Below are 57,177 nucleotides of genomic sequence, written 5' to 3' on the forward strand. Positions count from 1 at the left end.
GTCCTTTTGCGAGACCTCAGTCACATAGGCGCCACGGCGCAGCTTCATCGTGACCAGGCCTTCCGTCGCCAATACCTTCAAAGCCTCACGCAAAGGGGTGCGGCTGATGCCTATTTCTTCGGCAATCTTCAGCTCGTCAATCCAGCTGCCCGGAGGGAGCTGGTTGGCGAAAATGCGCTGCCGCAGGAGCTCGGCAACGTCTTGGTACAGGGCGCGGGGCGCAAAGGTGGGGGTGTTCATCGGTAGGTGGATTGTACAGAAGCTGCCCGAAATTCAAAATTCTGCATTCATAATTATGAATAATGTACACTTGCAGGATGGCACGGGATGGGCCACCATTTCGGGCGAGACCTGCGCAGACAAGAATGCCGCAGCAGCGAATCCCTTCATGGGGCCGTGCGCGCAGGTCTGAATAGACTGATCAACGGATACAAAGCTTGAGACATGACTGATTCCGCAAAGCAAAACACCGCATCCGAGTTTGCCCAGGCCGACCTTGCCGCCTGGGAAAAAGCTGCCGCCAAATCGGCCCCCGGGGGCGACGTCGGGGCGCTGAACTGGGTGACGCCGGATGGAATCACTGTCAAGCCGCTCTACACGGCAGCCGATACCGCCGACCTGCCGTTTGCCGATACCTTGCCCGGTTTTGCGCCCTACATGCGGGGCCCGCAGGCCACGATGTACGCTGTGCGCCCCTGGACGATTCGCCAGTACGCGGGTTTTTCCACCGCCGAGGAATCCAACGCCTTCTACCGCAAGGCGCTGGCCGCTGGCGGGCAGGGCGTATCGGTGGCGTTTGATCTGGCCACACACCGTGGCTACGACAGCGACCATCCGCGCGTGACCGGCGACGTGGGCAAGGCAGGCGTTGCGATCGACAGCGTCGAAGACATGAAGATCCTGTTCAACGGCATTCCGCTCGACAAGGTCTCCGTCTCGATGACCATGAACGGTGCCGTGCTGCCCGTACTGGCGGGCTACGTGGTGGCTGCCGAGGAACAGGGCGTGCCGCAGGACCAGCTCTCCGGAACGATTCAGAACGACATTCTGAAAGAGTTCATGGTGCGCAACACCTACATCTACCCGCCCAAGCCGAGCATGCGCATCATTGGCGACATCATCGAGTACACGAGCCAGAACATGCCCAAGTTCAACTCCATCTCGATCAGCGGCTACCACATGCAGGAAGCGGGCGCCAACCAGGCGCTTGAGCTCGCTTTCACCCTGGCAGACGGCAAGGAGTATGTGAAGACCGCCATTGCCAAAGGCATGGATGTGGACGCTTTTGCGGGCCGCCTCTCGTTCTTCTGGGCGGTGGGCATGAACTTCTACTTGGAAATCGCCAAAATGCGCGCCGCGCGCCTTCTGTGGTGCCGCATCATGAAAGGCTTTGACGCCAAGAACCCCAAGAGCCTGATGCTGCGCACGCACAGCCAGACCAGCGGCTGGAGCCTGACCGAGCAAGACCCGTACAACAACGTGGTGCGCACCACCATCGAGGCCATGGCTGCCGTGTTTGGTGGCACGCAGTCGCTGCACACCAATGCGCTGGACGAAGCCATCGCGCTGCCCACCGAGTTCAGCGCCCGCATTGCGCGCAACACCCAGCTCATCATTCAGGAAGAGACCCACATCACCAATGTGATCGACCCCTGGGCTGGCAGCTACATGATGGAAAAGCTGACCCAGGACATGGCCGACGCCGCCTGGAAGATCATCGAGGAAGTGGACGCCATGGGCGGCATGACCCAGGCTGTGGACAGCGGCTGGGCCAAGCTCAAGATCGAGGCCGCTGCCGCCGAAAAGCAGGCGCGCATCGACTCGGGCAAAGAGGTCATCGTCGGTGTCAACAAGTACAAGCTGGCCAAGGAAGACCCGGTCGACATCCTGGAGGTGGACAACGTCAAAGTGCGTGACAGCCAGATCGCGCGTCTCCAAAGCATCAAGCAAAAGCGCGATGCAGCCGCCGTGCAGCAGGCGCTGGATGCGCTGAGCGCTGCTGCGGAATCCGGCAAAGGCAACCTGCTGGGCCTGGCCATTGAGGCCGTGCGCCTGCGTGCCACGGTGGGAGAAGTCTCCGACGCGATGGAAAAATCCTTTGGCCGCCACCGCGCCGACACGCAAAAGGTGACGGGGGTGTACGCAGCCGCCTACGACTCCGCAGAAGGCTGGGACAAGCTCAAAGGCGAAATCGCCGCCTTTGCCGAGGCCGAAGGCCGCCGCCCGCGCGTGATGATCGCCAAGCTCGGCCAGGACGGCCACGACCGCGGCGCCAAGGTGGTGGCCACCGCCTTTGCCGACCTGGGCTACGACGTCGACATGGGCCCGCTGTTCCAGACCCCCGAGGAATGCGCGCGCCAGGCCATCGAGAACGACGTGCACGCCGTGGGCGTCTCGACCCTGGCCGCTGGCCACAAGACGCTGGTGCCCGCCATCATCGAGGAATTGAGAAAGCAGGGCGCAGACGACATCATCGTCTTCGTCGGCGGCGTGATTCCTGCGCAGGATTACGACTACCTGTACAACGCAGGCGTCAAGGGCGTCTATGGCCCCGGCACCCCCATCCCGGCCAGCGCCAAGGATGTGTTGGAGCAGATCAAGGCGAGCTTGACGGCTTGAGTTTTGATATATACCATTGATATATATCTCTACTGGAGGAGCCCACCATGTCCGATCTCGCCATCGCCAAAGTCTTCATGAACGGCCGCAGCCAGGCGGTTCGCCTGCCCAAGGAGTTCCGCTTCGATACCGAGGAGGTGACGGTGGAGCGCCAGGCCGATGGCGCTGTAGTTCTGCGTCCGGTGCCAGCGGATGCGCATGCCGCGTGGCTGGCTCGGCTGGACAAGGTGCTGGGCCGCTTTGAAGGCATGCCCGACGAGATCGAGCGCGACAAGACGCCGCCACGCGATGTCGGTTTTGATTGATTGCTTTCGCCGCACCTTGTCTCATGCCCCGTTATTACCTCGACACCAATATTTGCATCTATGCCTGGCATCGGCAACACGCTGCCGTGCTGGCTCGCATGCGTGCCGTCGATCACACCAGAATGGTGATATCCGCGCTGGTGGCGGCGGAGTTGGCCAGTGGTGTCATGCGCAGCACGCATGTAGAGCGTAATCGCGTGTTGATGGAAGAAGCCTTGTCACTATTTTCGATTGAGCCCTGGGGCGGCGATGCCATCTGGCATTACGGCGAGCAATCCGCTCGCCTGCGCAAGGCGGGCACCCCCATCGGTGCCATCGATCTCATGATTGGATGCCAGGCCCTGGCCGACCCTGACGGCGTGCTGGTCACGCACAACGTGCGCGAATTCGAGCGGATCGAAGGCCTGCGGATCGAGGACTGGATGGAGGCTGCCGAGTGAGACTTTTCTTTGCGCCTGTGGGACAGGACGATTTCGAAGCGCTGTTTGACCTGCGCATTGCCGCCATGCGCGAGAGCCTGGAGCGGTTGGGTATCTTCAATCTGGACAATGCCCGCAAGCGCTTTGCTGGTCAGTTTGACCCGCAGTACATGCAGCATATCTGCGCAGACCTTGAGGATGGTCAAGGCCCGCAGCGTGCTGGTTTGCTGACGGTGGTGCCCTACCACGATGGCCGTCTCAAGCTGCAGCACCTGTATCTGTTGCCCGCTTATCAGAACCGCAGGATTGGCGACTGGGCGATGCAGCAGGTGCAGAGCCAGGCGCGGCGCGATGGACGGGCTGTATGGCTGGAAGTGCTGAACCAAAGCGATGCCATCCGGTTCTACGAACGCCACGGCTTTGTGCAGACGGGCGGCGATCCAATTGATCTGCTGTACCAGTGGAGCCCGGTGTAGGGACCGTTGAACATGGTATTTGCTATAAAAATGATTGCTGATTGCGCCCTGCAGGTAAGCGCTGATAGTCAAATTGGTACAAAGGTGGCGGCATGGGTACAGAGGTGACCGAGCGCGTTGCCGCCATCACGCAAGGCGCCAACCCCGCGCTGCAGCGCCGCGCCATGGCCAAGGCGATCACCTTGCTGGAATCGACCCGCGCCGATCACCGCGCGCAGGGCGATGAGCTGCTGACGGCCATGCTGCCCTTTACGGGAAAGTCGTTCCGCCTGGGCATCAGCGGCGTGCCGGGCGTGGGCAAATCCACCTTCATCGAAACCCTGGGCCTGTACCTGATCGGCAAAGGGCTGCGCGTGGCCGTGCTGGCCATCGATCCGTCATCCACGGTATCGGGCGGCTCCATTCTGGGCGACAAGACGCGCATGGAGCAGCTGTCGATGCGGCCCGAAGCCTATATTCGCCCCAGCCCGTCGAGCGGCACCCTGGGCGGTGTGGCCGAGAAGACGCGCGAGGCGATGCTGGTGTGCGAGGCAGCGGGCTATGACGTGGTGATTGTCGAGACCGTGGGCGTGGGCCAGAGCGAGATTGCCGTGCACGGCATGACGGACATGTTCTGCGTGCTGCAGCTGCCCAATGCAGGCGACGACCTGCAGGCGATCAAGAAGGGCGTGATGGAGCTGGCCGATCTGGTGGTCATCAACAAGGCCGATATCGACCCCAACGCCGCAACGCGCGCGCAGGCGCAGATCACCTCCAGCCTGCGCCTTCTGGGGATGCACGGCAATCCAGACCATGCCACCAGCGGCGCGCTGTGGCAACCGCGCGTGGTGCAGATCAGCGCCTTGCTGGGCCAGGGCGTGGAAGGCTTCTGGGAGGCCGTCGAGACCTACCGCAGCCTGCAGACCGGCAATGGCCGTCTGCAGCTGCGCCGCGAAAAGCAGGCCCTGGCCTGGATGTGGGAGCGCATTGACCACGGGCTCAAGCTCGCCTTCCGTGAACACCCTGCCGTGCGCGATATGCTGCCCCAGGTGCAGCAAGAGGTGGCGCAGGGGCGGCTGGCTGCTTCCACTGCGGCAAGAAATCTGCTGTCTGCGCAGAGTGGTGTTGCGCAGGTCGCTATCAAAACATGAGTTAACCGGATTGAGACCGATTGAACCCGATTGAACGAGGCCCTGGCCTCCATCAAGACACAGAGACAACCCAGCAAGCTTCAGAGGATTGAACATGCAAGACATCTTGGTACAACTGGAGAAAAAGCGCGAACTCGCCCGCCTGGGTGGGGGCCAGAAGCGCATCGACGCACAGCACAAGAAAGGCAAGCTCACGGCGCGTGAGCGCATCGAGCTGCTGCTGGACGACGGCACCTTCGAAGAATGGGACATGTTTGTGGAGCACCGCTGCACGGACTTCGGCATGGCCGAGCAGAAGATCCCCGGCGACGGCGTCGTTACCGGCTACGGCATGATCAACGGCCGTCTGGTCTTCGTTTTCAGCCAGGATTTCACGGTGTTCGGCGGCGCGCTGTCCGAAACCCATGCCGAGAAGATCTGCAAGGTGATGGACCAGGCCATGAAGGTGGGCGCACCGGTGATCGGCCTCAACGATTCGGGCGGCGCCCGCATCCAGGAAGGCGTTGCATCGCTGGGAGGCTATGCGGATGTGTTCCAGAAGAATGTGCTGGCCTCGGGCGTGGTGCCGCAGATCAGCATGATCATGGGCCCCAGCGCAGGTGGCGCGGTGTACTCGCCCGCGATGACGGACTTCATCTTCATGGTCAAGGACAGTTCCTACATGTTCGTGACCGGCCCCGAAGTGGTCAAGACCGTGACGCACGAAGAGGTGACTGCCGAGGAGCTGGGTGGCGCCATCACCCACACCACCAAGAGCGGCGTGGCCGACATGGCGTTCGACAACGACGTGGAAGCGCTGATGATGCTGCGGCGCCTCTACAACTACCTGCCGCTCAACAACCGCGAAAAGGCGCCGGTGCGCGCCAGCACCGACCCGGTGGGCCGCGCCGAGATGTCGCTCGACACCCTGGTGCCCGAGAACCCGAACAAGCCCTACGACATGAAGGAGCTGATCCTCAAGACCGTGGACGATGGCGACTTCTTCGAGCTGCAGCCCGAATACGCGAAGAACATCCTGATCGGCTTTGCCCGCATGGCAGGCCAGACCGTGGGCATCGTCGCCAACCAGCCGCTGGTGCTGGCCGGTTGCCTGGATATCAAGAGCTCCATCAAGGCGGCGCGCTTTGTGCGCTTCTGCGATGCCTTCAACATTCCCGTCGTCACCTTTGTGGACGTGCCCGGCTTCATGCCCGGTACCTCGCAGGAATACGGCGGCATCATCAAACACGGTGCCAAGCTGCTGTACGCCTATGCCGAGTGCACGGTGCCCAAGATCACCGTGATCACCCGCAAGGCCTATGGCGGCGCCTACGACGTGATGGCCTCCAAGCACCTGCGCGGTGACGTGAACCTGGCCTGGCCGCATGCCGAGATTGCCGTGATGGGCGCCAAGGGCGCGGTGGAAATCATCTTCCGCGAAGACAAGAACGACCCGGCAAAGCTGGCGGCCCGCGAAGCCGAGTACAAGGCCCGTTTTGCCAACCCGTTCGTGGCGGGCGCGCGTGGCTTCATCGACGATGTGATCCAGCCGCACGAGACGCGCAAGCGCATCTGCCGCAGCCTGGAGATGCTCAAGAACAAGCAGCTCGAAAATCCGTGGCGCAAGCACGGCAATATCCCGCTGTAAGGCACCCGGCGGGCGAGCATGCGTATTTCCTGGGTCCCTGTCGCTGTGGTTGCCGCTCTGGCTTTGGGCCAGAGGCTCAGCCATGCGCAAGCGCCTGCCTTGCCGGACATGGCCGGGCGCGGCGTGCAGTGCCAGTTGATGGAAGAGGCCTTGTTTGCGCTGGCGCAGATCGGCTCACGCGATGGGCCCGAATCGCTTTCTGTGCAGAGCGCGCAGCGGTTGCGCGATGCCATGCAGCCTGAAACCCTGCGACTGTACGAATCGCTGGCCAAGGGCTACCTGGGCAGCGATGCCTACGACAACGGGGCCGAGGCTTACACAGCGGCCGTGGGCCTGTACGTGGACCGAGCCCTGCGCGCCTGCGCACAGGCCTGGTTTGCCGATGCCGGTGCGCAACGGGTGGATGCCTGTGCCAAGGCCAACCTCTCGGGTGCTGCGGTTGCCAGCAGCCGGCGGCGTGACATCGCGCCCGCACAGGCCGTGCAGACCGCACAGAAGGTGGCGCCTGTGGGAGAGGCGCTGGCGAGGCAACTGGTGGATTACTTCTACCAGTTTCCTGCAGATGCCTATGCGCTGCCCCAAGGCGCCACGCGCATCAGCGGTGGTGCCAAGGAGCAGTGCCTGAGCGGCGCCTGGCCATCAACGGACGCGCGGCCACCAGCCGCGCAGCACTGACACCGCCATGCCGTACCTCCAACGCCCCCGTCCAGCGCACAAATGCCGCTTCAGGCACAGTTTTGCACCTGTGCTGCTGGTGTGCGCGCTGGCCTTTGGCGGTTTGCTCGCCCACGCACAGCCACGGCCAGGAGCCCTGGGCAGCCAGCCATTGGCCGAGGGTGTGCTGCTGGATCTGGGGCCGCTTGCCAACAGCGAAGGCAAGGGCGGGCGGCTGTGGGCGGAAGCCGCCGCGCAGGGCAGCCACGCTGCCGACGCATGCCACCCCAAGGCCTTGCATGTGCTGGTAGATGTGCATGCGCCGCTGGCGTCGGAGGCCGTCGCCCGCCAATGGCTCCAGGCTGCGCACCACCAATGGCAAAAGCTGTGCCCGGCGGCGCAGAGCGTGGGCCTGGTGCGCCTGATGGTGTACCAGGGCTTTGAACTGGTGCCGGATGCGGATGGCAATCTGCCCACGCCCACAGTGCGTGCCACGGCATCGCTCCAGGGCAGGGAGTTGCTGTTCCAGCAATACAGCAACAATGCCACCAGCCTGCAGCGACAGAACGCAGGCCAGCCCGACCAGCGCAAGGAATACAGCGCCAATGCAGACCGGCTGCAGGCCATGGTGCGCAAGTATGACGCCCGGCGTGTGGCGGATCTGCAGGCCATTGACAAGAGCGGCACGCGCTGGCTGGGCCATGTGGTGCTGGTGGGGGTGCGGCCCGAGCGCGTGCTCTCACGCAGGGCTGCCACCGTGCGCTCGGCGCACCGCGAAGGCTGGGATGTGACCGAAGCACTGGCCGAAGGCGCCGAAATTGCCAAGTGGGGCAAGGACAGCCGCATGCTGGCCGTCAAGGTCAAGGGCCGCTCGACCGATGTGCGCACGCAGGACCGCATGATCCTGCAGGTGCTGGGCAGCCAGGTCTGCAGCGATCTGGATTGTGAAGACTACCTGCTCATGCCCGGCGGGCAATGGGCACACAACAAGGCGCTGCCCTGAGACGGGCAGAAGACATTGATTCCAAATTCATCAGAGAGACGAAGCACCATGTTTACCCAAATCTGCATTGCCAACCGCAGTGAAAACGGCTGCCCGGCAGGCGTTTCTGTCCAAGACGTTTCTGTCAGTTGCTGGATGGAGCCAGCGAGGCTGGCTTCTGCTTCTGCACGCCCTATCGTTTAAAGGTTTAAAGGAATACAAGCATGTTTACCAAAATCCTGATCGCGAATCGTGGAGAGATTGCGTGCAGAGTCATCGCGACGGCCCGCAAGATGGGCATCAAGACGGTCGCCGTCTACTCCGATGCCGACAAGGACGCCCGCCATGTGAAGCTCGCTGACGAGGCAGTGCACATTGGCGCCGCGCCCAGCCGCGAGTCGTACCTGGTGGCAGACCGCATCATCGCAGCCTGCAAGCAGACCGGCGCGCAGGCCGTGCACCCGGGCTACGGCTTTCTGAGCGAGAACGAGGCCTTTGCCAAGCGCTGCGAGGACGAGGGCATTGCCTTCATCGGCCCCAAGGCGCATTCGATTGCCGCCATGGGCGACAAGATCGCCTCCAAGAAGCTGGCGGGCGAGGCCCAGGTCAACACCATTCCCGGCTACAACGACGCCATCGACACCGCCGAGCACGCGGTAGAAATCGCCAAGGGCATCGGCTACCCGGTGATGATCAAGGCCTCTGCCGGCGGCGGCGGCAAGGGCCTGCGCGTGGCCTACAACGACAAGGAGGCGCTTGAAGGCTTTACCGCCTGCCAGAACGAGGCGCGCAACAGCTTTGGCGATGACCGCATCTTCATCGAGAAGTTCGTGCAGGAGCCGCGCCATATCGAAATCCAGATTCTGGGTGACAGCCACGGCAATGTGGTGTACCTGAACGAGCGCGAGTGTTCCATCCAGCGCCGCCACCAGAAGGTGATCGAAGAGGCGCCTTCGCCCTTCATCAGCGAAGCCACCCGCAAGGCCATGGGCGAGCAGGCCGTGGCGCTGGCCAAGGCGGTCAAGTACCAGTCGGCCGGCACGGTGGAGTTTGTCGTCGGCAAAGACCAGGATTTCTATTTTCTGGAGATGAACACCCGCCTGCAGGTGGAGCACCCGGTGACCGAGTGCATCACCGGCCTCGATCTGGTCGAGCAGATGATCCGCGTGGCTGCAGGCGAGAAACTCGCCATCACCCAGGCCGATGTGAAGCGCGACGGCTGGGCCATTGAATGCCGCATCAACGCCGAAGACCCGTTCCGCAACTTCCTGCCTTCTACCGGGCGCCTTGTGCGCTTTGCGCCGCCCGAGCAATCCATGTGGCAGGCCGATACCGAGCACCTGCACGGCGTGCGCGTGGATACCGGGGTGTACGAAGGCGGCGAGATCCCGATGTTCTATGACTCGATGATCGCCAAGCTCATCGTGCACGGCAAGGACCGCAATGACGCCATCGCCAAGATGCGCGAGGCGCTCAATGGCTTCGCCATCCGCGGGATCAGCAGCAATATTCCTTTCCAGGCCGCACTGCTGGCGCATCCCAAATTCGTTTCGGGCCAGTTCAACACCGGCTTCATTGCCGAGCACTACAGCCACGGCTTCCATGCCGAAGACGTGCCGCATGACGACCCCAATTTCCTGGTGGCGCTGGCCATGTTCCGCAACCGCCGCTACCGTGCGCGTGCCTCCACCATCTCGGGCCAGATGCAGGGCCACAACGTGCAGGTGGGCCACCGCTACACGGCCGTGGTGCTGGGCACGGAGGGGCAGCACCGTTATGTGAGTGGCGAGGTGACCGATTTTGACGCCGAGGCCCGCGTGTGCAAGGTCGTCATCGACGGCAAGACCTACGAAATGCGCAGCAATGCCGAAATCCGTGATCTGGTGGTGCGCGGCAGCTGCAACGGCCAGCCCTTCACCTGCCAGATCGAGCGCGGCACGCCCAAGAACCCGCTGGCGCTGCGGGTGATCCACAACGGCACTCAGCTCGACATTCTGGTGCTGTCCGAGCTGGGCGCTGATCTGTACAAGCTCATGCCCTACAAGGCGCCGCCCGATCTGTCCAAGTTCCTGCTCTCGCCCATGCCGGGCCTCCTGGTCGATGTGGCGGTGCAGCCGGGCCAGAAGGTGCAGGCGGGCGAAAAGCTGGCCGTCATCGAAGCCATGAAGATGGAGAACATCCTGTTTGCCACGCAGGATGGTGTGGTCAGCAAGATCAGCGCGGGCAAGGGCGATTCGCTGGCGGTGGACGACATCATTCTGGAATTCGAATAATTCCCTTCTGCTCCCAGGCAACACCCGCTGCATGCCGGCGGGTGTTTTTTTGCCACGCGCCTGTGCCTGAATGCTATGATTTTTGATGTCATGGCGCTTAATGGATGGGCGCTGTTGGCCGGTTTTAATGAAGGATGCGATGAATTTCTTACCAAGGGCGGCGGTTGCCGTCGTGGCCGCAGTGCTGCTGGCATTGGGCGTGGTGCCGCTCGTGTCGGGGCATTTTCACCTGGGGGTGGTGGTGCCGGTGCTGCTGGGCGCAGCCGGCCTGTTGCTGGCCTGGCAGTGGCAGGCGGTGCAGCGCTGGCGTGCGGCCCGGCCCTGGCATGCCACGGTGTGGCGGCTGGGCTGGATCGGGCTGACAGTCTGGGTGGTGAGCGTGGGCTGGCTCTGGAGCCTGCTGGCCGGTGTGGGGCTCGCGCCCCAGGCGGTGCCGCCCGTGGCGGCCATCGTGGTGCTGGGCAGTGGTACGCAGGACGGGCAGCCGCGCCCGGCACTGGCGATGCGTCTCGACACTGCTGCCGAACTGGCAAGGCTGCAACCGCAGGCCGTGGTGGCGGTCACTGGTGGGGTGGATTTTGGTGAGACCGAGAGCGAAGGCATCGTCATGGCGCGTTATCTGGCTGCCCAGCATGGCATGTCCATGACATCCCTGGTGATAGAAGAGGTCAGCACCAGCACCGAGCTGAACCTGGCACTGACCAAGCCCTTGCTGCAGGCGCGCGGTGTGGATCTGAGCCAGCCGATAGCCATCGTCAGCAGCGATTTCCACCTGCGGCGCGCGCTGCAGATCGCCCACCGCCAGGGTTTTGCGCAGCCGGTGGGCGTGGCTGCGCCGACGCCTCCGCTCACCCGCTTCAACGTATGGCTTCGGGAGTACTTTGCCATGGCCAGCAGTTGGGCGCTTGCGGAGTGGTGAGCGGCAGCGGCGGGCCATTCCCTGCCAGCTTGCCTCCCTTGCCCTGCTGGGTTAAACTTGTTTTATCTATTCATTTATTTATTCATGAAATAATTCATGGGTGGGGTTGAATACCACACCAAGCTTATGCAGTCTTCCCCAATCTCTCACGCAGACCACATCCGTCTACTGCTGCGCGATGGTCCACAGACGGCGCGCTACTTGGCCGAGCGGCTCGCGATCAGTCAGCCGACCTTGTCGCGCGCGCTCACAATGCTGGAGCCGGAACTGGTGCGCATCGGTGCAGCAAGATCTATTCAGTATGCATTGCGCGATGGGTCACGCTCTGCGCTTGATGCTCCCATCTACCGTGTGGATACGGCTGGGCGCGTGGGTGCGCTGGGGCGGCTGGTGGCCGTGCGGGCGGAAGGCTTTGTGATGCAGCAGACCGATGGCAAGGCTCTGCACAGCGAGGGCTTGCCTTGGTGGCTTTACGACATGCGCCCGCAGGGCTATCTGGGGCGCGCCTTTTGTCGCAACCATGGTGGCGCTCTGGCACTGCCTGAAAACCTCGCATTCTGGGGCGACAGCCATGTGCTGCAGGCTCTGCAACAGCACGGAGCGGATCTGGCGGGCAATCTGCTGGTAGGCGAGCGGGCGTTCCAACAGTTCATGAACTCTGGTCCGTTGGAGGCTATCGCTGCCGCCGACAGGCCAGCGCACTACGGTGCACTGGCTGCTGCCGCGGCGCGGGGTGAGGTTGCTGGCTCGTCTGCAGCGGGAGAGCAGCCCAAGTTCACTGCATTCGCAGAACCTGGGTCGGGCGAGGACGCCGCGCATGTGATTGTGAAGTTCTCCGAGCTGCAGAACAGCCCGGTGAGCGAGCGCTGGCGCGATCTGCTGCTGGCTGAACATCTGGCACTGGAGGTGTTGCGCGCGAATGGGATTGCCGCTGCGCAGACCCGGATCATCGACCACGCCGGGCAGCGGTTTCTGCAGGTGCAGCGATTTGACCGGGTCGGGCCGCTGGGGCGTCGAGCGCTGCATTCACTGGCGGCGCTGGATGCCGAATTTGTCGGCAGTGCGGGGCGCTGGCCCGACCTTGCGCAGGCGCTGGGTCAGATCAAATGCATTGACGCCGCAGCCGTGCAGGGTGCCGCATTGCTGTGGGCCTATGGCTATCTGATTGGCAATACCGATATGCATGCGGGAAATCTGTCGTTCATGGCAGAAAATGGCCGCCCCTACGCATTGGCGCCCGCCTATGACATGACGCCCATGGCCTTCGCACCGCTGAGTGGCGGAGGACTGCCTCAATCCCTGGCCGAGCCCGTCATTGCTGCGCAGGTGCCCGCTGCCGTGTGGCAGCAGGCTTTGCCGCTGGCGCAGGCTTTTGTGGCCCAACTGCAAGCCCCCGCGGATTTCAGTGCCAGCTTTGCACCATGCATCGCTGCCTTGCAAGTCCATGTGCAAACGGCAGCGCAGCGTATCGAGAGGCTGGCGTAAGGGGCGGTCAGCTTGCGATTGAGGTGCGGTTTGGCTTCCTTTCCGGGTCATGCTGCAGCGTGTTAGCTGCTTTGCCGCTGCACCAGGGTGTAGCCCAGGTCCAGCCGGGGCTGGGGTACGGACTGCCCGCGTATCAGCTGCAGCAGCATGGTGGCAGCCTGTTCTCCCACGGTGCCGCGTGGCGTGCGGATGGTGGTGAGCGGCGGCACCATCTGGTCGCTGCCGGGCAGGTCGTTGAAGCCGGCAATGGCAATCTGCCCCGGAACCTGCAGCCCCAGACGGGTAGCGGCGAGCAGGGCGCCCTGGGCAATGTCGTCGTTGCAGAAAAAGATGGCATCCACCGCTGGCTGGGTGCGCAGTACCTGTTCAAAAAGCTGCGAACCCAGGGCAAGGGAGGAGCGCTCGGGGTTCAGGATTTCCAGCGACGGATCGTAGAGGCCCGCGGTTTGCAGCGCCAGGCGGTAGCCTGCCAGGCGCTGGAGCACGCGGGCATCGAGCTGCGCACCGCAGAACGCGATGCGCCGGCAGCCTCTCTCCAGTAGGTGCCGGGTGATGGCAGCGCCCGCATCGGTCTGCGAGAAACCGACGCTGTAGACGGGGCTGGGGACGGTGGCTGCGGGCTCGGTTCCGGAGCCGGTGCCGGTGTCGATGTCTTTAGCGGCGGGATCGTGCAATTCCATCACATGCACACGCGGAATGGTGCTGGCAGTCAGCAGCTGCGCCGCGCCCGGGCTGCGGTCAAAGCCTGTCAGCAGCAGGCCGGCGGGGCGCATGGGCAGGTAGGCGCGCAGCAGTTGCTCTTCTTCGGCGCTGTCGTAGTGCGTCACGCCGATCAGCATATGGTGGCCTGCGGCAAACAGCACCTTGTGGGCGGCTTCCAGCAGGTCCACGAACAAGGTGTTCGACAGCAGCGGAATCAGCACCAGCACCTGCGTGCTCTTTTGCGAGGCGAGGGCGCGTGCCGCCGGGTCTGGCACATAGCCCATGCGCTCGGCCACGGCGCGCACCTTGTCGACCAGCGCCGCATCCACGCGCCGCTCGCCACGCAGGGCGCGCGAGACGGTGATCGGGCTCACGCCGGCTTCGGCGGCGACATCGCTCAAGGTGATGCGGCCGCTGGCACGGGAGCGCCGGGCCTCTTTGTCGGTGGCAGATAGGGGCTGGGGGGCCGCAGGGGCCGGCTTGGCGGGCAAGGGATTCTCCTAGGTCTGGCGCGTAGTTATGCGGCTATGATAGCGCTATCCCAATCTTTTCGATACAGGGTTTGCAGTGGCTTGAAGCGAATTTTCGTGTGCTGATAGAAGTGCCGATTTTTCCAGAATATCAAGGCATTGCATTTATTTTTGACTCTATTGGATAGCGCTATCCAGATGACCGAGAACACCATTCCTGCTCCCTTTCCCCCGATGGCCCTGGTTGTCATGGGGGTGTCGGGCTGCGGCAAATCCAGCGCGGGGGAGGCCATTGCCCGGCAACTGGGCTGGCAACTGGTGGAGGGCGATACCTACCATGCGCCCGAGAGCGTTGCCAAGATGGCCGCAGGCATTGCACTGACCGATGCCGACCGCGAAGGCTGGCTGGCGCGCCTGGCGGCCCTGCTGGCCGGGGCCGATGCACAGCACGGCGTGGTGCTGACCTGCTCGGCCCTCAAGCGCAAGTACCGCGATCAATTGCGTGCCGCCCAGCCTGGCCTGGGCTTTGTGTTTCTGGATCTGGATTACGAAACGGCCCTGGCTCGTGTGCAGACGCGAGGCGGGCATTTTTTCTCGCCGGAGCTGGTGGCCAACCAGTTCGCCACCTTGCAGGACCCGCGAGCCGAACCCGATGTCCTGACCTTGAAGGCGACCGAGCCGCTGGCAGAGATCGCGCTGGCCACGCAGCAATGGGTCAAGGCCATGCCGTTGGCCCGGCAGTGAAAGCAGTGAACCCACCCCAAGAATCAATCACAGGAGACTGACGATGACAACCCCTGACCAGGAAGCGAAAAAGCCCAAACCGCGCATCCAGCGGATGGCAGAAGCCCTGATGGTGCTGGCGTTGGCGGGCATGGTGATCGCCGTGTTCGTCAACGTCGTTCTGCGCTATCTCTTTCACACCAGCATCGTATCGTACGAAGAGGTATCGCGCCTGCTGTTTGTCTGGCTGGTGGCCATCGGCGCGATTGTTGCGGCATTTGAAGGCGCGCACCTGGGTTTCGATCTGGTGACTTCGCGCGTCGGCCCCGCCACGCGCAAGGCCCTGTTCTGGGTGTCGCAGTTCCTCATCGCCGCTTGCATGCTGATGCTGCTGTGGGGATCGTGGGAGCAGGTGGTGGCAGGCTGGAGCAGCTACAGCACCGTGCTGGGCTACCCGCTTGCCCTGGGCGCGGCGGCGACCCTGGTGCTGTCCGTGGGCATGCTGGTGGTCGTGGTGCGCGATGCGTTGCGCGGCGGCCCGGCGCAATCGGCTGACGCCATGGTGGAATAAGGAGCGCAGCCATGGTCGTGACCCTGATTTTTCTCTCGGTGCTGATTGGCGGCATGGTGATCGGCATGCCGATTGCGCACGCCCTGGTGCTGACCGGCGTGGCACTGATGTGGCATCTGGATTTCTTCGATACCCAGTTGCTCGCGCAGAACCTGCAGGCCGGGTTTGACAACTTTCCATTGCTGGCCGTGCCGTTCTTCATTCTGGCCGGTGAGCTGATGAATGCAGGCGGCCTGTCGCGCCGCATCATTGCACTGGCGCAGGCCTTTGTGGGCCATATCCGTGGCGGGCTGGGCTATGTGGCCATTGGCGCGGCGGTGCTGCTGGCGTCGATGAGCGGCTCGGCCATTGCCGATACTGCGGCGCTTGCTACCATTTTGCTGCCGATGATGCGCGATCAGAAGTACCCCGACAGCTACAGCTCGGGCCTGCTGGCCTCGGGCGGCATCATTGCGCCCATCATTCCGCCATCCATGCCTTTCGTGATCTATGGGGTGACCACCAACACCTCGATCAGCAAACTGTTCCTCTCGGGCGTGGTGCCGGGCCTCATCATGGGCGTGTTCCTGATCGGCGCGTGGTGGAAGATTGCCGCCAAGTACGACCTGCGCTCCGGTGAGCGCGTGGCGTGGGGCGCGCGCATGAAGGCACTGGCCAAGAGCTTCTGGGCCATGATGATGCCCGTCATCATTCTGGGCGGGCTCAAGGGGGGTGTGTTCACCCCGACCGAGGCGGCCGTGGTGGCCGCCGTGTATGCGCTGTTCGTGTCGATGGTGGTGTACCGCGAGATGAGCTGGTACAAGCTGTACGAGGTGTTTCTGGCCGCAGCCAAGACGACGGCGGTGGTGATGTTCCTGTGCGGCGCAGCCACCGTCACCGCCTACATGATCACGCTGGCCGATCTGCCCAACATGCTGGCCGACAGCTTCTCGGGCCTTCTGGGGCAGCCGATGCTGTTCATGGCGGTGATGATGATTTTCCTGCTGGTGGTGGGTACGGCGATGGATCTGACGCCAACGATCCTGATCTTCGGCCCTGTGTGCGCGCCGCTGGCTGCCAAGGCCGGTATCGATCCAGTGTACTTCGGCTTCATGTTCATCTATGTGGGCTGCATCGGCCTCATCACCCCGCCCGTGGGCACGGTGCAGAACGTGGTGGCGGGCGTGGGCAGGCTGCGCATGGAGGTGGTCATCAAGGGCACGACGCCGTTTCTCTTGGCCTATGTGTTTCTGGCGGCGCTCCTGGTGGTGTTTCCGCAGATCGTGACCGTGCCGCTCAAGTGGATGCATTGACAACGGTTTTTTACTATCTATTTGATAGCTGGTTGCGCTTGATGGTTGGGCGCTGAAAACCAGTTTTGTTTCGATATTGATTCAACCCCGGGCCGCGTGCCCAACAAAAGGAGACAGGTATGCGTATCCAATTTTCCAAGCTGACCGCGGTGGGCGCGCTCGTGGGCCTGATGGCTGCAGGCGCGGCCACGCAGGCGCTCGCCCAGGATTTCAAGCCTCGCATCGTGCGCTTTGGCTATGGCCTGGTGGAGGATTCCAACCAGGGGCGCGCGGCGCGCTTCTTTGCGCAGGAGGTCGAGAAGGCATCGGGCGGCAAGATGAAGGTGCGCGCCATCGGCAATGCATCGCTGGGGTCGGACACGCAGATGCAGCAGGCGCTGATTGGCGGTGCGCAGGAGATGATGGTGGGCTCGACCGCCACCCTGGTCGGTCTTGCGCCCGAGATGGCGGTGTGGGACACGCCGTTTCTCTTCAGCAACGTGAAGGAAGCGGACGCCGTGCTGGACGGCCCGGTGGGTGAAAAGGTCAAGGCGACGCTGGAGCCCAAGGGCATGGTCGGCCTTGTGTACTGGGAAAATGGCTTTCGCAACCTGACCAACAACAAGCGGCCAATCGCCAAGCTGGAAGACCTGCAGGACGTGAAGCTGCGTGTGATGCAGAACAACGTGTTCCTCGACAGCTTCAAGGCCCTGGGCGCCAACGCCGTGCCGCTGCCGTTCTCCGAACTCTTCACCGCGCTGGAAACCAAGGCGGTGGATGGCCAGGAAAACCCGTACAACACCGTGCTGTCAAGCAAGTTCTACGAAGTGCAGAAGTACCTGACCGTTTCCAACCACGTCTACAGCCCCTGGATCGTGACGGTGAGCAAGAAATGGTGGGATGGCCTGAGCGCCGCCGAGAAGAAGGTGCTGCAGGACGCTGCCATCAAGAGCCGTGATTTCGAGCGCAAGGACACCCGCGAAGAAGCCGCCAAGGCCCTGGCCGACATCAAGACCAAGGGCATGCAGGTGAATGAGCTGCCTGCCGCCGAGGCCAACCGCATGCGTGACAAATTGACGTCGGTCAATGCAGGCATTGCCAAGACCGTGGGGCAGGGCACCTGGGACGCCGTGCAAGGCGCCGTCAAGCAGGCGCGCGATGCAAAATAAGTAGCAAAAATATGCGCCTGCGCACATTGTGTAAGGCGCGTATGCTATAAAAATAGACAAAACCAAGCGCAGCGCAGACTGCGCCTTGAACGCGGAGGGTGTGTTGGCGGTCTGCGCGCAAGGCACAGGCCACCAGGGCTCGTGAGGAGACCGCAGACACGCCCATACAAAGGAAATCCCCATGACGCCACTCCACCCGATTCTCCAAGCGGTCACCGACCGCATTCGCAGCAAGAGCGCAGCCACGCGCGGCGACTATCTGGCCCAGGTGGATGCGATGGCACAGCGCCCGCCGCAGATGCGCTCCATGGGCTGCGCCAACGTGGCGCACGCGGTGGCGGGCCTGCCGGGCAAGGACAAGATCCGCATCGTCGAGGAAAAGGGGCCCAATGTCGGCATCGTCACGGCATACAACGATGTGCTGTCGGCCCACGCGCCGTTTGCCGGCTACCCCGACATTCTGAAGGACGAAGCGCGCCGCCACGGGGCTACCGCCCAGGTGGCTGGTGGCGTGCCAGCCATGTGCGACGGCGTGACGCAAGGCATGCCGGGCATGGAGCTGTCCCTCTTCAGCCGCGACACCATTGCCATGGGTACCGCCGTGGCGCTGACGCACGACACCTTTGATGCCGCGCTGATGCTGGGCGTGTGCGACAAGATCGTGCCCGGCCTGCTCATTGGCGCGCTGCATTTCGGGCACCTGCCGATGGTGTTCGTGCCTGCGGGGCCGATGAAATCGGGCCTGTCCAACGGCGACAAGGCCAAGGTGCGCGAATTGGCGGCCCAGGGCCTGGTGGGCCGTGAAAAATTGCTGGAGGCCGAAATGGCCGCCTACCACGACGCGGGCACCTGCACCTTCTACGGCACCGCCAACAGCAACCAGATGCTGCTCGAAGCCATGGGCCTGCACGTGCCCGGTACCGCCTTCGTCAACCCGGAGGATGGCGAACGCGAACTCCTCACGCGCGAAGCCATGCGTACCGTGCTGGGCATCACCCATGGCAAGCGTTTTGCGCCCATCGGCCGCGTGGTGGATGAGCGCTGCATCGTCAACGCCATGGTGGCGCTGTTGGCAACGGGCGGCTCCACCAACCACCTCATCCACTGGGTGGCGGTGGCGCGCGCGGCGGGCATCGTCATCGACTGGAACGATTTTGAACAGCTGTCGTCGGTGGTGCCGCTGCTGGCGCGCGTGTACCCCAATGGCGCAGCCGATGTGAACCAATTCCAGGCCGCAGGCGGTCCGGGCTACGTGATCGGTCAGCTGCTGGCCGCCGGACTGATGCACGGCGATGTGCTGACCGTGCGTGACGAGGGGCTGTCGGCCTTTGCCCGCATTCCGCATGTGGAGGCGGGCCAACTGGCGTGGAAGGACGCGGGCGTGTCGGGCGACACCGATGTGCTGCGCCCCGTGGGTGCGCCGTTCAGCCCGACCGGGGGCCTCAAACTGCTCACCGGCAACCTGGGCCGCAGTGTGATCAAGGTCAGCGCCGTGCCGCAAGACCGCCATGTGCTGCGTGCGCCTGCCAAGGTGTTCGATTCGCAGGACGCCTTGCAGGCCGCTTTCAAATCGGGTGAGCTGGAGCGCATCTGCCAGACCAACGGCCACAATGGCGTGGTGTGCGTGGTGCGCTGGCAGGGCCCGCAGGCCAACGGCATGCCCGAGCTGCACAAGCTCACGCCGCCGCTGGCGGTGCTGCAGGGCAAGGGCTACATGGTGGCGCTGGTGACGGACGGACGCATGAGCGGTGCATCCGGCAAGGTGCCGGCGGCGATCCATGTATCGCCCGAGGCGCTGGCCGGGGGGCCGTTGGCCAAGATTCAGGATGGTGATGTGGTGCTGCTGAATGCTGAAACCGGTATCATGCAGGCCGAAGTGGAGGCGGCCGTGTGGAATGCACGCGAGAACGCCACAATATCGGCCGAGCAGTTGCGCGCCAATGGGCGCGGGCTGGGCCGTGAACTGTTTGCCGGATTCCGGCGCAACGCGACGAGCGCAGAAGAAGGGGCTTGCACATGGCTGAGCAACTGACAGCTTTATCGATCATGCAGAACGCACCGGTCATTCCGGTGATCGTGCTGCACGATGTGGACCACGCCGTATCGATGGCCAAGGCCCTGGTGGGTGGCGGCATCCGCGTGCTGGAGGTGACCTTGCGCACGCCGCAAGGCCTGCCCAGCATCGAGGCCATTGCCAAGGCGGTGCCCGAAGCCATCGTGGGGGCTGGCACCGTGCGCAGCAGTGCCGACGCCAAGGCCGCCGCAGCTGCGGGCGCGCGCTTCGCCGTGAGCCCCGGTTACACGCACGCCGTGGGCCAGGCCTGCCGCGATCTCAAGCTCCCGCTGCTGCCCGGTGTGGCTACCAGCAGCGAAATCATGCAGGCGCAGGAAGATGGCTTCAACGAGCTGAAATTCTTCCCCGCCATGCAGGCCGGTGGCATCAACATGCTCAAGGCCTGGCAGGGCCCGTTCGGCGAAGTGCGCTTCTGTCCCACCGGAGGCATCACGCAGGCCAATGCGACCGAGTTTCTGGCGCTGAAGAACGTGGTTTGCGTGGGCGGCTCGTGGCTGGTGCCGACCGACACGCTCGAGCGTGGCGACTGGGAGCGCATCACACTGCTGGCGCGCGAAGCCGCAGCCTTGCCCCGCAAGGCTTGATAGGGAGCCAATCCGGCGCTGGCGTGCGTTGAGGCCAGCCGATTACTCCTGATTGAATAGCAAAAAGCCCGCGGATCCGTGAAGGATCAGCGGGCTTTTTGCGTGGATTTGTGATGAATCCAAACAAAGCTTTGTTAAATCAAAGTACTGCAGTTCCATATGTTATTCCTATCAATTTATCCTGCGAGGCTTTGGCGTGCCGCAATGCGCGGGATGTCCGGATGCCTATGTAATGCAAAGAATGCCTTGCCTGATCTGCCATGCCCACCCGTAAAGCCTCATCGCTGACGATCTCCCTGATTCTGCCTTTCGTGATGCTGATTGCGCTGCTGACAGGCGTGCTCGGCGTGCTGTGGTACTGGACGGGCAGCAAGACCGTCTCGACCCTGTCGCAGCAGCTGATGGTGGAGATGGCTGAGCGCATCAGCCAGGCGGTCGACCGGCATATCTTCAGCTCGCGCTCCATCATCGAGGCCTCGTTTCCCGAGGGCATGTATGCTTCTGGCAGGCTGCAGGACGAGATGCCCGCACTGCGCACCCGCCTGTGGGCCGCAACCTCGCTGACCGGCAATGATGGCGACTACGTGTACTACGGCAACCAGAGCGGGCAGGGCATTGGCCTGCTGCGCAAGAGCGAGACGGTGGCCGAGCTGCGGCTGAAACTGCGCGCCGAGGATTTCCGCAACATCTATATGGTGCCGGGAATCAAGGCAGCTCCTGTTCTGCTATCTACCGAGAAGCAGTTGTTCGACCCGCGCACACGCCCCTGGTACACCCTGGCCCAGGCGGCGAAAGGCCATGTGTGGACGCCGGTGTATATCGACTTCAATGCCCGAGATCTGGTGATGACGCGCGCACGCAGCGTTCATGCCGAGGGTGGTGCGGTCATCGGCGTGGTGGCCACCGATGTGCTTCTGAACAATCTGCGCCGGTTTGTCGATGCCATGCCGCTGGCCAAGGGGGCCAGTGCCTTCATCATGGAGCCCAATGGCGATCTGATTGCCGCCACCGGGCTGGAGAACATCCGCTATGCGGCCGGTGCGCGGCCCAGCCGTGTGAATGCCTGTGCGTCAGGCGATCGTTTGATCGAAGTGGCCTACGAAAAGCTGCGTTCCCGGTTTGAGGGCTCGATCGAAGTGGCAGAAACCTCGCTGATTTTCGATACGGATGGAAAGGCCATCGAAGTGGCCTACCGCCGGATTACCGACGATGCCGGCCTGAACTGGCTCGCCGTAGTGGCCGTGCCGCACCAGGAGATGCTGGCCGGCATCCGCTCGCACGTCATCCTGGTGGTTGCGCTGGGCCTGCTGGCCTTGGGGACTGCCCTGGGCCTGGGCCTGCGCATCTTCGGGGGCCTCGCCCATGACATGCGTTCGCTCACGCATGCGGTGCGCCGCGTGGGGCAGGGCGAGATCGATGCACCCATCGGGGTTCCCCGCAACGACGAGATCGGGGAGCTGGCCAGCAACGTGCACCACATGCGCCACCGGCTGTTCACCGACCCGCTGACAGGCGCCTCCAACCGCAGTGCGCTCACGCATATTCTGGACACGCTCACCAGAAAACCGGCCAACGGAGCCCTGCCGGTGCCTTTTGCGGTCCTTTTCATGGATCTGGACAAGTTCAAGCCGCTCAATGACCGCTGGGGCCATGAAAACGGCGACCTCGCGCTCATCGAGGTGGTGCAGCGCATCCGCAGCATTCTGCGCGGCAACGACATGCTGGCGCGCCTGGGGGGCGACGAATTCGTCGTGGTGCTGCAGGGGGTGGAAACCCAGGAGCAGGCCAGCATGGTGCGAGACAAGATCATGGAAGTGCTGAGCAAGGCATTCACCAGCCTCAAGGGTGTGCCTGCGCACGAATCGGTTCACCTGGGGGCATCCATCGGTCAGGCGATCTATCCCGCCGATGGCTCCGATGCGCAGACCCTGCTCAAGCACGCGGACCGGGACATGTATCGCCAGAAGGCCAAGGCCCATGGTGACGCCCTGTAGCGCAGACGGCGCGGCCCCTGGGTCAATCGCATCGCTGCTCCCGAGTGCGGAATCCCCTCCGTTGGAGCGTGGCAAGCGGGAATCGGCCACCGCCCCATGAAAAAGCCACCCGAGGGTGGCTTTCCGATCAGCGCTGGTGCCTGCGGATGCTGCGCAGGCCGAGCGCAGCCATCATGGCAGAGAGCACAAGCGTGATCCACCCGGTCAGCGAGGGCACCTCGGTTGGCACGGGCATTGCGCTGATGGTGATGTCTTTGGTGGCCGTGCTGTTGCCAGCCGTGCCATTGGTCGTGGACGGGCCCTGTTGCGTGGGTGTTCCTTCCACAATGCATGTCACCACGGCCCCTTCGGGAATGTCGGCGGGCGACGTCCAACTGACAGCACCGCGACCGGATGGGGTGACCATGGTGCAGGCCTGCGGCCCCTGGCTCACTCCGGGCGGAAGGCCGGTGGCGGTGCATTCTGCCCCTGCGATGTCGGCGCTGCCCTGGTTCCTGCAGGTGTAGCTGCCTTGGTAAGGCCGATCAATGACGCCGGTGGGCGGCAGACCTTCCAGATCGATCACCAGATCGGGCGCTCCCTCGACGGTGATCTGTTTGGATGCGCTGTTGTTGCCTGGGTTGGAATCCCCATCGGTATCCGTGGTGCCAATGGTGGTCGTCACGCCCTTGTCATTGGTTGGCGTGCCGGTGACCGCGCAGGTGACCACCGCATCCTTGGGTATGGCATCGCCTGCATGCCATACCGTACCGGCAGGGCTCATCGTGCAGATGCCAACGGCCAGCCCGCCGGGCAGGGGCCCCGTCGTGCAACGGGTGCCTGTCAATGCGTCGGCAGTGCCGTGGTTCGTGCAGGTGAAGGAGCCTTCATAGGGGACCCCCACGGTGGCGGTTGGCTTGATATCCGTCAAATCCACCACCAGGTCCGGAGCGGTGACCGTCATCGTGACCGTCGATGTCGCGCATTTGCTCTGGTTGGGCGACGGCAGGCAGACCTGATAGCTGAAAGTGTCAACGCCGTGGAAGCCCGGAGCCGGCGTGTAGAGGAACTGGCCCGGGTAGTCCGGATGCGGCGCGACCGTGCCACCGTTGGCCGAGGAAGGCTGAGGCGTAACGGAGCTGCCTGCCGGTACAAACGGGTCATTGGCAGTCAGATCGAGCGGCCCCGAGGCAGTATTGATGCGCGTTGCCCCTGCGTCGTTGGCCGTGACGGGAGGATCGACAAAATCCTTGGTGATCTCCGTCGGCACCCATGAATCGGGCAACTCCGTTTCGGCTGGCAGCCCGGGCAATGCCTCTTCGCGAACAGCCACGTTGTCGAGCTCGAAGCCCGATCCCCAGAACCGGATTTTCCGGATGACGGTGGTGCCGAACCCGGTCGTGTCGTTCAGCACATAGTTCAGGTAGACATAGGGCTCCCCGGCATTGGCCGGGGGGCCGAAGAATGGGTTTCCGTTGTACTGGGTCCGTGTATAGGTTGTCTTTCCGTTCAGCGCCTTCATCGTTGTGTTGGCAGGGTCGTTCAGGAAACGCATCAGATCGTTGGTAGTCATGCTCGTGAGCACGTTGTCATGCTCGTCCAGCAATTCCACGTTGTTGCCATTGGAGCCGGCCGACCACCAAAAGCCGACATACCGCGCCGGCTTTGTCAGGGTGATGGTGACGCCGGCGGGGCTACCGGCGTTGCCCGCGTTGAGGAAATGGGAGCCGCCTCGGCCCAGCGCGGTATCGGTGCCCGCGCCCCCATATTGGTTGGCGCGCGAGACATCGGTATTCCCGCCCGGTGCGACGGCATAGGTGCCAATGGCCCAGGCGCCGGAGGTCTTTGCTCCAGGGGTCTCGTTGTTGAAGGTCTCTATCGCGTAATTCTGTCCGTAGGTCGAAGACCACGGCAGGGCGCCATCGGGAACGGCGGCATTCCGGGCCGCATTGAGCGACGGTTGGGAGAGATACAGCGTCAATTGGCTGGCCTGGACGCTACAGGCACTGAATCCGGCAAGGCTGGCAATGGAAAGGGCACGGCGAAGATGAAAATCTAATCTCAACATTACTACAATTTGCTACATATTTAACCAAAAGGTAAGTGTAACTAAATGATCAATGAGAATTGAGATTAGGGTAATTTCTAGCAAATAATTATATACAAAAAATCTATTTTTTACAAAGTTTGACCTTTGGGGTGAGCAGTGGACGCCAGTGCAAAAGCAACAGGCGTGTCCTGGATGGTCGATGGAGCCTGCAGGGGTCTGCGGCTGCCTGTGCAGCCAAGCGTGTCGCATCGCAAGTTGTTGCAAGGCGTGTGCCCGCAATTCGGCGGTGCAGTGCCGAGCTGCGGCCAACTACGTTAGGGGTGCCGGCTGGCGCTGTCAGGCCGAGGTCAAGGGCCGGGTGCCATGTGCCGGCGGGAGGGGAACGCCCCCGCAGCCGCCAGGACGCCGGGCCAGAGGCGGGGCGGGGTTGGGTGATTTATTGATGATTATAAATTGCAAATAAATTAATAATCATCGACATATTGAAAAATAATAAAATTCATATGCAATCCATCTATGAAGTGGCTTGGATGATTATTGACATTCTATATCAGAAGAACCTTGTAAGCGCATGATCTTTGTGACATCATGCCTGCGAATGCTGCTGTTCAATATCAATTGATCGCATAAGCTAAACATGCGTAAATAAGATCAATAAGCAGCAGTTACCTTGATAGGGATGCACCATGAAATTATTAAAGCTGAAAAAAATACTTGCAGTTTCGCTATTGCTGAACGCCGCATATGCATGCGCAGCACCCGGCGATTGGGATTTGAGTCCTTGGGTATACTCGAATAACACCACTACCAATCCCGCTACCATAACAAACACAACCAGCAGTATTGCTTCGCAGGGAACGCCGTCGGTAAATCTTCAGGTAACCCAAACTGCATCAGGTACCCTCTGTATCCCTTCACCGACTGGCTGCACGGCCACGGCAGGTATTGGTGGTACAAGCAATAGCACATTTTCTGGCACTATAAATAATTTGTCTGGGCCTGCTCCCGCTACCAATCATGAGGTGGTTGAAATCAATTACAGCCCAACGCTGGCCACGTTCGGGCCTGCAGCCGCCCAGGGCAATGCCTTTACAGTGGGTAAAAGCGGTTTTTCGCTGCGCAAGGCTCCTCCATCAAATATTGGCAGCACCTCGCTCACTATTACCCTGAGTGGCGGGGCGGTATTTGATGCAGTGGGTGGTACCGCCACCAGCAGGTATCAGCAAACGGCCGGTGGGGTAGGTACCAATTTCGTGACCTATACCTGGAATCCGCTGGCACCTGCGGTCGGCACCTCGTTATTTTTGAACGGGCTGGTAATCAACGGGCCGGTAGATAAAATAACAATTACACAAGACAGCACTTCCAATGTCCAAGCCGCAAATACCTCCCAACCTCAAACAACGTTGTATGCCACCAGAATCAACCCGGCAGCCTTGCTGCTGGTGAGCCCGCAGCCCGATATTGCCACTGGCGTTATGGGCGCGCCCATTACCCCCATCAATGTGCTGGGCAACGACACATCGAATGGGCAGCCCGCCACACTCACCAATTCCACATTGCAGGTGGGCACTGATGCCAACACCACCGCAGCCGCCAATGCCGGTGTGGTGCTGGACCCGAGTACCGGCCAGATAACTTCAACCGCCGCTACACCGCCTGGCACTTATGTCATTACCTACACCTTGTGCGATAAATCATTGCCGCCAGCCTGTGCCAACACCACCGCAACCGTAACCATTGCTGGTACAGCCGCCCCGCAGCCCGATACGGTCACAGCCACTGCTGGGGCGCCGGTAACCCCCGTGAACGTATTGGCCAACGACACTACCGATGGCGTGCCTTCCACGCTTGGCAATTCCACGCTGACCGTGGTGACGCCAGCGTCCAACCCCGGTGTGGTGCTGGACCCTGCCACAGGCCTCGTCACCACCACGGCAGCAGTGCCGCCCGGCACCTACACCATCACCTACCAACTGTGCAACAAGGCGGTGCCAGCAGTCTGTGCAACAGCTACGGTGACGCTGACCGTCAATGACAAAAATGCCAGCGTTTCAACGCCCGTTCCAGTCAACTCACTCTGGGCCATTGTGCTGATGGGATTCGCAACGGCGGCTGCCTTTGTGCGAATTCGGTCGAAAGTTTGATGGAGTATTTCTGGCAAAGCGCGCTTAGAGCCGCTCACACAACCCAGCAAATCGCAGATGTGCGGCTGAGACTAGGCGCCGAGCCGCGCTAGGCCGAGCCGCGTCAGGCAGGGCCGCGCTAGGCGAAGCCGCAGGCAGTACAGACGTACGACAAGGCTAGGCGCCCCCGGCTGGGCGCCCCCGACGAAGCAACGACGTATCAAGGACTGTGTGAGCGGCTCTTAGCGCAGGCCGCCCCCTGCAGCGCCTTCTGCACGCTGGATTAATTCGATCTTGTAGCCATCCGGGTCGGTCACGAAAGCGATCACCGTGGTGCCGCCTTTGACCGGTCCGGCCTCGCGTGTCACGTTGCCGCCATTGGCCTTGATCTTCTCGCAGGCGGCGTAGGCGTCTGGCACACCCAGCGCAATGTGGCCGTAGGCCGTGCCCAGTTCGTACGATTCCGTGCCCCAGTTGTAGGTCAGCTCGATTTCCGCCTGGCCGGGATTGCCGCCTTCGTAGCCCACAAAGGCAAGCGAATACTTGTACTCCGGGTTCTCGGAGGTGCGCAGCAGACTCATGCCCAGCACTTGGGTGTAGAAATCGATGGAGCGTTGCAGGTTGCCGACGCGCAGCATGGTGTGCAGAAGACGCATGGGGTGGTTCTTTCTTGTTGGGGCGCAGCAGTCGCCAATGGTTTGGGAGGTCCCTGCAGGAGCATGGGCGCTCGGAGACAGGCGGTGGCTTTGCACATTGCCTTCACCTCGCAGGCCAGGCCTGCAGCAGGACTGCGCGCGGGTCTGAAAACGCTAGTTTATCGGTGGCGCGGTTCATCGTGCGCCATAAAAAGCACAACCCCTGCGCAGGGCAGGGGTTGCTGGCTGAAAGCGCAAGGAAGATTATTCGACCTTGGCCTTTTCGCGCAGCTCTTGCTGGTACTTCTGGATCTGTTGCTGACGCAGTTGCTGCACGATCTGTGGCTTGACTTCGTCAAACTTGGGCAGTTGTGCATCACGCATGTCGTCCACACGGATGATGTGGTAGCCGAACTGGGTCTTGACCGGGGTGTCGGTCATCTGGCCCTTCTTCAGCTTGGTCATGGCTTCCGAGAACTCGGGCACGTAGTTGGCGGCATTGCCCCAGTCCAGATCGCCACCGCGCTGGCCCGATCCTGGATCCTTCGATTCCTTCTTGGCCACGTCTTCAAACTTGGCACCCTTCTTGATCTGGGCGATCAGGGCCTTGGCCTTGTCTTCGCTGTCCACCAGGATGTGGAAAGCATGGTATTCCTTGCCCTGGTTGGCGGCGACAAACTTGTCGTACTCGGCCTTGGCCGCAGCATCGGTGATGGGGTGCGACTTTTCGTAGGCGGCAAACAGTTCTTGCGTCAGGATGCCTTGGCGCGCCAGTTCCATCTGGCCCTTGAAGCTGTCGGTGGCGTCCAGGCCTTGGGCCTTTGCAGCTTGCGCGTAGATTTCGCGCTCGATGATGGCTTCCTTGATCTGGGCTTCCTGGTCAGCCGTCACCGGGCGGCCACCGCGCTCCATCTGTTCCTTGAAGGTCTGCATCAGCGATGCAGGTACGGGCTTGCCATTGACGATACCAATGTTCTGAGCCATCGCGGGCAGTGCAGCAGAACCCAGCAGAGCAGCTGCAACCAGGCCGGACAAGAGCTGTTTTTTCATGCGAAATCCAAAATATTTATCAATGAAATGAAATATACACCAGTGATTTCATGGTTTTGGTGTACTGAGGACTTCAATGGCAAGGGCATGTAAACCCGCGTCAATGAATGCTTGCAGCGCATCATACACAAGCCGGTGCTGGCCAATGCGCGATGTGCCGGTAAACAAGGGTGAAGCGATGCGAACCCGGAAATGCGTGCCCACACCCGTGCCATTGGCACCGGCGTGGCCCGTGTGCTGCCAGCTCTCGTCAATGACTTCGAGCTGGGTGGGTGCGAGGGTATTGCGCAGCACGGCCTCAAGGGCGGCGGCGGTAATGTCCTGGGTTTGCATGGCTACTATTGAAACGATAGCAAAAGGCGCTCTGTAGATGGGCGCCAGAGGTCAATTTATTGAGATTTTTATTTGGGCAGCGAATCTGGGGCCTTGCTGGCGGGGGGCGCTTCCTGAATGTGGCGGCTCAGATACAAGGCTTGCGCCACCACAAAGGCGAGCATCAGGCCCAGGCCGCCGAACATCTTGAAGGTGACCCAGGTATCCAGATCGAACTGGTAGGCAACCCAGATGTTGATGATGCCCATGACGAGAAAGAAGATCGCCCAGCTGTAGTTCAGCTTGTTCCAGACGTTCTGAGGCAGCTGTACCTGGGCAGACATGAGTTTCTGGATCAGGTTCTTGCCCATAATCCAGTAGGCGCCCAGCAGCACGGCGGCCATCACCCAGTACAGCACGGTAGGCTTCCACTTGATGAAGGTATCGTTGTGCGAGATGAGGGTGGCCCCGCCGAAGATGACGATCACCCCCAGGCTGATCCATTGCATGGGTTCGACCTTGCCGGTTTTCATGCGCAGGTAGGCAATTTGCGCAATGGTGGCAACGATGGCCACGCCCGTCGCCACAAACACGCCCCATACCTTGAAGGCGACGAAGAACAGCAGGATGGGGAAAAAATCGATCAGGAATTTCATATGCAGGGCGGTCTGGAAGGGCGCAGCGCGTGGCGTGTTGGAGTCGTTCTTGTAGGCCCGCAGTCTGCGGCGCAGTGTTTTGTTTGAAAGGCTGTCAATGATACGCGAGCCCACTTGCCCAGACTTAAGCTGCGCTGAAGACGTTGCTTGATCTGCCGCAATGCGGCGAATGGGTGAGAACGCGGCGATGCGGAAAAGTTCCGCCGCACTGCCGCGCCGCGCTCACCGTCACTTCGCGTCTTCGAAATCGAGCGAGGCCGAGTTCATGCAATAGCGCAGGCCTGTAGGCTGGGGGCCGTCGGGGAAGACATGGCCCAGGTGCGCGCCGCACTGCGCGCAGACGGTCTCCACCCGTACCATGCCGTGGCTGCGGTCCACGTTTTCGGCAATGGAGCCAGGAATGGCCTGCGAGAAGCTGGGCCAGCCGCAGCCCGCGTCGAACTTGGTGTCACTGTCGAACAGCTTGGCGCCGCAGCACACGCAGTGGTAGCTGCCGTCGGCCCAGTGCTGCTCGTACTTGCCGGTGAAGGGGCGCTCGGTGGCGGCATGGCGCGTGACCTGGTAGGCCGCGGGCTCGGCGTGTTTGGCAGCCAGCTCGGCTTGCCATTGGGCCTCGGTTTTCTGGATGGGAAAGCTCATGATGAACAACTGATGGCAATGTGTTGCGCCCAGTCGGGCGGGAGGGCTGCCAGGTCTTCGCAGCCCGCATGTTCCTGATATGGCGCTGCCAGCACGCTTTGCAAGCGTGCAAAGGGCGCCCAGTCGCCGCGCTGCGCGGCCTCGATGGCCTGCTGGCCCAGGTGGTTGCGCAGCACGTATTGGGGGTTGGTGCTGAGCATCAAATCGGCTGCTTGCGCACTATCAGCGTTCGCCAGAAGCTCCTGATACTGTAGCAGCCAGGTGTCAAAAGCCGCATCGCCTGCAAACCAGTGGGCAAGGGCAGGGAGGCGGTCATTTTTTACCGTTTGCGACAATTCGCGCCAGAAGAGGGTGTAGTCCACCCGGTGCTGCTGCATCAGGGTGAGCAGCGGGTTGGCCAGGTCGGCAATGCGGGCGGCCTCGCCTGGCAACCCCAGCTTGGTGGCCATGGCGGCGAGCATGGCGCTCTCCAGCGCGGGCTTGTAGGCATCAATGGCGGCAATGGTCTGGGCCTCGTCGTCAATCAGGGGCAGCAGCGCCTGGCCCAGGCAGTAGAGGTTCCAGTAAGCGATTTGCGGCTGGCGCGAAAAGGCATAGCGGCCACTGCTGTCGCTGTGGTTGCAGATGTGGCCTGCATCGTAGTGGTCCAGAAACTGGAAGGGGCCGTAGTCGATGGTCAGGCCCAGAATACTCATGTTGTCGGTGTTCATCACCCCATGGCAAAAGCCCACAGCTTGCCATTGGGCCACCATGCGGGCAGTGCGTTCGGCAATATCAGCCAGCAGGGCCGCGTAGCGCGCCGGGGTGCCGCTCGCGTGCTGGGCAGCGCTGGCAAAGTAACGCTGCACCACGTAGTCGGCCAGCGCGCGCAGGTGGTCCAGCTGGTTGCGTGCCGCAAAGTGTTCAAAATGGCCAAAGCGCACAAAGCTGGGCGCTACGCGGGCCACCACGGCAGCGGTTTCCACCGTCTCGCGGTACACCGGTTGCGGCGAGGTGACCAGCGACAGCGCCCGCGTGGTGGGAATGCCCAGCGCGTGCATGGCTTCGCTGCACAGGTACTCGCGGATGGACGAGCGCAGCACCGCGCGGCCGTCGCCCATGCGCGAGTACGGCGTCATGCCTGCGCCCTTGAGCTGCAGCTCCAGCCCTTGGCTGCTGTCCTGCTGGTCTGGCGCCGCCAACTCACCCAGCAGGATCGCGCGGCCATCGCCCAACTGCCCAGCCCACTGGCCAAACTGGTGGCCGCTGTAGACGGTGGCCATGGCATCCATGCCGGGCAGCAAGGCGTTGCCGCCCAGCACCTGGGCTGCCGCTTCGGTCTGCAGCCACTCGCTGTCAAAGCCCATGGCGCTGGCCAGGGCGCCATTGCCTGCGTTCAAGGCCAGCTGTGGCATTGGCGTGGGCTGCAGGCGGGTGTAGAAGACGGGTGGCAACTGGGCAAAGCCGTTGATCCAGCGGGCGCCGGGCTGCAGGGCAGCCAAGGCTTCGGCCATGGGAGGGGAAGAGGTGTTGGACAGGGTGGAATCCATGCAGCCATTGTCCGCGCAGGCTTTGCCCTGTGTGCGACTGTGTTTATTGTCAGCTCTGATGGGGATTTTGTTGCGCGCGCAATCTTGTTGCGATGTCGCAAGTTTTCAACGCCGATACAGCCCGCTGCGCAGGCAAATGGCCTGGGATGGATGCTTTTGCCCGTGGCAGGCAGGGCTTGCACGGTATTATGTCGGCCTGCCATTCATTGTTTGTTCCACGCCATCGATCCCGACCGAGAAAAGTAAAAAAGCACCGTGCGTCTCAATTCCATCAAGCTTGCTGGCTTCAAATCGTTTGCGGAGCCGACCAATTTCATGCTCCCTGGCCAACTGGTGGGCGTGGTGGGGCCCAACGGCTGCGGCAAGTCCAACATCATGGATGCGGTGCGCTGGGTGCTGGGTGAATCCAAGGCGAGCGAGCTGCGCGGCGAGTCGATGCAGGACGTGATCTTCAACGGCACCAACCACCGCAAGCCGGCCAGCCGCTCCAGTGTGGAGTTGGTGTTCGACAACAGCGATCACCGTGCAGGCGGGCAGTGGAGCCAGTACACCGAAATTGCCGTCAAGCGCGTGCTCACCCGTGACGGCACCAGCAGCTATTTCATCAACAACATGCCGGTGCGCCGGCGCGATGTGCAGGACGTGTTCCTCGGCACCGGCCTGGGCCCGCGGGCCTACGCCATCATCGGGCAGGGCACGATCAGCCGCATCATCGAATCGCGCCCCGAAGAGCTGCGCCTGTTCCTCGAAGAAGCCGCCGGGGTCTCCAAATACAAGGAGCGCCGCCGCGAGACCGAGAACCGCCTCAACGACACGCGCGAGAACCTCACCCGCGTCGAAGACATTCTGCGCGAGCTGAACAACAACCTCGAAAAGCTGGAAAAGCAGGCCGAGGTGGCCGCCAAATACAACGCGCTGAACGCCAGCGCCACGCTCAAGCAGCAACAGCTGTGGTTCCTCAAGCGCAGCGATGCGGCAGAAGACCAGGAAAAGGTGCGGATCGAAGGGCTCAAGGCTGTCAACGACCTGGAGTCGCGCATGGCCGACCTGCGCCATGTCGAGGCCGATCTGGAATCGATCCGCCAGGCCCACTATGCGGCGGGCGATACCGTCAACCAGGCCCAGGGCAAGCTCTACGAGGCGACAGCCGAGGTGGGTCGGCTGGAGGCCGAAATCCGCTACGTGGTGGAAGGCCGTCAGCGCGTGGAAAACCGCCTGGTGCAACTGGCCGAGCAGATCGCCATGTGGATGGTGCGCAAGGAGGAATCCGAGGCCGAGCTCGAAACTCTGACCGGCCAGGGCATGGACGCCGAGGAAAAGGCCGAAATGCTGGCTGCCCAGCTTGAAGAGCAGAGCCAGCAATTGCCTGACATGGAAGATGCGCATCGCCAGGCGCAGCAGCGCGCCAATGAGCAGCGTGGCGCCGTCACCCAGGTGCAGCAGCAGATCCAGGTGCTGGCCGCCGAGCAGCGCAGCCTGAACGAACAAAGCCGTGGTCTGGAAGTGCGCAGCGAACGCCTGCGCACCGACCGCAATGCCATGGCCGCGCCCGACGAGGCGCGCCTTGCTAACCTGAAGCAGCAGAACGATGAAGCTGCCGAGGCCGCAGAGATTGCCGAGGCGCGGCTGCTGGAGCTGCAGGACAGCGTGCCCCAGCTCGACGAGGCGCGCCGCGAGAAACAGCAGCAGGTCAACAGTGAAGGCGCCCGCCAGGCCGAACTGGCCGCGCGCCTCGATGCCCTCAAGGCCCTGCAGGAAAAGGTAAAGACCGACGGCAAGCTGCAGCCCTGGCTGGCCAAGCATGGCCTGGACGGATTGCAGGGCCTGTGGAGCCGCATCCAGATTGAGCCCGGCTGGGAAAACGCGCTGGAAGCGGCGCTGCGCGAGCGCCTGTCATCCCTGGAAGTGAGCCGCCTTGATATGGTGCGCGGCTTTCTGGGCGCCGGTGCGCAGGATGCGCCGCCTGCGCGTCTGGCGTTCTACAGCCTGCCGCAGGCTCCCGGCGCCGCGCCGCAAGGGCAGATGGCCCAATTGGCCGACCTGCTGCGCGTACACGATGCAGGCCTGCGCGCCGTGCTGTCCGACTGGCTGTGCGGTTGCTACACGGCGCCGACCCTCGACGAGGCGCTGGCGCAGCGCGCCCGCCTCAAGGCGGGCGAAACCATTTTTGTGCCCACGGGCCACGCCGTCAGCAGCCATAGCGTGAGCTTTTACGCGCAGGATTCCGAGCAATCGGGCATGCTGGCGCGGGCCCAGGAGATCGAACACCTGGAAAAGGAGCTGCGTGCGCAGTCGCTGATCGGCGAAGAAGCCCGCAACGCCCTGGTGCGCGCCGAATCGGCCTATGCCGATGCATCGCAGCGCCTGGTGACGGCCCGCAACGATGCGGCTGAAACCCGCAACCGCGCCCACGAGCTGCAGGTCGAAACCCTGCGCCAGACCCAGTTGGCCGAGCAGGCGCGCGCGCGCACGGCGCAGCTGGATGCGGATCTGTCGGAAGTGACGATCCAGCTCGAAGAGATACAGGAGCGCCGCATTGCCGCCGAGGCTCGTTTTGAAGAGCTGGACATGCAACTGGCCGACAGCCAGGAGCGCCATGCGCAGCTGGACGAGCAGGTCTACGAGTCCGAGCGCAAGCTGACCGGTGCCCGCGAGCAGCTGCGTGCGCTGGAGCGCCAGGCGCAGGAGGCCGTGTTCGGCCAGCGCAGCATGGATGCACGCCGCGCCGAGCTCGGCCGCACCATGGAAACGGCCATGCAGCAGGCCAAGGCCCTCGCCGATGAGCAGGTGCGCGCCCAAGAGGAGCAGGGACGCCTGAACGACGCAGCCGCCCAGGGCGGCCTGCAGGACGCGCTGAACCTGAAAATGGAGCGCGAAAAAGAGCTTGCTGCGCGCCGCAGCGAGTATGACGACCTGACCGCCCGCCTGCGCGGCAGCGACGAGCGCCGCCAGCAGTTCGAGCGGGATCTGCAGCCGCTGCGCGACCGTATCACCGAATTCAAGCTCAAGGAACAGGCCGCGCAACTGGGCCTGGAGCAGTACACCACCCTGCTGAACGACGCGCAGGCCGATATGGAGGCGCTGGCCGCATCCATTCAGGAAGGCAATGTGCGCCTGACTGGCCTGCAAAGTGAGATTGACCGCCTGCACCGCGAAATCGACGCGCTGGGCGCCGTCAACCTGGCAGCGCTGGACGAGTTGAACCACGCCCGCGAGCGCAAGACCTTCCTCGATTCGCAGATGAAGGACCTGACCGAGGCGATGACGACGCTCGAAGACGCGATCAAGAAGATCGACGCGGAGACACGGCAATTGCTCTCGGGCACCTTCGATACGGTGAACCAGCACTTTGGCCGCATGTTCCCCGAACTGTTTGGTGGCGGCCAGGCCAAGCTCATCATCACCGGCGACGAGATTCTCGACTCTGGCGTCCAGGTGATGGCGCAGCCGCCCGGCAAGAAGAACCAGACCATTCACTTGCTGTCGGGGGGCGAGAAGGCGCTCACGGCGATTGCGCTGGTGTTTGCGATCTTCCAGCTCAATCCCGCGCCGTTTTGCTTGCTGGATGAGGTGGATGCGCCGCTGGACGATGCCAATACCGAGCGCTACGCCAAGCTGGTGGCCAGCATGAGTCGGGGAACCCAGTTCCTTTTCATCAGTCACAACAAGATTGCCATGGAGATTGCGCAGCAGCTCATTGGTGTAACAATGCAGGAGCAGGGCGTTTCGCGCATCGTGGCCGTGGATATGGAATCCGCGCTGACGATGGCCGAATCGGTCTGATGGATACGGATACGCGGCCTGCGCACACCCGGTGGGGGCATGCTTTTCGCAAAGCGATGCCCGCTGTTCGCCGTTGTGTGCGTCGGTCCTGGGATATTTACAACGAAATCGTATGAGTAATTTTCAACTGGCCCTGGTCATCACCTTTGGTGTCATTCTGGCGCTGTATGTCGGCTTCAACACCTGGTCTGCCCGCCGCAACGAACCCAAGAAACCCAAACCCGAAGAGGTTGGCGGCGCACTGCCGGTGGGCGAGGACGACGCGCGTTTCGAGCCCGGCTTTGACGGCAAGGTGGGCGGTGCCACGGGCGACCCGGTGCTGGATGCCCAGCTGGGCGGGCAGGGGCCGCGCCTGGGTGGCAACCTGGGCGGCAACGCCAGTGCAGACGCCTTTCCCGCAGGCGCCGTGGCGCGCAGCGGCAACCCGGGTACCTACCTGGGTGACCGCCAGCAGATACTGGATGCGCTGACCGACGCGATTGCACCCATCCATACCGATGGCATCGTCTCGGGCAATGCCGCCATTGCTGCCATGCCCAGCAGTTTTCGCGCGGGCAACAAGGCTTTCAACATCGAAGGCATGAACCAGGCAACCCAGACCTGGGAACTGCCCAAGGCAGGCGAGCGCTACACCGGCTTCCAGGCGGGCATTCAGCTGGCCAACCGCCACGGCCCGATGAACGAGATCGAGTTCTCCGAATTTGTCGGCAAGGTGCAGCAGTTTGCCGACACCATCGGCGCCTCGCCCGATTTGCCCGACATGCTGCAGGAAGTGGCCCGCGCCCGCGAGCTGGATGCCTTTGCCAGCGAGCACGATGCCCAGCTGGCCTTCATGCTGCGCGCCAAGCGCGCTTCGTGGAGCCCCGGTTATGTTGCGCAGGTCGCCGCCAAGCACGGCTTTGTGCCCGCAGGCCCTGGTCGCATGGTGATGCCATCCAGCATTGCGCAGATGCCGTCCATTCTGGCGCTGACCTACGATGCCCAGGCAGCCTTGGCAGATGACCCGGAGCAAAGCGCGCTGCGTGATGTGCTGCTGAGCCTGGATGTGCCCCACGTCAGCCGCAGCGAAGCGCCTTTCGACAAGATGCGTGCTGCCGCCGAAGCCCTGTGCGCCGAGATGGACGGTGTGATCTGCGACCAGAACGGCACGCCACTGCCGGTGATGGTGGTGGACCCGATCGCGCAGGACCTGGAGAACCTGTACGACCAGCTCGAAGAACGCGAGCTGGCAGCGGGCTCGCTGGCGGCGCGGCGTTTGTTCAGTTGATAAAAAAATGAGCTGTTGGCGCTTGCCCTCAAAGCATTTCAGATAGATTTACGTTTGAAATCCTTTTGTAGCAAGCGCGGGCAGCTATTCTTTTGACAAGGCGGGTGGGCGAAGAATGCCACCCGCCTTGTGCTTTGGAAGCAAGTCTCATGGCTGATACTTTTGATCTTTTTTCGACTCCGGTGCACGCTACAAAGGCGCAGGCAGCTATCAAAATAAAAGCGCTGCGCGACCAGCTGGTCCGCTGGGCGCACGAATACTATGTGCTCGACACGCCGAGCGTGCCCGATGGCGAATACGACCGCGTCTACCGGGAGCTGGAAGCGCTGGAGAAGGCGCACCCCGAACTGGTGACGCCCGATTCGCCCACCCAGCGGGTGATTGGCGCGGTGCTCGACGGCTTGACACCGGTGCGCCACGCGGTGCCCATGCTCAGCATCCGCACCGAAACAGACAACGAGGCCAGTGGTGCGGAGGCTTTCGATACGCGCATCCGCAAGGAGCTGGGGCTTGATGCTTCGGCCCCGCCCGTGGAATACGTGGCCGAGCCCAAGTTCGATGGCCTTGCCATGAACCTGCGCTACGAAAACGGCCTGCTGGTGCAGGCCACCACACGCGGGGACGGCGAGATTGGCGAGGACGTGACGCACAACATCCGCACCATCCGCCAGATACCGCTCAGCCTGCCACAGAACGCGGGCGTGCCCCCGGTGCTGGAAGTGCGGGGCGAAGTCTATATGCGCCGCGATGACTTCGATGCGCTCAACCGCAAGCAGGAGGCCGCAGGCGGCAAGACCTTCGTCAACCCGCGCAACGCGGCGGCAGGGGCGGTGCGCCAGCTCGATTCCAACATCACCGCGCAGCGCCCGCTGTCATTCTTTGCCTATGGCGTGGGTGAAGTCACGCCTGCTAACCGGGGTGGGCCGGACTGGCAGAGCCACTACGCCATGCTGATGCAGATCAAGGCCTGGGGTTTTCCGGTGGCGCCACAAGTCTGCCTTGCACGCGGAGCGGGCGAACTGGTCGCCTTTCACCAGCGCATGGGCGCAGAGCGGGGCAGCCTGGGCTACGAGATCGACGGCGTGGTATACAAGGTCAACAGCCGGGCGCAACAGCGCGAGCTGGGTTTTGTCAGCCGCGAGCCGCGCTGGGCCGTCGCGCACAAATACCCGGCGCAAGAGATGGTGACGCGCCTGGAGGGCATTGACGTCCAGGTGGGCCGCACCGGCAAGCTCACGCCTGTGGCGCGCCTGGCTCCCGTGTTTGTGGGCGGTGTCACCGTCACCAATGCCACCTTGTCGAATGTCTTTGACATCCGCAAGAAGGGCGTGCGCGTGGGCGATCAGGTGATCGTGCGCCGCGCGGGCGATGTGATTCCCGAGGTGGTGGGCCGCGTCGCTCCTGTGCCGGGTACCGATGCGGCTTTGCAGCCGGGGCCGCGTAGCCCTTATGTGCCCAACTTTCACATGTCTGTCGCATGCCCCATCTGCGGCAGCGCCGTGGTGCGCGAGAAGGGCGAGGCCAACCACCGATGCACCGGCGGCCTGTTCTGCCCCGCGCAGCGCAAGGAGGCCATCCTGCACTTTGCCGCCCGCCGCGCGATGGACATTGAAGGCCTGGGCGACAAGCTGGTTGATCAGCTTGTCGACGCCGGTGTGATCCGCACCTTGCCCGATTTGTACAAACTGGGGATCGCCACCTTGTCGGGCCTGGAGCGCATGGCCGAGAAATCTGCACAGAACGTGCTGGCGGCGCTGGAATCATCCAAGAAGACCAGCCTGCAGCGCTTTCTGTTCGGCCTGGGGATACGCCATGTGGGCGAATCCACCGCCAGGGACCTGGCCAAGCACTTTGGTGTGCTCGATGCGATCATGGACGCCTCGGTTGAAGCGCTGCTGCAGGTGAACGACGTGGGCCCGGTGGTGGCGCAGAGCATCCACACCTTTTTTGCGCAACCGCACAACCGCGAGGTGGTGGAGCAACTGCGCGCTGCCGGCGTGCACTGGGACGAGGGCGCGCCCGCCGAGAAGCCGCCGCAGATCCTCGCTGGCATGACGGTGGTGTTGACCGGCACCCTGCCGACCATGGGCCGCGACGAGGCCAAGGACCTGCTGGAAGCTGCTGGTGCCAAGGTCTCAGGCTCGGTCAGCAAGAAAACCAGCTATGTGGTGGCGGGCGCCGAGGCCGGCAGCAAGCTGGCCAAGGCCGAAGAACTGGGTGTGCCCGTGCTTGACGAGGCAGGCATGCTGCAGTTGCTGAAAACCGGTCAGGTTTGATGGCACAAGAGGAGGGTGCCAGGACTACCAGATGCCGTGGCGCAGTATGGAGCGGTGTGATCAGCCTTGAAGGGGCTTGTGTCACCTTCAGAGCGATGCACAAAGTGCGTCAACTGCCCGCAATAGATCGCAAGGAGCGCAGATGAAACGGGTTCAACTTTTGGCAGCATGCGGGTTGCTCGCCGCAGCCAGCGTGCATGTACAGGTTTACGCGCAGGGCTCCCAGCCCGGTCTTCAGGACACCGAGGACTGCAGGCTTGCACAGCGTGATCTGGACACTGCGCGCAACTCCATCGCCAGAAATGAGGCCGAAAAGCGCGATCAGGTGAATGCGGCCATTGCCAAGGCCAATGCGGCCTGCGGCTCCAGCACCGAGCTTTTGCAGCCGCCTGCAAAGGCCGTGCAGCCTAACGCGGCGCCCAATACGCCTACCACCATCACGAACTGCAATGCCAACTACTGCTATGACAGCCAGGGCGGTGTGTTCCGCAAGTCCAGCAATCCCAACATGTTGACCGGGCCCGATGGTCGCGTGTGCCATCGGTCGGGGAATGTGCTCAATTGCTGAAGACCTTTCAGGCAGAGGGATCTGGCCTGCCGGGCTGACGGGCTGACACCGAAAACGTTGCGCCGCTGAGCAAGCGCGACAAAGTCAGTGGGCGAGGCCGGGCAATCATGGCGCCAGCAGCTTACTTCTTGGCCTTTTCCAGCGCCTTGTCTGCCGGTTTGGCGGCGGGCTGCTGGGCGGCGGCAAACAGCTTGCCCAGCATTTCGCGCAGCATGCCTGAGCTGCTTTTCTGCATCTGCTGGTTGATCTCGGCCTGCTTGCTTTGCATCAGCTGCGCATGCGGGGATTGGGGGCCCAGTTCCAGCAAGGATTTGAGCTGCGGCTCGCTGAAGGTCTGCGCATAGGCGTTGGCCAGCTGCGCATCCCATTGCTTCTGGTATTGCGGCACCACTTGGCGGGCAGCGGCCATCAGCTGCTGCTGGGCCTGTTGCGCGCCCATCTTGTCGATCAGCGTCTGGTAATCGGGTGATTTGGCCGCCAACTGCAAGGCCACCTGGGGCAGGGTGTGGCCGAGCTTGTATTTTTCGACCATGGCCTGGGCCATGTCGACCAGCTTGGCGGCATGGCTGGCCGGCAGAACGCCTGCGTACAGGCCCACCAGTGCAAGGCCCGAGGCAGCAGTGCGGACAAATTGGCGGCGGGATGGAGAGAGGGGCATGGACGGTGTTCCTTCGAGATTCTGATGCACGGTGTCTGGTGCGGGGTTGCTGACCTGCGGGTGCTGCTAGCGCATTTCCTTTGGCGGCTCCAGATCCACGGCGTGAAAGCCAAATGCGCCCCGCTTGCGGTCTTCAAAGTAGCGCTTCAAGGTCACCTTGACGGTGCGGAAGGCAATGTCGGCCCATGGAATTTCCGCTTCGGTGAACAGTCGCGCCTCCATCGTCTCCCAGCCAGGGCTGAATTCGCTGCTGTTGAGTTGTGCCAGGTAAAAGAGATGCACCTGGCCGACATGGGGCACGTTGATGACGGAAAACAGTGGCCCCAGGGTGATGTCTGCACCGGCTTCCTCATCGGTTTCTCGCGCAGCGCCTGCACCCGTGGTTTCACCCAGCTCCATGAAGCCTGCGGGCAGCGTCCAGTAGCCCTTGCGCGGCTCGATATTGCGCTTGCACAGCAACACCTGGTCGCCCAGGTAGGGCACCGTGCCGACCACGTTGAGCGGGTTTTCATAATGGATGACGCTGCAGGCAGGGCAGACGGCGCGGATCTTGGTGTCGCCATCATCGGGAATGCGGTGCTCTACCTTGGTGCCGCATTGGCGGCAGTAATCAACGGGGGCGCGAGATGTCATGGGCGCTATTGTGCGCTATTGGTGGGGCTGTGCAGCGGGTGGTTGCAAAATGGCGACCACGGCTTGTTGGCCGCATGCAGCAGTTGCTTTTAGAACGTGTTTACGATCTCCTCGCGCGGCTGCGTAGAGATCGTAAACACGTTCTGAGAGGGCATTTTGCCATTCCACTCTGATGCAGCCATGCGCCAATGCGGCCATGAAAAACGCCACCGCAGTGGGTGGCGTTCTTGGCGTGCGCTGGCAATTACACCAGCTGGATCTTGAGCGATGGCAGGCCGGCGACGCCGCCTTCGAGCACATCGCCCTTGACGACGGCGGCCACCCCTTCGGGGGTGCCGGTGAAGATCAGGTCGCCCGCCTGCAGCTCCCATGCCTGCGACAGCACTTCGATGGTTTCTGCAATGTTCCAGATCAGCTTGCTCACGTTGCTGTGCTGGCGCTCGGCGCCGTTGACCTGGAGCCAGATGTCGGCATTGTTCACGTCACCCGCCTGGGCTGCGGGCACCAGCGGGGCGATGGGCGCGCTGGCTTCAAAGGCCTTGCCGATCTCCCAGGGGCGGCCTTGCTTCTTCATCTCGCCCTGCAGGTCGCGGCGGGTCATGTCCAGGCCCACGGCGTAGCCCCAGATGTGTTGGGCGGCATCGGCAGCCGAGATGTTCTTGCCCCCCTTGCCAATGGCCACCACCAGCTCGATCTCGTGGTGCAGGTTGCTGGTGAGCGTGGGGTAGGGTACCTCGCCCGTGGTGCCTGCGGCCACCGGCACGATGGCATCGGCGGGCTTCATGAAGAAGAAAGGCGCCTCACGGCCGGTAAACCCCATCTCCTTGGCGTGCTCTTCGTAATTGCGGCCCACGCAATAGATGCGGTGCACGGGAAACAGGTCGCTGCTGCCGTGCACGGGCACGCTGGCTTGCTGGGGCGCGGGAATGACGTAGTGGCTCATGCTGGTCTCGGTTGGCGGCGCGCAGGGCACCGGCGCGTGGGTCAATGAATCGATGCAAAAAATTATCGGACAAAAAGGGTTGAAGGCCGTGTAAAGCCACGCTCTGGTTCGCGCGCCTCCTTGCAGTCACTGTCATGCACGCGACTGGCTGTTGGTTGTGTGCACAATCGCCCACCCGCCTGCGGTATGCTGTGCAGCCATGAAGCTGCACAACTATTTCCGCTCCTCTGCGTCCTACCGCGTGCGCATCGCACTCCATGCCAAGGGCTTGCCTTACGACTATGTGCCGGTGCATCTGGTCAAGGGCGAACACCGCGCCGCTGCCTTTGCCAGCCATATGGGCGATGCGTTGGTGCCCGCACTGGAAACCGAAGATGGCCAGTGGCTCAACCAGTCGCTTGCCATCATCGAATGGCTGGAGGAAACCTATCCCGATACCCCGACGCTCCTGCCTGGCAACGCGCTGGCGCGTGCCCGCATCCGCGCGCTGGCCTTGCAGGTGGCCTGTGAGATCCACCCCATCAACAACCTGCGCGTGCTGGGGTACCTGAAGAACACGCTGGGCCAGAGCGAAGAGGCGAAGAACGCCTGGTACCAGCACTGGTGCCGCGCCGGGCTGGAGGCCTTTGAGCGCCAGCTGGTGCTGCTGGCTGCCGAGCGCAAGGCGCAGGGCCTGCCGCCTTCCACCTTCTGCTGGGGCGATAGCCTGACCCTGGCCGACTGCGCGCTGGTGCCGCAGATCTTCAATGCACAGCGCTTCAATGTCGATCTGCAAGGCCTGCCGCTCACCATGGCGGCTTACCAGGCCGCCTTGGCAACAGACGCCGTGCAGAAGGCCCAGCCTTCGGCCTGCCCGGACGCGCAGGCGTGAGGGAGCCCGCCACGATGGATACTGCCTTTCCCCAAGATTGGATCATTCCCGATTGGCCTGCGCCTGCGCGGGTGCACGCCTTGTGCACCACCCGCAAGGGCGGGCTCAGCACGGGCCTCTTTGGCACCACCAACCTCAGCCTGAATGTGGGTGATGAGGCTGCGCATGTGCTACAAAATAGAGAGCTGCTTGCACAGGCCATGCAAGCGCTTGAGGTCAAAAAATCATTGAATGGCGGCGCTGACAGCTCTTCCACTGTCGCTGCAGCATCACCGCCCAGCCAGCCGGTATTTGTGCGCCAGGTGCACGGTACCGATGTGAAATACGTCGACCAGTGCGCCACCAGCGGCCAGGATGCCGATGCCAGCGTGAGCGACACGCCCGGCATGGGCTGCGCGGTGATGGCTGCAGACTGCCTGCCAGTGATCTTCTCGCACGCCAGTCTGCCCGTGGTGGGTGCGGCGCATGCGGGGTGGCGCGGCCTTGTGGGCCAGGGCGGTGTCGGGGTGCTGGAAACCTGTTTTGCCGCGTACGCCCAACTGGTGCGCAAGCACCTGGGCCAGGATATGAGCCAGGCAGACATTGCCGCGCAGACACTCGCCTGGCTCGGCCCCTGCATCAGCCAGCCCGAGTTCGAGGTGGGCCCGGAAGTGCAGGCTGCCTTTGTGGAGCACGATGCCAGCGCTGCTGCCTTCTTTGCGGCTGGCAAGCCGGGCAAGTTCCAGGCGGATCTGAGCGCACTGGCCCGCCACCGTCTGCAGCGCCAGGGAATCACCCGGCTCTATGGCAACGACAGCAGCACCGTCTGGTGCACAGTGCGCAACCCGGAGCGTTTCTTTTCGCACCGGCGCGATGGTGTGCCCGGTGTGCAGGGCGGCTCGGGCCGCTTTGCGGCTTGTGTCTGGGTGGCTTGAGGGCGCAGCGCTTCAAATGGCATAAAAGATATCTGTGGTGATCTTTTTTTGAAAAATGATCGCTATAAGTATCTTTTTTCCTTGCTTTCTTATGTTTCTTGTGTTGCTTGCATTGTTTGGTTGAAATGAATATTTTCATACTCATTTTCATGAAAAAGAGTATGATATGAAGCATGACTGATGCATTGATTGCTTCCTTGGCTGCCAGCCGCAAGGCCCAGAACATCACCCAGGCCCAGCTGGCCGAGCGCGCAGGCCTGTCCCGCATGGCCGTGCAGCGCACCGAAACCGGCGATGTGGACCCGCGCTACTCCACCGTGGCCGAGATGGCGCGTGTGCTGGGCATGCAACTGGTGGCCGTGCCCGCTGATCTGGTGCCTGCGCTGCAGGCCTTCATCCAGTCCGGCGGCAAGTTTCTGGGCCAGCCGGCAGGGGCCGATGCGCCGCCTTCGGTGGTGGAGAGCATCGCCGCCGAGCCACGAGGCCCAGCCCACCAGGCAAAGGCGCGCTGACTGACGTCTGCATACTGCCATGTCCACCTCCATCCGCTACCTGCGCCTGTACATGCACCAGCCTGCAGCCCTGGGTGGTGGGCGCCGCGCAATCGGCTACCTGTCGCAGTACGGTGATGTGCTGCGCGTCTCGTTCGAAGCCGATTACATTGCCGATGCGCAGCGCCCCACCTTGTCGCTGAGCTATCTGGGCGGCAATGAGGCCGACACGCGGGCCATCCTCTCGTCTGCCCGCGATGCGCGCCTGGTGCGCACGGATGGACGCTGGCCCGTGTATTTTCAGAATCTGCTGCCCGAAGGCCACAACCGCGAACGCCTGGCTGCCGAGCGCGGCTGCTCGCCGGATGATGAGTTCGAGCTGCTGGCCGCTGCCGGCCACGATCTGATGGGCGCACTGGAGGTGGAGCCCGTCCCGCAGGGCGAAGCCATTCCTGATGTGGTGCGGCACTGGCACACCACGCAGGGGCTCGATGTGCTGGAGCCCGGTTTTGTGGAGTTTCCGGTGGCGGATGCGGCATCGCTGCCTGGCATCGTCACCAAGTTCAGTGCCGTGCAGGACGGCCGCCGCTACACCGTGCACCGCAAGGGCGCGGCGGGCAGCGTCATCCTCAAGCTCCCCAGCACGGCGCACCCCGATCTGGTGGCCAACGAATACAGCTGCTACCGCCTGTGCCAGGCGCTGGGCTTGACCACGGCGGATGCGCAGGTCATCACCCGCGCGCAGGCCGACCTGCCCGGGCATGTGCCGTTTGACGAAATTCTGGCCGTGCAGCGCTTTGACCACCTGCCCGATGGCAGCCGTGTGCATATGGAAGAGTTCAACCAGGCACTGGGCTACGCGCCGCGCCATAAATATGGCAAGGGCCTGCAGCAGGACTGGCCCACCATGCTCCGTGTGCTCGACCGCCTGAGCCCCGAGCCCGTGGCAGACACGCGCGAGTTCCTGGCGCGCACCATTGCAGCCATCCTGATGGGCAACACCGACGCGCACCTGAAGAACTGGGCGCTCATCTACCCCAATGGTCACCAGCCGCGCCTCGCACCCGTCTATGACTGCGTGTGCGTCGCCGCCTTCTTTCCGGGCTCGCCGCCGCAGCAGTATGCGGTCAACAAGGCGATTGATGCCGCCATGCGCGCCCTGAGCTGGGACGATGTGGAGGCGCTGGTCAAAGCCGCCGGCCTGTTGCGCGCATCGCGCCATGTGGCGCTGCTCAAGGACGTGGTGCGCCGGGCACATGACGAATGGCCAGCCTTGCTCGCCGATGCACCGCCTGGCATGCGCGAGGCCGTGAAGGAGCGCCTGCGCGGTGGTGTGAAGCTGGCCGAGGCCTGAGTCGGGCAGGGTGATGATGGTCGTGATGGCGGCAGGCTGCGTTTGCAGGCCTGTTCAGCCCTTTGCCCCCGCTTTTCGCCTCAGCCCTTTGCTCTTGGCACACGCCCCATCAGGTAGAACTCCTCATTGGGTTGCATGCCCGCAAAACTGGCCATGCGGTTCGAGAGGCCGAAAAACGCGGTGATCGCCGCAATGTCCCAGATATCCTCGTCATCAAAGCCGTGCGGGTGCAACGCATCGAAATCGGCGTCGTTGATTTCCTGCGAACGGGTGCAGACCTTCATCGCAAAATCCAGCATGGCGCGCTGGCGGGGGCTGATATCGGCCTTGCGGTAGTTGACGGCCAACTGGTCGGCCAGGAGGGGCGCCTTTTCATAGATGCGGACGAGCGCTCCATGGGCCACCACGCAGTACAGGCATTCGTTGTGCGCGCTGGTCACCGTCACGATCATCTCGCGCTCGGCCTTGGACAGGCTGCTGTCCTCGCGCTCCATCAAGGCGTCGTGGTACGCAAAAAACGCACGCCACTCCGCAGGGCGGCGGGCAAAGGCCAGAAACACGTTGGGGATGAAGCCTGCCTTTTCCTGCACCTGCAGGATGCGATCCTGGATGTCCTGTGGCAGGGTGTTGAGATCGGGCAGGGGGTAGCGGGGTTTGGACGCCATGGCAAATCTCCTTGGAACGTGTTCCTGTTGTACTGAACCGCATCATAAGCTGCAGCAAGCTGCCGGGCTGTCCCGGTAATGCGGGTGGCGACATGTAAAAAGCGCTCCATTTTTGAGAGCTGACTGCGCTTTTGCAGCATGCGCTAGAGGTATGATTTGCATGTAACAACCCTGCTGGCTTCCTGTATGGCAGAGGCGCTTGCAGGGCGCGCGGTGTTTTGGTCGTAATATGTGCGCCAATTGCAGTGGCTGAGAATCATCCCGATTTGGAGCTGCAGGCGCAGGCCATCCCCGGATGGGCAAGGCTGTGTCAGCAGTCCCATAGCGAACAGGAAGCCGGCTGCACTGCACCATAGACCCTAGAAAGACATGGACCGCCGCCGCGCCACGGGTATGCCGGGCGCGGGGCCGATCCGCCATAACATTCATGCTGGTTCCGTTTTTGATCATGCTGCGCGAGGGCATCGAAGCCGCGCTGATCGTTGGCATCATTGCCAGTTTCCTTCGCCATACAGGCCGCGCCGCATTGATGCCTGCCGTCTGGGCCGGGGTTTTCTTTGCGCTGGGCCTGTCGCTGTTTGCAGGCGCTGGCCTGCAGTGGATGGCGGCAGAATTCCCGCAGAAGCAGCAGGAGCTGTTCGAGGCCGTGGTGGGCTTCATCGCCGTCGGCATGCTGACGGGCATGGTGTTCTGGATGCGCAAGGCAGCACGCTCCATCAAGAGTGAGTTGCAGGCCTCGGTCGACAAGGCGCTTTCTACGACAGGCAGCGCCAGCTGGGCACTGATCGGCATGGTGTTCCTCGCCGTGGCGCGCGAAGGGCTGGAATCCGTCTTCTTCCTGCTGGCCATCTTCCAGCAGAGCACGGGCTGGGGCGCGGCGGTGGGCGCACTCGCCGGTATCGTGCTGTCCATCCTGTTGGGCGTGGGCCTGTATAAGGGTGGGGTGCGCATCAACATGCGCCAGTTCTTCCGCTATACCGGTGTTTTCATCCTGCTGGTGGCCGCAGGCCTGCTGGCTGGCGCCGTGCGCCGCCTGCATGAGGCAGGGGTGTGGAACCATCTGCAGCAGGTGGTGTTTGACAGCAGCGCGACGCTGCCGGAAGACAGCGCACTGGGCGTGGTTCTGGGCGGCCTGCTGGGGTACATGCATGCCCCGGTACTGGGCGAGGTGCTGGCATGGGCAGCGTATCTGGCGGTCACGCTGGTGGTGTTCTTCTGGCCGGTGCCAGCCGCACCTGCTACAAAAACAGAAGCGCCTGCGCGCACCTCTCGCACGCCAGCGGCGGATGTGGCAATGCAAAGCGAGCCCGGCACAAGCGCCATGCAGCCTGCACCTCTGGGCGGCGTGGTACTGGGCAGTGTGCTCGTGCTGGTGTTGGGCGCGGCGGCTTTCTGGCAGGCGGCGGGCTCCTCACAGTCTGCAGCCAAGCCGGGTGCCGACAACGCGGCGGCTGTAGGAGGTGCTACCGATGTGCCCCAGATCACCATTGAGATCAGCCAGGGTACGTGTACGCCCAATGCCGTGAGCGTGCCTGCGGGCAAGGTGCAGTTTCGCATCGTCAACAAGGGCGAGCGTGCGCTGGAGTGGGAGATTCTGGACGGTGTGATGGTGCTCGAAGAGCGCGAGAACATCCTGCCCGGCCTGTCGCAGACCCTGACGGCACGCCTTGCGCCTGGCCAGTACGAGATGACCTGCGGCTTGCTCAATGCACCGCGCGGCACCTTGACCGTCACGCCGTCAGACGCCTTCAGGGCCGAAGCCGCCAAGCCGCCGGTGACGGCCTTCATCGGCGCGCTGGCCGAGTACCAGGTGTACCTGCTGACCGAGGTGGCCAGCCTGCAGGACATGTTGCAGGCCCTGCCGCAGCGCCTGCAGCCAGCTGGCGATGCGGATGCTGCGTCGCAGGCGCCCGCGGACGGCTATCCCGCCGATGCCCTGCAACTGGTGGCACTGGCACGCGGCCAGTACCAGAAGCTGGTGCCGCTGGCCGCGCAATTTGGCGACCTCAATGCCCGCATTGACGCGCGTGCCGCTGATTTTGCACTGCGTGACAAGGACCCCGCCTTTGTCGGCCTGCACCGCATTGCAACCGGCCTGAAGGCGGGTGAAGGTGCCGAGCAACTGCTGCCACTCGTCACCAGCCTGCAGCAGGATGTGGACCAACTGGCCCAGCGCCTGGGCGATGCCTCCCTGCAACCGCAAAACCTCGCCACCAACAGCGCCAAGGCGCTGGAGCGTGCATCCACCTTGATTCCGGGCGAGGCGACCACGCCCGCGCAGGGCCGTTGGGCCCTGCAGTTTGTGCGCGGCAGCCTGGCTGCGGCGGACAAGACCCAGCAATTGCTGGCGCCCGTGCTGTCCAATGCCAACCCGGCATTGCTGCAGCAGTTGCAGACCAGCCTGGACAAGGTGCGCCAGTTGCTGGCGGACCAGGGCGTCTCCGCCGACGATGCGGAGGCCGCTGGCGTGCCCGGAGTGCTGCTGAACCCCGTGCAATGCCAGAATCTGGCGCAGGCGCTGTACCAAGCGTCACAGAGCATGGGCAAGATCAATATGGCCTTGGGTCTGCAGCCTTAAACTTTTACCGATAACACACGAAAAAATAAAGAGCCGCCATGTCTTTCTTTAAGAGTAGAAACGATTCTCAATCCAATGCCGAGCATGCCACATCGGACGCCTCGGCCAGCGCTGCCGAGGCAGCGCCTGCGGTCCCCAGCCGCCGCCGCTGGCTGGGCGAGGCTGCGGGCGTCGTCGGCGCAGGGGTTCTCGCGGGCGTGCCAGCGCGGCAGGCTGCTGCCCAGCCAGCGGCGAATGCGCCTGCGCATCCGCAGGTGGCCGATGCGCCGCACACCACCACCTCGCAGCAGCGCGTGCCTTTCCACGGCACGCACCAGGCTGGTATCGTCACGCCGCGCCCACTGGCGGGCATGGTGGCCAGTTTTGATGTGCTGGCCGACAACAAGGCCGATCTGGAGCGGCTCTTCAAGACCCTGACCGAGCGCATCCGCTTTCTCACCGAAGGGGGGGCGCAGCCCGTGGCCGATCCCAGGTTGCCGCCAGCGGGTTCGGGAATTCTCGGGCCCGTGGTGCAGCCTGATGCGCTGACCGTGACCGTTGCCGTGGGCCACAGCCTCTTTGAGGAGCGCTATGGTCTTCAAGGCCTCGCACCCAGGCGGTTGACGCCCATGCGCCAACACCCCAACGATGCGCTGGTGCCTGCGCTGTGCCATGGCGATCTGTCCATCCAGTTCTGCGCCAACACGCCAGACACCAATATTCATGCGTTGCGCGACATCATCAAGAACCTGCCGGATCTGCTGGTGATGCGCTGGAAGCAGGAAGGAACAGTGCCACCCATACCTGCTGCCGCCGGCAAGGCACCGGAGAGCGCACGCAATTTCCTCGGTTTTCGAGACGGCTCGGCCAACCCGGATTCGGACAGCGATGCACTGATGCGCCGCATTGTCTGGGTGCAGGCCAGCAGCGACGAGCCGGCCTGGGCCGAAGGCGGCAGCTACCAGGTGGTGCGCATCATCCGCAATTTCGTCGAGCGCTGGGACCGCACGCCGCTGCAGGAGCAGGAAGCCATCATGGGCCGCGACAAGGACAGCGGCGCGCCGCTCGACGCGCGCAGCAAGACCGAGCATGATGTGCCCGATTACGCCGCCGACCCAGACGGCAACAAGACCCGCCTGGATGCGCACATCCGTCTCGCCAATCCCCGCGACCACGGCAGCGAGGCCAACCTCATCCTGCGCAGGCCATTCAACTACTCCAATGGGGTCACCAAATCAGGCCAGCTGGAGATGGGCCTGCTCTTCATCTGTTACCAGGCCGACCTGGACAAGGGCTTTGTCACCGTCCAGAAGCGGCTCGATGGGGAGCCGCTGGAGGAATACATCAAGCCCGTGGGCGGTGGCTTCTTCTATGTGCTGCCGGGCGTGCGCGACGCGCAGGACTGGCTCGGCCGCAGCCTCCTGGCTGCTGCGAAGGCATAGCTTTCGCTGTATTGGCTGATTTGAGGACTAAATCAGCGTTTTGCGTACACCAATAAAGCGCAAGATGCTATTGAATTGATAGTTTTAAAGGACAAGAAAACATGCTCGCACGTCGTCACTTCCTGCAAAGCCTGGCGCTCTTTGGCAGCGTATCGGCCGCGGCCATTCCCGCGTGGGCGGCCGACGGTGTCTCGGCCCTCGAGCTGGTCAAGCCGCTGGCCGAGTACAAGCTGTACGTCAACACCAATCTGCGCGAGCTCGTCAAAGGCGTGCAGGCATTCACTGACGCCGTCAAGGCAGGCAAGATCGAAGAAGCCAAGAAGCTCTACGCCCAGGTGCGCCGCCCCTATGAGCGCATCGAACCCATTGCCGAACTGTTTGCCGACCTGGACAAGAGCATCGACGCACGGGCTGACGACCACGAGCAGGGCGAAAAAAGCCCAGATTTCATCGGTTTTCACCGCATCGAATACGGCCTGTGGGTGGAAAAATCCACCAAGGGCCTCGCGCCCGTGGCCGACAGGTTGCTGGCCGATTGCAAGGAGCTGCAAAAACGTGTGACCACACTCACTTTCCCGCCAGAAAAAGTGGTGGGAGGTGCTGCGGTGCTGATCGAGGAGGTGGCTGCCACCAAGATATCGGGCGAGGAAGAGCGTTACAGCCACACCGATCTGGACGACTTCCAGGCCAACTTCGAAGGCGCGGACAAAATATTCGAGCTGCTGCGCCCGCTGGTCGAGAAAAAGGACAAGGCCTTCGCCGACAAGACGGCCGCCAACTTCAAGACCGTTTTCGATGTGCTGGCCAAATACCGCAAGCCCGATGGCAGCTTCGAGCTCTACACCAAGCTGAGTGAGCGCGACCGCAAGGTGCTGGCTGGCAAGGTCAACACGCTGGCCGAAGACCTCTCCAAGCTGCGCGGCATGCTGGGTCTGAACTGAAACGCCTGCGGGTTGCCGGCTGTCCGTTGATGTGGGGTGGGCCTTTGCTGGACGACAATAGCACCCATTGAAGCGCAATGGACAGCAACAGACAGCATATGAGTGAAGCAGAAAAAGACACCGACTGGGCCGCATGGAGCCGTGAGGCCGTCGAGATGATGGTGGCGCGCAATGCCCAATGGCCCAAGCAGTTCGGCCTGCAGGCACCCCCCAGCTTCCGCTGGGATTTGGACAGCGCCACCCTGGTGCTGCAGGGCCCCCTGCACGAGGTGGTCGCCACGGTCTGCCTCGTGGGCACCACCAGCGACAGCGAAGGCGGCTTTGTCTGGAGCTGGGCCAACGAGGCCATTCCGCGCCAACACGGCGAGGCCCTGGAAGTGGTGCACGATTTTGGCCGCGAACACCATCTGGCCTTGCTGACCACGGCGCGCATCCCCGGCGGCCGCCCTGAAGCCACCGAATGCCTGTGCATCGCAGCCCGCCTGCAGCGCGCCGTCGGTACCTTCATCGACAGGCAAGGGGATGTGACCTTGTACTTCACCATCCTGCATCTGCAGGTGGCGATGGATGCGGACCAACTACCCAACTGAGATCGGCGGGAGCCTCTCCAAGCCCGGCGGCGACCAACCAGGCCCCATTGCACCCAGTGAGGCCCAACCTTCCACACGAAAGAAGCATTCACCGATCCCGGTCCTGCTGCGTATCGGCACTGCTGAGCCGCCAACCCTCACTGGTTGCTTCCAGTAGGTCGGTCAATTGGAGATTGTTCAGGAAAACCTGGTCGTGCGATGCCACAATCATCGCGCCCTGGTAGCTAGACAACATGGTCTCCAGTGCCTGCAATGCAGGCAGGTCGAGGTGGTTGCTGGGTTCGTCCAGAAGCAGCAATTGTGGCGGTGTATCTGCATAGAGAATGCAGGCGAGTGCGGCCTTGATGCGTTCGCCACCGCTGAGGACGCCGCTGGGCACCGTTACCCGGTCGGCGCCCAGGCCCAGTTGCGCCAGCCGCATCCGCAACTCGCTTTCGCTCAGGCGGTGGCTCACCTGCTGCAACTGCTCCAGCACCGGGCGGTGCACATCCAGCGTACCCAGCCGCTGGTCGAGATACGCCAGGCTTTCTGTTACCGTGCAAACCCCAGCCTGGTGCTGGATCCGGCCTGCGAGTACCTGGAGCAGGGTGGACTTGCCGCAGCCATTGGGCCCTTGCAGGCCGATGCGCTGCTGCCCGGTTACCAGCAGATCGATGTGGCGGATGGCCGGGGCCACCAATGGCAGCGCTACGCCCTCCAGCGCAGCCACGTGGCGTTGGGAAACGCCGGTATGCGGGGGCGTTTGCAGGTGAATGTGCAGATCGCCATCAACCTGGGCGGCGGCATCGCGCACGCGCTGCGCAAGCTTGCGTTGCATAGCTGTGTGTTGCCTGTTGAGCTTGCCGGTTGAGTGGTCGCTGCGCTCTTTCTGGCGGTCCAGCAGGATCTTGGCCTGGTTGGCCTGTTTGCCGCTTCGGGCTCCACGCTGCTGTCTCTTTTCCTGGCGCTCGCGTTGTTCGCGCATGGATTGCTCCGTACGCTTGCGCTCCAGCCTGGTGCGCTCGAGTTCTGCGTTTGCACTCTGCTGTTCCTGCGCCTTGGCCTGGGCATAGAACGGGTAGTTTCCGCCGTAGCTGCGCAAGCCCAGCGCAGACAGCTCGACAATCCGGTCCATGGATTCCAGCAACTGCCGGTCGTGGCTGATGACGAGCAGGCCGCGCGGCCAATGCGCCAGCCACGCGGCCAATGCCGTGCGGCTGCCTTGGTCCAGATGGTTGCTGGGCTCGTCCAGGATCAGAAAGTCCGCACCAGAGAGCTGGGCGCCCACCAATGCCGCACGCATTGCTTCTCCGCCGCTGAGCGCAAGGGCTGGCGTATCGGCTCGCAGGTGCGAGAGGCCTTGCAGCGCAAGCGCCTGGCGAAACTGCAGGGCCATGTCCCATTGGTCGCCCACCGCGTCGAAGTCCGCCTGCGCGGAGCTGCCCGCCTCGATGCGCTGCAAGGCATCCAGCACCTTCCGCGCACCGGCAAGGTCGGCCACCGTGGTGGCCGCGTCCGGGCGAACCTGCTGTTCCAGGTAGTAGACACTACCCGATCGCACGCAGCGGCCGCTGGAGGGCTGCAACTGGCCTGCAAGCACGCGCGCCAGAATGGTTTTGCCGCAGCCATTGCGGCCAACGAGGCCGGTGTGCCGTGTGTCAAAGATGTCGGTCAGGTCGGAGAAAAGCGCTTGACCGTTGGGGAGGACGTACGAAACGCCCTCCAGGGAGAGGTGAGAAATCGCCATGCCAATTCCAGAGATGCAAAGAACTCCCCGCGCTGTGGGGGCAGTGGAGGTTTGCCGTTGTGTGAACGGCTGCATCAATGGCGCATGGGACGAATACCTCTGACGGTGTATGGTGAAGGCAGGATTATAGAAGTGACAGAAAGCCCGCAAGGCCGGGCTGCCTGTATTCCACGGGTGAGGGGATGCACAGACAAAGGAGAAAGCCATGACTGCCAATCTCTACGGCGGAATCGATATTGCGATGAAAGTGCCGTCGCACCAGTACGAGGCGACGCTCGCGTTCTACCGCGACGTGGTGGGGCTTGCGCCGATCACCGAAAAAGCTCCGGCCATCGGCTTTGTGCTCGGCCCCAACCGGCTGTGGATCGATGAGGCCCCGCAGATGAGCCAGGCGGAAATCTGGCTGGAGCTGTTCACCGAGAGTTTTGAGGATGCGGCCGCGCATCTGGCACGGGCGGGGGTGACCCGCTGCGATGCAATCGAGCCGCTGCCGGAGGGGTTCAAGGGAGGCTGGATCACCAGCCCGGCCAACATCATCCATATGGTGCGCGAGCCTGGTACCTGGTGAGCTGAACTACGGATGCGCGGCAAAATGAAAAAACGCCCGATCGGGCGTTTTTGAAGGCTGGCCGAAACGCAAGGCTTCGGCCGGGGCAGCGGAATCATTTCTTCAGATCGAAACGGTCCAGTTCCATCACCTTGGTCCAGGCTGACACGAAGTCGCCAACGAACTTCTGCTGGTTGCCAGCTTCGGCATAGACTTCGGCAACGGCACGCAGGATGGCATTGCTGCCAAAGACCAGATCCACACGGGTGCCAGTCCACTTCTTGGCACCGCTCTTGCGGTCTACGCCTTCGTAGGTGCCGTCTTCCTGTGCTTTCCATTGGGTGCCCATGTCCAGCAGGTTGACGAAGAAGTCGTTTGTCAGCTTGCCGGGGGTATGGGTCAGCACGCCATGCTGGCTGCCACCGGTGTTGATGTTGATGGCGCGCAGGCCTCCAACGAGCACGGTCATTTCAGGGGCCGTCAGGTTCAGCAGTTGGGATTTGTCGATCAGCAGGGATTCAGCGGAAGCAGGAAGTGGGCCTTGCAGGTGGTTGCGGAAGCCATCTGCCTTGGGCTCCAGGTATTTGAAGGAGTCGGCATCGGTTTCCTCGGCGGTGGCGTCACCTCGGCCGGGGCTGAACGGTACCGTCACCTTGATGCCCGCATCGGCAGCCGCCTTTTCGACCCCTGCATTACCGGCGAGCACGATCAGATCGGCCATGGAGACACGCTTGTCGCCGTCTGCCGTCTTGTTGAATTCGCGCTGAATGCCTTCCAGCACGGACAGTACCTTGGCCAGTTGTTCTGGCTGGTTGACTTGCCAGTCCTTCTGCGGCGCAAGGCGGATGCGCGCGCCATTGGCACCGCCGCGCATGTCGGAGCCGCGGTAGGTAGACGCCGAGGCCCAGGCGGTGCCCACCAGTTCCTGCACGGTCAGGCCCGATGCGAGCACCTGGGCCTTGAGGGCCGTTACATCATCGCTGTTGACCAGCGGGTGCTTGACGGCGGGAATCACGTCTTGCCAGATCAGGGCTTCCTTCGGCACTTCGGGGCCGAGGTAGCGGCTGACCGGGCCCATGTCGCGGTGGGTCAGCTTGAACCAGGCGCGGGCAAAGGCTTCGGCAAAGGCCTGGGGATTCTCCAGGAAGCGGCGCGAAATTTTTTCGTAGGCCGGGTCCATGCGCAGCGACAGGTCGGTCGTCAGCATGGTGGGTTTCTTGTTGGGGCCACCATGGGCGTCGGGGATGACATCGTCCGCATCCTTGGCCACCCACTGAATGGCGCCTGCGGGGCTCTTTTCCTGCACCCACTCGTACTTGAACAGGTTTTCGAAGAAGAAGTTGCTCCATTGTGCAGGGGTCTGCGTCCAGGTCACTTCCAGCCCCGAGGTGATGGCATCGCGACCGGAGCCGGTGCCAAAACTGCTGGCCCAGCCCAGGCCTTGGGCTTCGAGCCCAGCAGCTTCCGGTTCCTTGCCGACGTGGCTGGCAGGGCCCGCGCCGTGGGTCTTGCCGAAGGTATGGCCGCCCGCGATCAGGGCCACGGTTTCCTCGTCATCCATGGCCATGCGGGCGAAGGTGTCGCGGATGTCGCGGGCCGCTGAAATGGGGTCGCCATTGCCGTCCGGGCCTTCAGGGTTCACGTAGATCAATCCCATCTGCACGGCAGCCAGCGGGTTTTCCAGATCGCGCTCGCCGCTGTAACGGCTGTTGGGGTTGTTGGTGGGAGCCAGCCATTCCTTCTCGGCGCCCCAGTACACATCGTGGTCGGGCTCCCAAGTGTCGACGCGGCCACCGGCAAAGCCGAAGGTGCGGAAACCCATGCTCTCCAGCGCCACGTTGCCGCACAGGATCATCAGGTCGGCCCAGGAGATGCGGTTGCCGTATTTCTGTTTGATGGGCCACAGCAGGCGGCGCGATTTGTCGATGTTGACGTTGTCGGGCCAGCTGTTGAGTGGTGCAAAGCGCTGCTGTCCGCGGCCTCCGCCGCCACGGCCGTCCTGCACACGGTAGGTGCCGGCGGAGTGCCAGGCCATGCGGATGAACTGTGGGCCATAGTGGCCGAAGTCGGCGGGCCACCAGTCCTGAGAGTCGGTCATCAGTGCCCGCAGGTCGCGCTTGAGGCCTTCATAGTCGAGCTTGCCAAATTCCTTGGCGTAGTCGAAATCGGCGCCCATGGGGTTGCTTTTGCTGTTGTGCTGGCTGAGCAGATCCACACGCAGCGCAGTCGGCCACCAGTCTCTATTGGTTGTGCCGCTCTGGGTTTGCTGGGCGGTATGGAAGGGGCACTTGGATTCAGTCGTCATGGGGAGTTCTCCGGTTCAAACTTGCAGGACGCTGACGGCCTTGCGGCGACAGCAACGTGGCAATGGCGGGCAGGTGTTGAGTGCCATTGGTTGCTGTTGATTATGCGATTGCAGCTGCTTTTGGTGTGCGCTTTGCTGATTGAATATACCCAAGTGCACCATTAAGAAAATCAAGCGGTTGGGTTGTGCAAATAGGCGCCATGGATTCGCTTAGAGCCCAATGGAAACGGCCGCATTGCGGCCGATCAAAAGTGTTTGTGGAAAGACTGGGAACCTATCTGCGCACGTCCTTGACGAGGGTGCTCTTGCCAAAGAGGCTCTGTACCAGATCGACCACCAGCTCGGCGGTCTGGTTGCGCAGGTCGAGCGCTGGATTGAGTTCGACGATATCGATCGAGCCCAGCAGGCCGGTGTCGGCAATCATCTCCATGCACAGCTGTGCTTCGCGGTAGTTGGGGCCGCCGCGTACCGTGGTGCCGGTGCCAGGGGCGATCTCGGGGTCGAGAAAATCGACGTCGAAGCTCAGGTGCAGATGGGTGGTGGCCGGGTCGGCATTGCGCAGCGGCGCAAGCGCCCGCAGCATGGTCTCGCGCATGCCCAGCTCGTCGATGGCGCGCATGTCGAACACGTCGATGTTGTGGGTCTTGATGAGGTGCTTTTCCTGGTCGTCCACACTGCGCAGGCCGATCTGGCAGAGCGATTGCTCTCCCAGGGCGGGTGCGAAACCCGCCAGGTGGGTGAGCTCGCGCGGGCCCAGGCCGCTCAGACAGGCGACGGGGATGCCGTGGATGTTGCCGGAGGGCGATGTCTCGGGCGTGTTGAAATCGGCATGGGCATCGAGCCACAGCACATACAGGCGCTTGCCTGCAGCCTTGCAGTGGCGCGCCACCGCGCTGATGGAGCCCACCGCCAGGCTGTGGTCGCCGCCCAGCATCAGCGGCATGCGGCCTGCGGCCAGCTCAGCGTGCACGGCATCGTGCACGGTCTGGTTCCAGGCCACGGCTTCTTCAAAGTTGCGCAGGTTGCCGTGGGCCGCATCGCGCGGGTGGCGGTGGTTGGCGGGCCCGGCCAGGTTGCCTACATCGCGTACTTCGCAGCCCAGCTCGGCCAGGGCAGGGCCCAGCTGCGCCACGCGCAGCGCGTCCGGCCCCATGGCTGCGCCCAGGCGTCCGGCGCCGATGTCGGTAGGAGCTCCTATCAAGCTGATGGCGGTAGAGTTGTGC

The 57,177-nt window shown here is 62.8% G+C and carries 48 protein-coding genes (2 of these 48 cut by a window edge); 32 read left to right on the forward strand and 16 right to left on the reverse strand.

Going from position 1 to position 57,177, the window contains the following annotated elements:
* On the reverse strand, positions 1–240 hold the beginning of the coding sequence (locus LAD35_RS09000) for a GntR family transcriptional regulator (RefSeq protein WP_224152339.1). It extends 396 nt beyond the left edge of the window; 240 of the gene's 636 nt are visible here — the first part of the coding sequence; it begins with the start codon at positions 238–240; its stop codon lies off the left edge, out of view.
* Between the two features lie 204 nt (positions 241–444).
* Here LAD35_RS09000 and scpA point away from each other — a divergent pair, with 204 nt between their 5' ends.
* From scpA to yjjJ, 11 genes are all read left to right on the forward strand, one after another.
* Positions 445–2,619, forward strand: a complete 2,175-nt coding sequence (gene scpA, locus LAD35_RS09005; RefSeq protein ID WP_224152340.1) for a methylmalonyl-CoA mutase — start codon at positions 445–447, stop codon at positions 2,617–2,619.
* Positions 2,620–2,666: 47 nt separating this feature from the next.
* Positions 2,667–2,924 (forward strand): antitoxin, encoded by a 258-nt coding sequence (locus tag LAD35_RS09010; protein ID WP_224152341.1) that lies wholly within the window; start codon positions 2,667–2,669, stop codon positions 2,922–2,924.
* Between the two features lie 23 nt (positions 2,925–2,947).
* Positions 2,948–3,364, forward strand: coding sequence for a PIN domain-containing protein (locus LAD35_RS09015; protein ID WP_224152342.1), 417 nt, complete (start codon positions 2,948–2,950; stop codon positions 3,362–3,364).
* Positions 3,361–3,819: a GNAT family N-acetyltransferase gene (locus tag LAD35_RS09020; RefSeq protein ID WP_224152343.1), complete on the forward strand. Its 459-nt coding sequence runs from the start codon at positions 3,361–3,363 to the stop codon at positions 3,817–3,819. Before LAD35_RS09015 ends, LAD35_RS09020 begins: the two co-directional genes overlap by 4 nt.
* Positions 3,820–3,911: 92 nt before the next feature.
* Positions 3,912–4,949, forward strand: a complete 1,038-nt coding sequence (meaB, locus tag LAD35_RS09025) for a methylmalonyl Co-A mutase-associated GTPase MeaB (protein WP_224152344.1) — start codon at positions 3,912–3,914, stop codon at positions 4,947–4,949.
* A 94-nt stretch (positions 4,950–5,043) separates the two neighbouring features.
* On the forward strand, positions 5,044–6,576 hold the full coding sequence (locus LAD35_RS09030; protein ID WP_184710260.1) for an acyl-CoA carboxylase subunit beta: 1,533 nt from the start codon (positions 5,044–5,046) through the stop codon (positions 6,574–6,576).
* 18 nt (positions 6,577–6,594) lie between these two features.
* Complete coding sequence (locus tag LAD35_RS09035) at positions 6,595–7,251, forward strand: hypothetical protein (RefSeq protein WP_224152345.1); 657 nt, start codon at positions 6,595–6,597, stop codon at positions 7,249–7,251.
* Positions 7,252–7,258: 7 nt separating this feature from the next.
* Entirely contained in the window at positions 7,259–8,233 is a 975-nt protein-coding gene (locus tag LAD35_RS09040; RefSeq protein WP_224152346.1) for a hypothetical protein, read from the forward strand.
* A gap of 203 nt (positions 8,234–8,436) precedes the next feature.
* The gene (gene accC, locus LAD35_RS09045; RefSeq protein ID WP_224152347.1) at positions 8,437–10,485 is read left to right on the forward strand and encodes an acetyl-CoA carboxylase biotin carboxylase subunit; all 2,049 of its coding nucleotides are present in this window, start codon (positions 8,437–8,439) and stop codon (positions 10,483–10,485) included.
* Between the two features lie 139 nt (positions 10,486–10,624).
* Positions 10,625–11,404, forward strand: a complete 780-nt coding sequence (locus tag LAD35_RS09050; protein WP_224152348.1) for a YdcF family protein — start codon at positions 10,625–10,627, stop codon at positions 11,402–11,404.
* A gap of 126 nt (positions 11,405–11,530) precedes the next feature.
* Positions 11,531–12,889, forward strand: coding sequence for a type II toxin-antitoxin system HipA family toxin YjjJ (gene yjjJ / locus LAD35_RS09055; RefSeq protein ID WP_224152349.1), 1,359 nt, complete (start codon positions 11,531–11,533; stop codon positions 12,887–12,889).
* A gap of 62 nt (positions 12,890–12,951) precedes the next feature.
* On the opposite strand, the gene gntR is transcribed toward yjjJ, so the two are convergent.
* Positions 12,952–14,082, reverse strand: a complete 1,131-nt coding sequence (gene gntR / locus LAD35_RS09060) for an HTH-type transcriptional regulator GntR (RefSeq protein ID WP_396022781.1) — start codon at positions 14,080–14,082, stop codon at positions 12,952–12,954.
* A 177-nt stretch (positions 14,083–14,259) separates the two neighbouring features.
* Between gntR and LAD35_RS09065 the strand changes: the two genes are divergently transcribed.
* From LAD35_RS09065 to LAD35_RS09095, 7 genes are all read left to right on the forward strand, one after another.
* A complete protein-coding gene (locus LAD35_RS09065) occupies positions 14,260–14,805 on the forward strand; it encodes a gluconokinase (protein WP_224152350.1) in 546 nt (181 codons plus the stop codon).
* Positions 14,806–14,848: 43 nt separating this feature from the next.
* The gene (locus LAD35_RS09070; RefSeq protein ID WP_224152351.1) at positions 14,849–15,355 is read left to right on the forward strand and encodes a TRAP transporter small permease; all 507 of its coding nucleotides are present in this window, start codon (positions 14,849–14,851) and stop codon (positions 15,353–15,355) included.
* An 11-nt stretch (positions 15,356–15,366) separates the two neighbouring features.
* Positions 15,367–16,647 carry a TRAP transporter large permease gene (locus tag LAD35_RS09075; RefSeq protein ID WP_224152352.1) on the forward strand — a complete coding sequence of 427 codons (1,281 nt, stop codon included), beginning with the start codon at positions 15,367–15,369 and terminating at the stop codon, positions 16,645–16,647.
* 119 nt (positions 16,648–16,766) lie between these two features.
* Entirely contained in the window at positions 16,767–17,795 is a 1,029-nt protein-coding gene (locus LAD35_RS09080) for a TRAP transporter substrate-binding protein (protein WP_224152353.1), read from the forward strand.
* Positions 17,796–17,976: 181 nt separating this feature from the next.
* Positions 17,977–19,827 carry a phosphogluconate dehydratase gene (gene edd, locus LAD35_RS09085; RefSeq protein ID WP_224152354.1) on the forward strand — a complete coding sequence of 617 codons (1,851 nt, stop codon included), beginning with the start codon at positions 17,977–17,979 and terminating at the stop codon, positions 19,825–19,827.
* Positions 19,812–20,453 (forward strand): bifunctional 4-hydroxy-2-oxoglutarate aldolase/2-dehydro-3-deoxy-phosphogluconate aldolase, encoded by a 642-nt coding sequence (gene eda, locus LAD35_RS09090; RefSeq protein WP_224152355.1) that lies wholly within the window; start codon positions 19,812–19,814, stop codon positions 20,451–20,453. Before edd ends, eda begins: the two co-directional genes overlap by 16 nt.
* Positions 20,454–20,713: 260 nt before the next feature.
* Positions 20,714–22,447 (forward strand): diguanylate cyclase domain-containing protein, encoded by a 1,734-nt coding sequence (locus tag LAD35_RS09095; protein WP_224152356.1) that lies wholly within the window; start codon positions 20,714–20,716, stop codon positions 22,445–22,447.
* Between the two features lie 127 nt (positions 22,448–22,574).
* Here the strand turns inward: LAD35_RS09095 and LAD35_RS09100 are convergent, their stop codons facing one another.
* A complete protein-coding gene (locus LAD35_RS09100) occupies positions 22,575–24,494 on the reverse strand; it encodes an Npun_F0296 family exosortase-dependent surface protein (RefSeq protein WP_224152357.1) in 1,920 nt (639 codons plus the stop codon).
* A gap of 668 nt (positions 24,495–25,162) precedes the next feature.
* Between LAD35_RS09100 and LAD35_RS09105 the strand changes: the two genes are divergently transcribed.
* On the forward strand, positions 25,163–26,623 hold the full coding sequence (locus tag LAD35_RS09105; RefSeq protein ID WP_224152358.1) for a hypothetical protein: 1,461 nt from the start codon (positions 25,163–25,165) through the stop codon (positions 26,621–26,623).
* Positions 26,624–26,844: 221 nt separating this feature from the next.
* Here LAD35_RS09105 and gloA read toward each other — a convergent pair whose 3' ends face one another.
* The 6 genes from gloA to LAD35_RS09135 form a co-directional block, all read right to left on the reverse strand.
* A complete protein-coding gene (gene gloA / locus LAD35_RS09110; protein WP_224152359.1) occupies positions 26,845–27,258 on the reverse strand; it encodes a lactoylglutathione lyase in 414 nt (137 codons plus the stop codon).
* Positions 27,259–27,501: 243 nt separating this feature from the next.
* Positions 27,502–28,287, reverse strand: a complete 786-nt coding sequence (locus tag LAD35_RS09115; RefSeq protein WP_224152360.1) for a peptidylprolyl isomerase — start codon at positions 28,285–28,287, stop codon at positions 27,502–27,504.
* A gap of 48 nt (positions 28,288–28,335) precedes the next feature.
* Complete coding sequence (locus tag LAD35_RS09120) at positions 28,336–28,620, reverse strand: BolA family protein (RefSeq protein ID WP_224152361.1); 285 nt, start codon at positions 28,618–28,620, stop codon at positions 28,336–28,338.
* A 68-nt stretch (positions 28,621–28,688) separates the two neighbouring features.
* Positions 28,689–29,255 carry a septation protein A gene (locus LAD35_RS09125; protein WP_224152362.1) on the reverse strand — a complete coding sequence of 189 codons (567 nt, stop codon included), beginning with the start codon at positions 29,253–29,255 and terminating at the stop codon, positions 28,689–28,691.
* A gap of 228 nt (positions 29,256–29,483) precedes the next feature.
* Positions 29,484–29,894 carry a peptide-methionine (R)-S-oxide reductase MsrB gene (gene msrB, locus LAD35_RS09130; protein WP_224152363.1) on the reverse strand — a complete coding sequence of 137 codons (411 nt, stop codon included), beginning with the start codon at positions 29,892–29,894 and terminating at the stop codon, positions 29,484–29,486.
* Complete coding sequence (locus LAD35_RS09135) at positions 29,891–31,387, reverse strand: protein adenylyltransferase SelO (RefSeq protein WP_224152626.1); 1,497 nt, start codon at positions 31,385–31,387, stop codon at positions 29,891–29,893. The genes msrB and LAD35_RS09135 overlap by 4 nt, the downstream gene beginning before the upstream one ends.
* Positions 31,388–31,678: 291 nt before the next feature.
* On the opposite strand from LAD35_RS09135, the gene smc reads away from it, so the two are divergent.
* The 4 genes from smc to LAD35_RS09155 all read left to right on the forward strand — a co-directional run bounded on the left by smc (position 31,679) and on the right by LAD35_RS09155 (position 39,317).
* Complete coding sequence (gene smc / locus LAD35_RS09140; protein ID WP_224152364.1) at positions 31,679–35,206, forward strand: chromosome segregation protein SMC; 3,528 nt, start codon at positions 31,679–31,681, stop codon at positions 35,204–35,206.
* Between the two features lie 112 nt (positions 35,207–35,318).
* Complete coding sequence (locus LAD35_RS09145) at positions 35,319–36,473, forward strand: cell division protein ZipA C-terminal FtsZ-binding domain-containing protein (RefSeq protein ID WP_224152365.1); 1,155 nt, start codon at positions 35,319–35,321, stop codon at positions 36,471–36,473.
* A 149-nt stretch (positions 36,474–36,622) separates the two neighbouring features.
* Positions 36,623–38,749 (forward strand): NAD-dependent DNA ligase LigA, encoded by a 2,127-nt coding sequence (ligA, locus tag LAD35_RS09150; protein WP_224152366.1) that lies wholly within the window; start codon positions 36,623–36,625, stop codon positions 38,747–38,749.
* A gap of 142 nt (positions 38,750–38,891) precedes the next feature.
* Positions 38,892–39,317 carry a hypothetical protein gene (locus tag LAD35_RS09155; protein ID WP_224152367.1) on the forward strand — a complete coding sequence of 142 codons (426 nt, stop codon included), beginning with the start codon at positions 38,892–38,894 and terminating at the stop codon, positions 39,315–39,317.
* A gap of 121 nt (positions 39,318–39,438) precedes the next feature.
* Here the strand turns inward: LAD35_RS09155 and LAD35_RS09160 are convergent, their stop codons facing one another.
* From LAD35_RS09160 to LAD35_RS09170, 3 genes are all read right to left on the reverse strand, one after another.
* Entirely contained in the window at positions 39,439–39,975 is a 537-nt protein-coding gene (locus LAD35_RS09160; protein WP_224152368.1) for a hypothetical protein, read from the reverse strand.
* A gap of 66 nt (positions 39,976–40,041) precedes the next feature.
* Positions 40,042–40,608 (reverse strand): NUDIX hydrolase, encoded by a 567-nt coding sequence (locus LAD35_RS09165; protein WP_224152369.1) that lies wholly within the window; start codon positions 40,606–40,608, stop codon positions 40,042–40,044.
* A gap of 244 nt (positions 40,609–40,852) precedes the next feature.
* Positions 40,853–41,551, reverse strand: coding sequence for a fumarylacetoacetate hydrolase family protein (locus tag LAD35_RS09170; RefSeq protein ID WP_224152370.1), 699 nt, complete (start codon positions 41,549–41,551; stop codon positions 40,853–40,855).
* A 199-nt stretch (positions 41,552–41,750) separates the two neighbouring features.
* Here LAD35_RS09170 and maiA point away from each other — a divergent pair, with 199 nt between their 5' ends.
* From maiA to LAD35_RS09190, 4 genes are all read left to right on the forward strand, one after another.
* Positions 41,751–42,422, forward strand: a complete 672-nt coding sequence (maiA, locus tag LAD35_RS09175) for a maleylacetoacetate isomerase (RefSeq protein ID WP_224152371.1) — start codon at positions 41,751–41,753, stop codon at positions 42,420–42,422.
* 14 nt (positions 42,423–42,436) lie between these two features.
* Entirely contained in the window at positions 42,437–43,336 is a 900-nt protein-coding gene (locus LAD35_RS09180) for a polyphenol oxidase family protein (protein ID WP_224152372.1), read from the forward strand.
* A 173-nt stretch (positions 43,337–43,509) separates the two neighbouring features.
* Positions 43,510–43,848, forward strand: coding sequence for a helix-turn-helix domain-containing protein (locus tag LAD35_RS09185; RefSeq protein ID WP_224152373.1), 339 nt, complete (start codon positions 43,510–43,512; stop codon positions 43,846–43,848).
* Between the two features lie 19 nt (positions 43,849–43,867).
* Positions 43,868–45,181 (forward strand): type II toxin-antitoxin system HipA family toxin, encoded by a 1,314-nt coding sequence (locus tag LAD35_RS09190; RefSeq protein ID WP_224152374.1) that lies wholly within the window; start codon positions 43,868–43,870, stop codon positions 45,179–45,181.
* Between the two features lie 80 nt (positions 45,182–45,261).
* Here the strand turns inward: LAD35_RS09190 and LAD35_RS09195 are convergent, their stop codons facing one another.
* Positions 45,262–45,846, reverse strand: a complete 585-nt coding sequence (locus LAD35_RS09195) for a peroxidase-related enzyme (protein ID WP_224152375.1) — start codon at positions 45,844–45,846, stop codon at positions 45,262–45,264.
* 427 nt (positions 45,847–46,273) lie between these two features.
* Here LAD35_RS09195 and efeU point away from each other — a divergent pair, with 427 nt between their 5' ends.
* The 4 genes from efeU to LAD35_RS09215 all read left to right on the forward strand — a co-directional run bounded on the left by efeU (position 46,274) and on the right by LAD35_RS09215 (position 51,376).
* Positions 46,274–48,424: an iron uptake transporter permease EfeU gene (gene efeU, locus LAD35_RS09200; RefSeq protein ID WP_224152376.1), complete on the forward strand. Its 2,151-nt coding sequence runs from the start codon at positions 46,274–46,276 to the stop codon at positions 48,422–48,424.
* A gap of 38 nt (positions 48,425–48,462) precedes the next feature.
* Positions 48,463–49,845 carry an iron uptake transporter deferrochelatase/peroxidase subunit gene (efeB, locus tag LAD35_RS09205; RefSeq protein ID WP_224152377.1) on the forward strand — a complete coding sequence of 461 codons (1,383 nt, stop codon included), beginning with the start codon at positions 48,463–48,465 and terminating at the stop codon, positions 49,843–49,845.
* A gap of 101 nt (positions 49,846–49,946) precedes the next feature.
* The gene (efeO, locus tag LAD35_RS09210) at positions 49,947–50,786 is read left to right on the forward strand and encodes an iron uptake system protein EfeO (protein ID WP_224152378.1); all 840 of its coding nucleotides are present in this window, start codon (positions 49,947–49,949) and stop codon (positions 50,784–50,786) included.
* 98 nt (positions 50,787–50,884) lie between these two features.
* The gene (locus tag LAD35_RS09215) at positions 50,885–51,376 is read left to right on the forward strand and encodes a DUF6882 domain-containing protein (protein ID WP_224152379.1); all 492 of its coding nucleotides are present in this window, start codon (positions 50,885–50,887) and stop codon (positions 51,374–51,376) included.
* Positions 51,377–51,464: 88 nt separating this feature from the next.
* Here LAD35_RS09215 and LAD35_RS09220 read toward each other — a convergent pair whose 3' ends face one another.
* Positions 51,465–53,102 (reverse strand): ABC-F family ATP-binding cassette domain-containing protein, encoded by a 1,638-nt coding sequence (locus LAD35_RS09220; protein WP_224152380.1) that lies wholly within the window; start codon positions 53,100–53,102, stop codon positions 51,465–51,467.
* A 205-nt stretch (positions 53,103–53,307) separates the two neighbouring features.
* Between LAD35_RS09220 and LAD35_RS09225 the strand changes: the two genes are divergently transcribed.
* Positions 53,308–53,670, forward strand: a complete 363-nt coding sequence (locus tag LAD35_RS09225) for a VOC family protein (protein WP_224152381.1) — start codon at positions 53,308–53,310, stop codon at positions 53,668–53,670.
* A gap of 94 nt (positions 53,671–53,764) precedes the next feature.
* Here LAD35_RS09225 and katG read toward each other — a convergent pair whose 3' ends face one another.
* On the reverse strand, positions 53,765–55,954 hold the full coding sequence (gene katG / locus LAD35_RS09230) for a catalase/peroxidase HPI (RefSeq protein ID WP_224152382.1): 2,190 nt from the start codon (positions 55,952–55,954) through the stop codon (positions 53,765–53,767).
* A 274-nt stretch (positions 55,955–56,228) separates the two neighbouring features.
* Positions 56,229–57,177, reverse strand: partial view of an arginase gene (gene rocF / locus LAD35_RS09235; RefSeq protein ID WP_224152383.1) — the 3' portion only. It continues 2 nt past the right edge of the window; only the last 949 of its 951 coding nucleotides appear in the window; its start codon straddles the right edge of the window (only 1 of its three bases is visible, at position 57,177); its stop codon occupies positions 56,229–56,231.

The organism is Comamonas odontotermitis, assembly GCF_020080045.1.
GTDB classification, from domain to species: domain Bacteria; phylum Pseudomonadota; class Gammaproteobacteria; order Burkholderiales; family Burkholderiaceae_C; genus Comamonas; species Comamonas odontotermitis.

Excerpts from the sequence above, each read along its gene's own strand:
- scpA (WP_224152340.1), top strand. The coding sequence starts at position 445 with ATGACTGATTCCGCAAAGCAAAACACCGCATCCGAGTTTGCCCAGGCC.
- LAD35_RS09010 (WP_224152341.1), top strand. The coding sequence starts at position 2,667 with ATGTCCGATCTCGCCATCGCCAAAGTCTTCATGAACGGCCGCAGCCAG.
- LAD35_RS09015 (WP_224152342.1), top strand. The coding sequence starts at position 2,948 with ATGCCCCGTTATTACCTCGACACCAATATTTGCATCTATGCCTGGCAT.
- meaB (WP_224152344.1), top strand. The coding sequence starts at position 3,912 with ATGGGTACAGAGGTGACCGAGCGCGTTGCCGCCATCACGCAAGGCGCC.
- LAD35_RS09030 (WP_184710260.1), top strand. The coding sequence starts at position 5,044 with ATGCAAGACATCTTGGTACAACTGGAGAAAAAGCGCGAACTCGCCCGC.
- LAD35_RS09035 (WP_224152345.1), top strand. The coding sequence starts at position 6,595 with ATGCGTATTTCCTGGGTCCCTGTCGCTGTGGTTGCCGCTCTGGCTTTG.
- LAD35_RS09040 (WP_224152346.1), top strand. The coding sequence starts at position 7,259 with ATGCCGTACCTCCAACGCCCCCGTCCAGCGCACAAATGCCGCTTCAGG.
- accC (WP_224152347.1), top strand. The coding sequence starts at position 8,437 with ATGTTTACCAAAATCCTGATCGCGAATCGTGGAGAGATTGCGTGCAGA.
- LAD35_RS09050 (WP_224152348.1), top strand. The coding sequence starts at position 10,625 with ATGAATTTCTTACCAAGGGCGGCGGTTGCCGTCGTGGCCGCAGTGCTG.
- yjjJ (WP_224152349.1), top strand. The coding sequence starts at position 11,531 with ATGCAGTCTTCCCCAATCTCTCACGCAGACCACATCCGTCTACTGCTG.
- LAD35_RS09065 (WP_224152350.1), top strand. The coding sequence starts at position 14,260 with ATGACCGAGAACACCATTCCTGCTCCCTTTCCCCCGATGGCCCTGGTT.
- LAD35_RS09070 (WP_224152351.1), top strand. The coding sequence starts at position 14,849 with ATGACAACCCCTGACCAGGAAGCGAAAAAGCCCAAACCGCGCATCCAG.
- LAD35_RS09075 (WP_224152352.1), top strand. The coding sequence starts at position 15,367 with ATGGTCGTGACCCTGATTTTTCTCTCGGTGCTGATTGGCGGCATGGTG.
- LAD35_RS09080 (WP_224152353.1), top strand. The coding sequence starts at position 16,767 with ATGCGTATCCAATTTTCCAAGCTGACCGCGGTGGGCGCGCTCGTGGGC.
- edd (WP_224152354.1), top strand. The coding sequence starts at position 17,977 with ATGACGCCACTCCACCCGATTCTCCAAGCGGTCACCGACCGCATTCGC.
- eda (WP_224152355.1), top strand. The coding sequence starts at position 19,812 with ATGGCTGAGCAACTGACAGCTTTATCGATCATGCAGAACGCACCGGTC.
- LAD35_RS09095 (WP_224152356.1), top strand. The coding sequence starts at position 20,714 with ATGCCCACCCGTAAAGCCTCATCGCTGACGATCTCCCTGATTCTGCCT.
- LAD35_RS09100 (WP_224152357.1), bottom strand. The coding sequence starts at position 24,494 with ATGTTGAGATTAGATTTTCATCTTCGCCGTGCCCTTTCCATTGCCAGC.
- LAD35_RS09105 (WP_224152358.1), top strand. The coding sequence starts at position 25,163 with ATGAAATTATTAAAGCTGAAAAAAATACTTGCAGTTTCGCTATTGCTG.
- gloA (WP_224152359.1), bottom strand. The coding sequence starts at position 27,258 with ATGCGTCTTCTGCACACCATGCTGCGCGTCGGCAACCTGCAACGCTCC.
- LAD35_RS09115 (WP_224152360.1), bottom strand. The coding sequence starts at position 28,287 with ATGAAAAAACAGCTCTTGTCCGGCCTGGTTGCAGCTGCTCTGCTGGGT.
- LAD35_RS09120 (WP_224152361.1), bottom strand. The coding sequence starts at position 28,620 with ATGCAAACCCAGGACATTACCGCCGCCGCCCTTGAGGCCGTGCTGCGC.
- LAD35_RS09125 (WP_224152362.1), bottom strand. The coding sequence starts at position 29,255 with ATGAAATTCCTGATCGATTTTTTCCCCATCCTGCTGTTCTTCGTCGCC.
- msrB (WP_224152363.1), bottom strand. The coding sequence starts at position 29,894 with ATGAGCTTTCCCATCCAGAAAACCGAGGCCCAATGGCAAGCCGAGCTG.
- LAD35_RS09135 (WP_224152626.1), bottom strand. The coding sequence starts at position 31,387 with ATGGCCGAAGCCTTGGCTGCCCTGCAGCCCGGCGCCCGCTGGATCAAC.
- LAD35_RS09145 (WP_224152365.1), top strand. The coding sequence starts at position 35,319 with ATGAGTAATTTTCAACTGGCCCTGGTCATCACCTTTGGTGTCATTCTG.
- ligA (WP_224152366.1), top strand. The coding sequence starts at position 36,623 with ATGGCTGATACTTTTGATCTTTTTTCGACTCCGGTGCACGCTACAAAG.
- LAD35_RS09155 (WP_224152367.1), top strand. The coding sequence starts at position 38,892 with ATGAAACGGGTTCAACTTTTGGCAGCATGCGGGTTGCTCGCCGCAGCC.
- LAD35_RS09160 (WP_224152368.1), bottom strand. The coding sequence starts at position 39,975 with ATGCCCCTCTCTCCATCCCGCCGCCAATTTGTCCGCACTGCTGCCTCG.
- LAD35_RS09165 (WP_224152369.1), bottom strand. The coding sequence starts at position 40,608 with ATGACATCTCGCGCCCCCGTTGATTACTGCCGCCAATGCGGCACCAAG.
- LAD35_RS09170 (WP_224152370.1), bottom strand. The coding sequence starts at position 41,551 with ATGAGCCACTACGTCATTCCCGCGCCCCAGCAAGCCAGCGTGCCCGTG.
- maiA (WP_224152371.1), top strand. The coding sequence starts at position 41,751 with ATGAAGCTGCACAACTATTTCCGCTCCTCTGCGTCCTACCGCGTGCGC.
- LAD35_RS09180 (WP_224152372.1), top strand. The coding sequence starts at position 42,437 with ATGGATACTGCCTTTCCCCAAGATTGGATCATTCCCGATTGGCCTGCG.
- LAD35_RS09185 (WP_224152373.1), top strand. The coding sequence starts at position 43,510 with ATGACTGATGCATTGATTGCTTCCTTGGCTGCCAGCCGCAAGGCCCAG.
- LAD35_RS09190 (WP_224152374.1), top strand. The coding sequence starts at position 43,868 with ATGTCCACCTCCATCCGCTACCTGCGCCTGTACATGCACCAGCCTGCA.
- LAD35_RS09195 (WP_224152375.1), bottom strand. The coding sequence starts at position 45,846 with ATGGCGTCCAAACCCCGCTACCCCCTGCCCGATCTCAACACCCTGCCA.
- efeU (WP_224152376.1), top strand. The coding sequence starts at position 46,274 with ATGCTGGTTCCGTTTTTGATCATGCTGCGCGAGGGCATCGAAGCCGCG.
- efeB (WP_224152377.1), top strand. The coding sequence starts at position 48,463 with ATGTCTTTCTTTAAGAGTAGAAACGATTCTCAATCCAATGCCGAGCAT.
- efeO (WP_224152378.1), top strand. The coding sequence starts at position 49,947 with ATGCTCGCACGTCGTCACTTCCTGCAAAGCCTGGCGCTCTTTGGCAGC.
- LAD35_RS09215 (WP_224152379.1), top strand. The coding sequence starts at position 50,885 with ATGAGTGAAGCAGAAAAAGACACCGACTGGGCCGCATGGAGCCGTGAG.
- LAD35_RS09220 (WP_224152380.1), bottom strand. The coding sequence starts at position 53,102 with ATGGCGATTTCTCACCTCTCCCTGGAGGGCGTTTCGTACGTCCTCCCC.
- LAD35_RS09225 (WP_224152381.1), top strand. The coding sequence starts at position 53,308 with ATGACTGCCAATCTCTACGGCGGAATCGATATTGCGATGAAAGTGCCG.
- katG (WP_224152382.1), bottom strand. The coding sequence starts at position 55,954 with ATGACGACTGAATCCAAGTGCCCCTTCCATACCGCCCAGCAAACCCAG.